Here is a 57671-nt window from a genome sequence, read left to right as displayed (position 1 = left end):
CACCACTTCATCTCCAGCTCCACGTGGGACTGGCGGCCGATGCGGGCGGAGCTCGCCCGCTTCGTCCAGCGGACCGGTTCCCCGCAGGCCTGGGTGGTCCGGCCCATGCCGATACCGAAGGCCGGGCAGCACTCGGTCGGCGTCGACCGGCGCTTCGACCCCGAGCGCGGCCAGGTCTTCCGCGGCCAGCAGGCCTTCGGCGTGTGGTTCGCCTCCGAGGAGACCAGCGTCCCCGTCAACTGGCGGCTCTTCCTGCCCGACCCGTGGGTCAAGGACCCGACGCGGCGTGACCGCGCCGAGGTGCCCGAGGGCGCGGCGGAGGAGACGCTCGAGGAGTGCGCGGTCAACGCGGCGCTGGACACCTCCCGCTGGCCCGACGTGGCCCGCAAGCCGCTGCTGCTCGACATCCGCGGCGGCGCCGGGCGGGCGGCCCTGCACCGGCTGGCCCTCGCGGGCGTCCCGGTGGTGGCCCGGATCGGCACAGGCTGCCGGCTGACCGTCGCGGACCGCTCGCTGCCGGGCTTCGGCGCCGGACCGCTCACGGCGCTGCAGATCCTGGAGTCCCTCAAGGGGCTGCGGCGCCCGGTCAGCTGGGTGGACTCGGCGGCCGGCGTGCGCACCTCGCGCACCTCCCTCGCCACGGCGGTGCGGGTCACCCTGCCGGTACCGGCGGGCGAGCGGCAGCGGCCGCTGCTCCTGCTCGGCGAGTGGGACGACCCGCGGCGCGCCCCGGCCCGGCTGTGGATCACCGACCTGACCGGTTCGGCGGTCGGACCGCTGCTGCGGCTCACCAAGCTGTCGCGCCGGGTGGAGCGGGACTTCCGGGCGGTCGGCGAGGGCGCGGGCCTGCGGGACTTCGTGGGCCGCTCGTTCCGCGGCTGGCACCGGCACATCACGCTGGCTTCCGCGGCCCACGCGGCGACCGTGCTCGCGGCCGGCCACGACGCCCCGTACTCCACGGCTCCCGCCCGCTCGGCGAGCTGACGGCGCAGCCCCCTGCAGACCGGGGTCCGGGAGTTGGGGCTTCCGGACCCCGTACCGGCGCCCGACGCCCGACCTCGTACCGGCACCTGGCCCTGTGCCGACACCCGACGGCGGGTGTCTCCGGAGAGGCCTAGGGTGCGTCCTTCGCCGGCCCGGTCTGGCGGGTTTCGCCGAGGGCGGCGCGGCGGCGGGCGAGGACCTCACGGGTGCGCTGGAGGCGCAGCGCCAGCTGCACCTCCAGGACCTGTCCGGGCTTCTGCCACTCCGGGCCCAGGAGTTCGCCGATCCGCTCCAGGCGGCGCGAGACCGTGTTCGGGTGGACGTGCAGGGCCTCGGCCGCGTTGGTGGGACTGCCGCCGGAGGCGAAGTACGCCTCCAGCGTGCGGGTGAGATCGGTGAACCGCTCGGCGTCGTAGTCCAGTACCGGCCCGATCGCCGACTCGACGAAACCGTCCACGTCGTGGTCGTCGGACAGCAGCAGTCCCAGGAAGCCCAGGTCCTCCACGGACGCCGCCGCTCCCGTGCCGCCGAGCGCGCTCATCGCGTCCAGGCAGCGGGTGCCCTCCTGGTAGAGCCGGCCCACGGTGTCCGGGCTCCAGCCGGGGCCGGCCGCGCCCACCGAGACCGGGTGGCCGAGCAGAGGGGCCAGTTCGCCCGAGACGGCCTTCGCGGCGGCGGACGCGTCCACACCGGGCAGCAGCAGCACGATGCAGCCGCCCTGCACGGTCTTGAGCCCCGCCATCCGGTACGCGTACGAGGAGGCCCACACCACCGCGCGGCCCTGCTCGCCGCCCTCGGGCCGGGCCACCACCAGGACGTGCGGCTTGCGCAGGTCGATGCCGAGGCGGCGGGCACGCTGGGCGATCTGCTGCGGGGCGTGCTGCGGCTCGGCGAGCAGGTCGTCGAGGAGTTCGTCGCGGACGGGACCCTCGGCGACGGCGGTGGAGCGCTGCATGAGGAGCAGGAAGGCGACGGACTGGGCGGCGAGTTCGAGCAGCCGCTCGTCCTCGCCGGTGAGCTCGGTCGCGGCGCTCACGACGAGGACGCCGAGGTCCTCGGAGCCGGCGATGACGGGCGCGACCCAGGTCCGCTCGGCGTCGCCGTCGCCAGGGCCGTGATCGGGGCCGCATCCGGATCCGTGATCGGGGCCGCACCCGGGCGGTCCCGCCTTGGTCCCGGCGCCGCCGGCGCGTACGGGGCGGCGGCCCGCGTGTGCGTCGAGCGAGGCCTTCGCCACCGCGTCCTCGTCGAGGCCGGGGATCTCGCCGGTGGCGGCCAGCGTGCGACCGCCGGTGTCGCGGACGAGGACGCACGCGTCGAGGGCGTCACCGGCCGCCTTGGCGACGCCGAGCAGATCGCCGCCCGACAGCACCAGGTTCATGATCCTGCTGTGCGCCTCGCCGATGTAGCGCATGCGGGTGAGCGCGGTGCGGGCGCGGGAGCTGTCCTGTTCGAGTTCGGTGACCTCGGCCGTGGTCTGGTCGAGGAGTCCGGCCTTCTCCGTGGCGACGGCGGCCAGGTCGGCGAGCGGGGCGAGCAGCGCGAGCTCGGCGTCGGCGAACCTCCGGGCCCTGCGGTCGGCGCCGTACAGCAGGCCGAGGACGGTGTCGCCGATCCGCAGGGGCACGGCGAGGACGGCGCGCAGTCCCTCCTCGCGGACCACCTCGTCGACCGTGGGCAGGTGCGGGAAGCGGTCGTCCGCCAGGTAGTCCTCGGTCCAGGCCGGTCCGCCGGTCGCGTGGACCAGGCCGCCGAGTCCCTGGCTGTCGAGGGCGCCGGAGCAGGCGGCGGCGTCGAAGGCGGTGAGGCCGCCCTCGGAGCTGTGCAGGACGCGCACGCCGTGGTCGTCGCGCAGGGTGACGCAGGCGAGGTCCAGGTCGAGGAGCCGCCGGGCCCGGCGGACGACCAGCCGCAGCAGGCCGTCCAGGTCGTACGGGAGGGTGAGGTCGCGGGCGGTGTCCGCGAGGGCGTCGAGGCCCGCCTCGCGCTGCTCGCGGCGGGCGAGCGAGCGGCCGACTCCGGTGGCGAGGTGCACCGCCCGCTCCAGACGGGCGAGTTCGGCCGGCGGCAGGCCGGACGCGCGGGCCTCGTCGAGCAGTTCGGTGAACCGCTCGGGCGGCGCCTGCTGGGCCAGCAGCTCCAGCACGGAGAGCGCGTCCACTCCCCCGCCCCCGTCCGTGCCGTGGTGGGACATGCCTCAACTCCCGCTGTTGAGCAGAACCAGGTGTCGCCGTGGACACCCGTACCGCTGGCCGAAACTAGATCGGACGTGCACGGCGGTCAACGGTGAGATCGACGACTTCATGGCTGTTCGTTCACCTTCCGCCCCATTCCGCTGGCTCCAGTGTGCCGGGGCCACCTTCGCGTGCCTGCGACGGGGTGGCGCGGGCACCTTGCCGGGCCGGGCGCGGGCGCGCGAACGTGAGCGGGGCGCGCCCGACGGTGCGTCAGGACCGGGCAGGGACAGGCGGGACCGGGCACCCCGGGAGCGCCGACCTCGGGGTGCCGGGTCCGGCCGCCGGCCCGCCGGGCGGCGGGCTGATCAGGCCGGCGCACCCGCGACGACCGGTACGAGCCGGAGCGGCCGCAGCCAGGATCCCTGGGCCTGCGCCGGTACGCGGGGCCGCGGAGCCTCCCGTACGGTCAGCAGCGAGCGGTGCAGCCGGCGCAGCCGCGCCGAGGGCTCCCGGCCGCCGTCCTCGGCCAGGGCCACGCAGAGCCGGTGGAAGACCTCCACGGCGTCGTCGGTGCGGCCGGAGCGCAGCAGGGCGACCATGAACTGGGCGTGCAGCGACTCGTTGACGGGGTGCCGGGCGACGAGGACGGCGAGTTCGGGCACCATCTCGGCGTGCCGGCCGAGCCCCAGCTGGGCCTCGACCCACTGGTCGAGCACGCTGAGCCGGGAGGCCTCCAGGCGCTCGGTCTCCGCGCGCAGCCCGGGGCCGGCGTCGACTCCCGCGTACGGCTCGCCGCGCCAGAGCGCCAGGGCCTCGCCGAGCCGGAGCGCGGCGCGCGCGAGGTCGCCCGCCTCCATGGCGCGGTAACCGGCGCCGGCCGCGCGCTCGAACTGCCACACGTCATGGGAACCGCCGCCGGTGTCGAGCCGGTAGCCGCCGGACTGGGCGGCGAGCACGGTCTCGGGGGTGCGGCCGTCTCCCGCACCGGGCCCGCCCTCCGGGCCGCGGCCGGCGCCCCGGCCGTCACCGAGCGCGGTGGCGATCAGCGAGCGCAGTCCCAGGATGTGGGAGTGGAGCTCGGCGCGCGCTCCGCGCGGCGCGCCGGACGGCCACAGCTCTTCCATGAGGACGGAGACCGGGACGACCTGGTCGGCACAGGCGGCGAGCAGGGCGAGCAGCTGTCGCGGCGCGGCGGCGGTCGGGGTGATCGACACCCCGTTCTCGCGCACCGAAAGTCCCCCCAGGATCCGGACGTCCACGTTGCCCCCTCAGCTTCTGCGCACGGGATGACCCTCGACGATTAGAAAAGAGACCGCGCGGCATGTCAATAAGAAACCGGACGGTATGGAATCACTGGACCCGGTGGACGGAATTTTTGCCCGTTTCACCCCAGTTCATGACCGTCAATAGGTCGTCAAGCACTCAAGAAACGTACTCCCGGATCCAGTTACTGGACCCACGGGTATGCTTTGGCGTTGGTTTTCAGGCAGCGGTGCGGGCGGCTTCCGGCCAGGAGCTCGCGAAAACCGGCAGAGCGGTTTCGTTTGAGATCATGATGGCGCGCCGCAGGGGCCATGGGAAGGTGGCGTGGGAGCCCAGGCGCACGAAAGCCGCGCGGGACACCGCGCGGCGAAGGAAGACAGGCAGGCCGGCAGGCGGACCTAGGAGGTGGCGTCCGCGGCGCCGAGGGCCCGCGCGCCGCGGCCCGGCTCCAGGTCCAGCATGGTCAGCACGGACGGCACCACGATGCTGGGCAGTAAGTGGTGGTAGAGCGCCGAGGCCCAGCGCTCCATGGAGGAGCGGTCGCCCTCGAGGGCGTGGGTCATCAGGTTGAGCCCCGCGTAGGCGCCGACGACGAGCGGGGCGACCTCCTCGGGCACGGCGTGCGGCAGCAGCTCGCCGCGCTCCTTCGCCTCCCGGAGCAGAGCCAGGTTGATCTCGGTCCACTCGCGGTAGGGGCCGCTGCGGTTGAGGTCGTGGCCGCCCTGGTCGAGGGTGAGCCGGACGCTGCCGCTCAGCACCCGGTCGACGGTGAGCCGGTGCGCGAACACCATGCCGACGTCCACGAACTCCTGGACCTTGCAGGTCTGCGGCGGCGCCGTGGGCACGACCGACACCTGGGCGTCGATCACCGCGTGCGCGAGGTCTTCCTTGGAGTCGAAGTGGAAGTAGAGCGCGCCCTTCGTCACCTGGGCGAGCGCCAGGATGTCGGAGAGCTTGGCCGCCTCGTAGCCCCGCTCGTCGAAGACGGCGGCAGCCGCCTCCAGGATCGCCTTGCGGGTGCGAATCGCCCGATCCTGCTTCGCCATGGGAGTCACGTCCCTCTCATCGCGCCCGAACCGGCATCCCGGTGGCCCGAGAAAACAAACCTTGGGGTACCTATTTTCCGGCAGCTGGAAGATACCCGAAGCCTTGTTCGCAGTGAACCCGCAAGCCCGGCCATCCGCTTTCGCAAGCCTCTGACCAGCGGAGTTGCGGACACTGCCGAGTAAGAGAACGTCAGGTCGGCCGATAACGCACCGACCTGACGCACCGTCTCCCCGCGCCGGATGTCACTCAGGGCTACCGGAAAACCGACCCTCCGGTCCAGTGTCGATCAGCCGTCAGCCGGAAGCCTCAGCCGGTGACCACCGCCGAGGCCGTCAGCAGCCCGAAGGCGGCCAGGATCAGCAGGGTACGGACCAGGTGGAGGCGGTTCCAGCGCCGCTCGAAGGCGGCCCGTACGGCGGGCGCCGGCTCGCCGGCCGGCTCGGACGCGGCGAGGGCGTTGTTGAGCGGGATGTTGCCCGCGACGGTGACCAGATGATTGGCCGCCGCGCAGACGAGACCCGCCAGCACCAGCCACTTCTGGGTGTCGGTCCGCCCGTCGACCGGCACGGCCAGGGCCGCCGCGGGGAAGGCGACGACCCCGAGGAAGACGAGCAGGAACACCGGCCTCGGCACGTACTCGTTGATCCGCCGCATCGCGTTCACGAACTCCTCGTCCGTGAGACGGGCCAGGGCGGGCATCACACCGGTCCGGAAGATGAGCATGAACCCGGCGTAGAGACCGGTGGACACGACGGCGAGGGCGAGCAGCAGGGCGGCCATGGGCATCATGATGGCCGATCACCCGGCGTACGGGTCGGAGGAACCGCTCAACCCGTCCGCCTGCCGGATCGCCTCGGCCAGCTCCCGCACCGACGCGGAGCGGGACCGCTCGGCGATCGCGCCGGCCCGGGCGGCGAGGCTCGACAGGACCGGCGCTCCGGGCACCGTGCCGCCGCGCAGCCGGTCGGCGAAGTAGGCGGCGACGGCGGTCAGTTGCAGGCTGTCGTGGCCGTCGCCCCAGATCGGCGCGGTCATGGCGGCGGCGTCCACGCTGCCCGAGCGCTCGTGCGGGGCGCGGCTGGCCGGGTCGAGCCAGCGGACGGTGGCCGTGGCGACCCTGCCGCGCTGCCCCGGCCGCAGCTTCACCGCGTACAGCGCGGTGACGGTGTGTCCGGCGCCGATCTCGCCGCCGTCGACCCGGTCGTCGCGGAAGTCGTCGTCGGCGACCTTCCGGTTCTCGTAGCCGATGAGCCGGAACTCCTCCACGGTCTTCTCGTCGAAGGCGACCTGGGCCTTGGCGTCCCGGGCGCGCAGTTCGACGTGGCCGGGGAGCTGGTCGACGAAGACCTTGCGGGCCTGCGCGGGCGTGGCGACGTAGGTGGTGTGACCGTCGCCCTTGTCGGCGAGCCGCTCCATGAACGCGTCGCCGTAGTCGCTGCCGACGCCGACGCCGAACAGGGTGATCCCGTACGTGCGGCGCTCGGTGTCGATGCGCTCCAGGATGCCTTCGGCGTCGGTGTCGCCCGTGTTGGCGAGGGCGTCGGAGAGCAGCACGACCCGGTTGGTGACGCCCGTGCGGCGGCCCTCGACGGCGACGTCGTAGCCGGTGCGGACGCCGGCCTCCACGTTGGTGGAGGAGCTGGTCTCCAGGCCGTCGACGACGTCGTGGATCCGGCCGCGGTTCTCGCCGACCCGGGTCATGGGGAGCCGGACCTCGGCGTCGGAGCTGAAGGTGACGAGGGCGACGGAGTCGTCGTCGCGCAGCCGGTCGGCGAGCAGCCCGAGCGACTCCTTGACGAGGTCGAGCCGGCCGGGCTCGCCCATGGAACCAGACACGTCGATGACGAACGTGAGGGCGGCGGGCGGCCGTTCGCCGTCGCCGGGCCGGGTCGCGAGCCCGACCCGGAGCAGCGACCAGCCGGCCGCGTCGGAGCGGGCGCCGTCGAGGGTGACGCTGAAGCCGTTGTCCTTCGGCCGCGGGTAGTCGGGCCGGAAGCTGTTGACGAACTCCTCGGGCCGTACGTCGGCGGGGTCGGGCAGCCGGCCCTCGGCGAGGGTGCGGCGGGCGTAGCCGTACGAGGCGGTGTCGACGTCGAGGGCGAAGGTGGAGAGCCGCTCGGGCGCCTCGGGCGCACCGGAGGGGCGCCGAGCGTCCGGGGCGTCGGGCGCGGGAGCACCGCGGTCGGAAGCGGAGTGGTCGGCGCTGGTCCGGCCGGACCCGTCGGAACCGCCGGCGCATCCGGTCAGCAGCAGGGCGCCGCCGAGCAGTCCGGCCGCCACCCTCGTCGAGAGCCTTCGCCTCATGAACATCTCCCCCACGTCTCCATCCCCCATGTCCCCTGCGGAGTACCGCACTTGTGAATGTGACGTCCGAGGAGGCCGGACGGAGCAGACGAAGGAGTTGCGGATGGATCTCAATGCGGCAACGGCGGCGGGGACGCGCTGCCGTGGCAGGGACTCGCCATCCTTGTCAACAGGGGTTGTCACCGTGTGCAGTCGCGTGCGTACATGGAGTGGCACACCGATCGGGCGGGGGTGGTCAGCGGTGGCAGAGACTGCGGGCTCCGTGATGCTCGCCCGTTCGGCGATGGGCCGTGCCGGTCCGGAGCCCCAGCGCCCTCCCGGGCGCCCGGTCCGCGGCACCCGGCGGGTCAGCGCGGCGCTCGCGGGCCTCGCGGCCTCGGCACGGCACGAGTTGCTGACCTTCGACGACCCGGCGGCCTCCGCCTCGCGTGCGATCCCCGAGCCGTTCCTGGAGCTGGCAGGAGCGTGCATGCGCGCGGCGGCGGAGCGGGCCGGCGAGGTCCGCCGGATCGTTCCCCGCCACGCCCTCCCCCAGGTGGCGGGGACGGTCCGGGTCCCGGGCCGGGCGAGGGTCGCGGACTCGATCCCCTTCAAGATGATCGTGGTCGACCGCACGGTCGCCGCGGTCCCGCTCGACCTCGAACTCCACTACAACGGCCTGCTCCTGATCCGCGACCCCGTCGTCGTCCAGGCCCTGGTCCGCGCCCACCACGCCTCCTGGGACACCAGCCAGGAACTGGCCGGCCTCACCCCGCCCGCCCGCGACCTCCCGCCCCAGCTCCGCCCGGTCCTCGACGCCCTCCTCGCCGGCCTCACCGACGAAACCGCCGCGGCCCGCCTCGGCATGTCCCCCCGCACCTACAGCCGCCGCGTCGGCGAACTGATGGCGGCCCTGGGCACGACGAGCCGCTTCCGCGCGGGAGCGGAAGCGGCTCGGAGGGGGTGGGTGTAGGGGGGCCTGGCCCCAGCCGTCGCCGACCTCGTCCGTACCGCGACGCGCCTCTGGGAGGTGTCTCGTCGATCAGGCCGGATCAGGGAGCGGCGTCCGGTGCACGGGGTCTCCCCAGGGAAGCACCCGGTCCAGCCACTTCGGCAGCCACCAGTTGGTCCGGCCGAGGAGTGTCATGGTCGCCGGCACCAGCACCATGCGGACGACCGTGGCGTCGATGAAGATCGCGGTGGCCAGGCCGAGCCCGAACATCTTGGCGGAGGGGTCCTCGGCGACGGCGAAGGAGAGGAAGACCGCCACCATGATGAGGGCGGCCGAGGTGATGATCCGTGCGGTGCGCGAGATGCCCTCGACGATCGCCGTGCCGTTGTCGCCGGTGCGCACGTACTCCTCGCGTACGCGGGAGAGGAGGAACACCTCGTAGTCCATCGACAGGCCGAACAGGATGGCGAAGAGGAACATCGGGATGAACGACACGATCGGAACCGTCGCTTCCAGCCCGATGAGTGCGCCTCCCCAGCCCCACTGGAAGACCGCGACCATGATGCCGTAGGCCGCGCCGATGCTCAGCAGATTCAGCAGTACCGCCTTGAGCGGTACGAGGACCGAGCGGAAGACCAGCATCAGCAGCAGGAACGACATCGCCAGTACGGCGGCGACGAACAACGGCAGGCGTTCGCTGGTGCGTTGCCCCACGTCGGACAGGCTCGCGGCGGCGCCGCCGACGTGGGCGCCGGCCGGGCCGTTCCCGATCGCCGTGGGCAGCACGTCGGTCCGCAGCCGGGCGATGGTGCCGGCCGTGGCCTCGTCCTGAGGGCTGGTGGTCGGAAACACCACGAGGGTCGCGATGCCGGTGGCCCGATCGACGTGCGTCGGCGCGACGGACGCGATGCCCGGATCCGCCGCGACCGCCCTGACGAGTCGGTCCACCACTCCCGGATCACCGGTGGGGTCCACGGCGATGACGAGGGGACCGTTGGTGCCCGGGCCGAACCCCTCGGCGACGAGGTCGTAGGCCCGGCGCTCGGTACGGCTGTGGGGCAGTGAGCCGTCGTCGGGCAGGCCGACACGCAGGCCGAGCACGGGCAGCGTCGCGGCCAGCAGCAGCCCCGCCGCGCCGACCGCGTACGGCACCGGGTGCCGGCTGACGTGCCCGATCCAGCGGCGCCACCCGGCTGCGGGGGCGGCGCCCGCCGCCGGGTCCCGCCGCCGTGCGAGCCGGCCCGGCTTCACGGTCTGCAGAGCCCGGCCGATCCGGCCGGCCCGGGCCAGGCGCGGGCCCGCCGCGCCGAGGAAGGCCGGCAGCAGCGTCACCGACGCGAGCACCATCGTCAGGACGACGATCGAGACGGCAACCCCGCCCACCGTCATGAACGGCACGTTCGCGACCGCCAGGCCGAGGATCGACACGACGACGGTGCCGCCGGCGAAGACCACCGGCCGCCCCGCCGTGGCCACCGCTCGTCCGGCCGCCGCCTGCGGATCGAGCCCGCACGTGAGGTACTCCCGGTGCCTGGCGAGCACGAACAGCGCGTAGTCGATGCCCACTCCGAGCCCGACCATGCTGCCCAGGACCGGTGCGAAGGCGGGGACCTCTGTCACCCCCGCCAGTACCGTCATCGTGGCGACCCCGACGGTCAGCCCGAAGACCGCCATGCCGATCGGCAGCGCGGCGGCGACGAGCGAACCGAACGCCAGGAACAGGATCGCGGCCGCGGCGAGGAGGCCGATCAACTCGCTCACGCCGCCGTCGGGGTCGGAGAAGGCGTAGAAGAGGCTCCCGCCCATCTCGATGCGCAGCGGCAGCTCGGCGCGCAGCCGGTCGCCGAGACCGACGAGGGCGTCGAGGTCTTCGGCCGACAGCCGGCTCTGGTCGGGGTACTGCACCCGGACGACCGCGATCCTCCCGTCGGCCGAGACGAGGCCGCCGCGCACGGCGGTGTCCCCGCCCGCGTCGAGCGCCCCCGCCGGGTCGCTCGTGCCGAGCACGTGCGGCAGCCGCTTCACCTCTGTCCGCAGCCGCGTGAGAGCGGTGCGCGCACCGTCGTCGTCGAAGAACGTCGCACCGCCGGCGAGGGGGGTGACGACCACCTGGGCCGTCATCCCCTCCTGGCCGGTGCCCGCCCGCTCGATCAGTTCCGCGGCCCGTCGGGAGTCCAGTCCCGGAGCGGTCATCGAGTCCGCGGTCCGCCCGCCGAAGGCGACGGCGGCGAGGACGGCGAGCGTGGCGGCGACCAGCCATGCCGCGATCACCCGCCACGGATGGCGGGCGGCGCTTGTGCCCAGGCGCAACAGGGCTTTCGAGAGCATCGGGTCCTCCAACCACCTCGTCGGCCGTCCTTGTACGGCCGCCGATGCGAGGCTCCTCGCCACGACGCTCCGCGGCATCGGCCCGCGGGCCGCGGATCCTTCGGCCCCGGGGCGGAGTGACGACCCGTCCTTTCGGCCGATGCGCGGCACGCCGCGGTCCCTAGGCTGAGAACCGTGCTCCGAGACGACCTGCGAACCCTGTGGACCGAACCCCGGCCGCCCGCCGCGCCCGCCCGGGTGCGGCGGGACTGGGCGCTGCTCGCCGCGAGCCTCGCCGGTGTGGCGCTGGAGGCCACCCTGCGCGAGAACGTCGTGTGGCGGCCGGTGGCGGTGGTATTGGCCGTGTGGCTGTGCCTGCTGCCCCTGTGGCGCCGGACCCGCCCGCTGGCGATGGTGACGCTGGCGTTCGGCTCGGTGACGCTGCTTCCGGTGGCCTCGCTCGTCGCCGCACCGCGCGAGCCCGTCGGCCTGTACACCGGCGCGGTCGTGCTCGTGCTGGTGTACGCGCTGCCCCGGTGGGGATCGGGGCGCGAGATCGTGCTGGGCGGCGCGGTGATCCTCGCGGTCGGCGCGCTGTGTGTCGTCACGGACGGGACGCCGGTCGTCGAAAAAATCGTGGGTTATGTCTTCCTGCTGCTGCCCGGCGTGATCGGGGCCGCCGTGCGGCTTTGGGTGACCGCTCGCGAGCGGCAGTTGGAGCAGGTGCGCTCCCGCGAGCGCGAGCAGCTCGCCCGGGAACTGCACGACACGGTGGCCCACCACGTGTCGGCCATGGTGATCATCGCCCAGGCGGGCCGGGTGCTCGCGGGCACCGACCCGTCCGCCGCCGTCGAGGCGCTGGAGGAGGTCGAGGAGGAAGGGGCGCGCACGCTGGAGGAAATGCGCGCCATGGTCGCCGCGCTGCGCGACCGCGGGATCGGCGCCGAGCTGGCGCCCCCGGCCGGAGTCGCGGATCTGGAGCGCCTGGTGCGCACCCCGGGTGGTCGCCTCAGGGTCGACCTGGGGCTCGACGGCGAACTGGACGCGCTGCCCCCGGCCGTGGACGCGGCCGTCTACCGGATCGTGCAGGAGTCGGTGACCAACGCGCTGCGCCATGCGGTCGACGCGACCGAGCTCGTCGTCCGGGTCGCCGCGGAACGGCACACGGTACGGGTGAGCGTGCGCGACGACGGCCGGCGCACCGGCCGGGGCCGCGACGGATACGGACTCACCGGACTGCGCGAGCGCGCGACGCTGCTCGGCGGCACACTGCGAGCCGGCCCGGGTACCGACCGGGGCTGGCATGTCGAAGCCGAACTGCCGAGAGCGAGGAGCGAGAGCGGTGTCCATTCGCGTCCTCGTCGCTGACGACCAGACGATCATCCGCACCGGGTTGCGGATCATGCTGAACGCCCAGCCCGGCATCGAGGTGGTCGGCGAGGCCGCCGACGGGCGGGAAGCGGTACGTCTGGCCCGCGAACTGCGGCCCGACGTCTGCCTGTTCGACATCCGCATGCCGGTACTCGACGGGCTCGAGGCCACCCGGCTGGTCGCCGGCCCGGGCGTCGCCGACCCGCTGGCCGTGGTCGTCATCACCACGTTCGACCTCGACGAGTACGTCTACGGCTCACTGCGGGCCGGCGCCCGCGGATTCCTCCTCAAGGACACGGGACCGGACCTTCTGGCGCAGGCCGTACGGTCGGCGTCCGACGGTGAGGCGCTCATCGCGCCCAGCGTCACCGTCCGTCTGCTCCAGGCGTTCGCGGACCTGCCCGCCGGGCGGCCCGTGGCCCAGCCGGTCTCCCCCGTCACCGCCCGCGAGGAGCAGGTGCTCCTCGCCGTCGCCCGCGGGCTGACCAACACCGAGATCGCCGATGCACTGCACATCAGCCTCAGCACGGTGAAGACGCATCTGGCCAGCCTGATGGCCAAACTCGGCGCCCGCAACCGGGTCGAGATCGCGATGTGGGCCTACGAAACGCGCCGTATCCTCCCCGGAACCTGAGCCGGGTGCCGGGCCGTGTCCACGACGCGACACGCGCCCTAGGACACGATGTCCTTGCGGGAGAAGCCGCGGAAGGCGAGGGCGAAGAGGATCAGGGCGTAGGTGACGGAGACGGCCGTGCCCTTGGCCATGCCCGTCCATTCCAGGTGGGGCTGGAGGGCGTCCGCCCAGGCGAACTGCCAGTGGGCGGGCAGGAAGGCACGCCAGTCCCCGAGGGCGGTGACCGCGTCGAGGACGTTGCCGATGATGGTGAGGCCGACGGCTCCGCCGACCGCGCCCAGGGGTGCGTCGGTGCGGGTGGAGAGCCAGAAGGCCAGGCCCGCGGTGACGAGCTGGGACACGAAGACGAACGCGACCGCGACGGCGAGGCGCAGCAGTGCGTCCCCGGCCGGCAGGGCGCCGCCGGTGGGGAGCTTCAGCGGGCCCCAGCCGTACGCGACGGTGCCCGCGGCCAGGGCGACCAGGGGCAGGAGGAGCATGGCCGCCGCGCTGAAGCCGAGGGCCACCACGAGCTTCGACCGGAGGAGGCGGGCGCGCGGCACCGGCGCGGCGAGCAGATAGCGCAGCGAGGACCAGCCGGCCTCGGACGCCACCGTGTCTCCGCAGAACAGGGCCACCGGGATCACCAGCAGGAAGCCCGCCGAGACGAAGAGGCAGGTCGCGGCGAAGTTGGCGCCGGATGCGGTCGCCGTGTCCATGAGGGTGATGCGGTTGTTGCCCGCCCCGTCCGGAGTGCCGCCGATGGCGAAGGCGGCGATCAGGACGAAGGGAAGGGCGGCGAGGATCCCGGCCATGACCAGGGTGCGGCGGCGCTTCAGCTGGCGTACGGCCTCCACACGCAGCGGCAGGGTGCGGCCGGGCGTGTAGCCGAGGGCGGCCGGGACGGCGGTGGTCATGCGGTCTCTCCTCCGATCAGGGTCAGGAACGCGTCCTCCAGGCGCCGGTGCGGGCCCACCCCGGTCACCGGCACGTCCAGGCGGACGAGTTCGCCGATGAGGAAGGTGGCGCTCCTGCCGTCGAGTCGTACCAGCAGGCCGGATTCCGTGCGTACGGCGCCCAGCTTCTCCACCACCGCGTCCGGCACCGGGCCGTCCAGGGTGACGAGGAGGGTGTCGCCGGAACCGGTGATCTCCTCGACCGGGCCCGTCTGGACGAGTCCGCCGCGGTCCATCACCACGAGGTGGGTGCAGGACTGTTCGACCTCGGAGAGGAGGTGGCTGGAGACGATGACGGTGCGGCCGCCGGCCGCGTAACGGATCATCACCTCCCGCATCTCGCGGATCTGCGGCGGGTCGAGGCCGTTCGTCGGCTCGTCCAGGATCAGCAGGTCCGGCAGGCCGAGCATGGCCTGGGCGATGGCGAGCCGCTGCCGCATGCCCTGCGAGTAGGTGCGCACGGCGCGTTCCAGGGCGCCGCCCAGGTTGGCGATCCGCAGCGCCTCGTCGATGTGGGCGTCCTCGGCCGGGCGGCCGGTCGAGGCCCAGTACAGCTCCAGGTTCTCGCGTCCCGACAGGTGCGGCAGGAAGCCGGCGCCCTCGACGAAGGCGCCGACCCGGGACAGCACCGGGGCGCCGGGGCGGATGGCGTGGCCGAAGACCCGGATCTCCCCCTCGTCCGGGGTGATCAGGCCCATCAGCATGCGCAGGGTGGTGGTCTTGCCCGCGCCGTTGGGGCCGAGCAGGCCGAGCACCTGGCCCTGTTCGACGCGGAAGGACAGCTGACGGACGCTGTACCGGTCCGTGCCCGCGTACTTCTTCGACAGACCGGTGATCTGGAGCGGGACCGCGGCGAGCGCCGGGTCGGGGGCCGGGGCGGCGGTGCGGCGCCGGGCGGTCAGGAGCAGTCCGGCCGCGACGGCCAGGCCGAGCAGCGGCAGGCCCCACACCCACCAGGGCAGTCCGGCCGCCTGGGTGGCCACGGCGGGCGCGGTCGGCACGGTCAGCGGGCTCTCGACGGTCACGGTGTACGTGGCGGGGGCGACGGGCGAGGCGTAGCCGAGGTCCGTCGCGGCGAGCACCAGCCGCAGCCGGTGCCCGGCCGCCACCTCGTGGTCGACGGCGGGCAGCGTGAGGTCCACGGTGCGGCCGTCCCCGGCGGCGCCCTCGACCCGTACCGGGGTGACGAGCTGGGAGGGCAGCACCTGCTGCCGGCCGTCCGGGCCCACGTCGTACACCTTGGCGAAGAGGACCGCCGAGCCGTCGGGCGCGGTGGAGGTCACCTTGACCCGGACGGTCGGGGTGCCGGTGATGCGGAGGGGCACGGACTGCGGCCGTGCGTCGAAGGCGGCGAACTGGCCGGGGAAGTCGAGGGACAGTCCCACGCCGAGCGAGGAGAACTGCGACAGGCCGCCGCCGAGGCCGGGCACGGCGGACAGGGCGGGCGGGTTGGCGCCGGCCGGGTTGGTGAAGGAGCGCGCGGGTGACGGTCCGGAGGCCGTCGGTCCCGAGGCCGCCGGCCCGGAAGAGGGCGCCCCGGAAGGGGCGAGGGTGACCTGGACGGGGCCCGCGGAGAGACCCGGGTAGCGGTCGGCGGTGGCGCCGCGCAGGGTGGCCCGGCCGTCGGTGGAGTCCACTCCTCCGGTACGGCTGACGCGGAAGGCGGGGCCGGTGGCGGCGGAGGCGTCCCGCTTGAGGTAGCGGTCGAACCAGGCGCTGATCCTGGCCTGGACGCGGTCGGTCTCCCGGTCGCCGCCGTCATGGCCGCCGGCCGTCCAGTCGACGGCGACGGGCGCGCCGTTGCCCGCGATGGTCCGCGCCATGGCGTCGGACTGGCCGAGGGTGAAGAGCGAGTCGGCCTGCCCCTGGACGATCAGCGCGGGCACCTTGATGCGGCTGCCGACGGCGGAGGGACTGCGGGCCTCCAGGAGCGCGCGGGCGGCGGCGTCGGGCCGGCCGGTGACGGCGACGCGCTGGTAGAGCGCGCAGACCTCGGGGCTGAAGCGGCCGCAGGAGACGGGGTCGGGGGCCGCCTTGCCGTCCGCTGCACCCGCACCCGTACCCGCACCGGGACCGCCGGTGCCAGGGCCGGACCCCGCCCCTGCGCCCGCGCCGGCAGCCGTACCTGCGCCCGCACCCGCGCCCGCCGAGAAGAAGATGCCGGACCAGAGCTTCTTGAAGACGCCGTTCGGGAACAGCGCGTCGGCGAGGTTCCAGTACGTGATCTGCGGGGCCACGGCGTCGACGCGCGGGTCGTGGCCCGCGGCGAGCAGCGAGACCGCGCCGCCGTAGGAGGCGCCGGTGACGCCGACGCGCGGGTCGCCCGCCTTGTCGAGGAGCACCTCGGGGCGTTCGGCGAGCCAGTCGACGAGGCCGCTCACGTCCTTGACCTCGCGCTCGGGGTCGTTGAGGCCGATCTGCCCGGTGGAGGCGCCGAACCCGCGGGCGGACCAGGTGAGCACGGCGTAGCCGTCGCGGGCGAGCTGCTCCGCCTGCGCGCGGACGTCGTCCTTGGAGCCGCCGAAGCCGTGCCCGAGGAGCACGGCCGGGCGGCGGCCGTCGCCTCCGGAGGTGAAGTACGAGGTGTCGAGCCGTACGCCGTCGAGGTCGAGCATCCGGTCGGCGCGCCGCACGGGCGCGGCGTCGTCGGAGGCGACGGCGGTCCAGGTGCCGGCGCCGCCCGCGAGCACGGCGAGCACGGCGCCGACCGCGGCCCATCGCGGCAGGCCCTTCCGGGGAAGTCGCAGCTGCATGGGTCGAGCCTAGGCGCCGGGCCCGGCGCGGTTCGCGTGCCCAGGGGCGGAACTCGTCGGCCTCCTCAGGTCGTACGCGGTAGCGTCCCCGTACACCGGACGCGGTACGTGCACGCGACGCGTGGACGCGGATGTGGGAGGTACGGATGGAGATCCGGCGGGCCACGGCGGTGGCCGAACTGCTCGCGGCGGCACATCTGTACGACGCGCCGCCCCGGGAGGACTGGGCGGCGGCCTTCCTGGCCGCGCCCGGGCACGTGCTGCTGATCGCGTACGCGGAGGACGGCTTCCCCGCCGGATTCGTCTCCGGGATCGAGATGCGCCACCCCGACAAGGGCGTGGAGCTGTGCCTGTACGAGCTGTCGGTCGACGAGGCGCACAGGAGACGGGGCGTCGGCCGCGCCCTGACGGAGGCGCTGGCGTCGGAGGCCCAGGCCCGCGGCTGCTACGGGATGTGGGTGGGCGTGGACACGGACAACGAGGCGGCGCTGCGGACGTACGCGTCGGCGGGCGCGGTGGACGAGGGAGTGTTCACCATGCGGGGCTGGTCGTTCGAGAGCGAGCAGACCTGAGCCGTGCGAGGCGCGGTGCCAGGCGTCGCGAGCCCGGCCTGATCGGCGAGACACCCCCAAGATCCGGAAGAGACGGCCTAGGCGACGACCCGCCCCAGGAGTCCGTCCTCCACCGGGTACGGCCGCTCCCCGGGGAGCAGCCGTTCGGCCTCCTCCAGACGCTGCTCGCGTACCAGCTCGTGGATCTCGTGGGCGAGCGGCGTCACGTCGCGGATGGCGACCGTCCACTCGTCCGCGTAGCGCCGGGAGGCCTCCCCGGCCAGGCCGAGCTGGAGCGAGCGGTACGGCAGCGGCCGGTGGTGCAGATCGCGTTCCGGGTCCCACTGGACGCGGGCCGGCGAGCGCTTCAGCTCCCGCTGCCAGGCGGCCCGGTCCTCGTGGAAGCCGCGGACGTAGTGGGAGAGGCAGGCGTTCCGCAGGGCCCACTCGAAGCCCTCGCGGGTGATCTCGACGGCCAGCACCGTCTCCTGGCCCTCCTTCAGGCCCCAGCCGCAGCGGTACGCCATCCACAGGAACGAGGGCTTGATCCACGTCATCCGGTCCCGCTTCCAGGCTGCCGGAAAGCGGCCGTCGCGGGCGGCGGGCAGGCCGATCGACGGCCTGTAGGCCTGGTAGACGGTCACGGTGGTGTCGGTGTGGACGGCTCTGATCTGGAACTTCGGCGGCTGTGCGGGAACGGACATGGCCCCAGGGTGCGCCGGAACGCGCCGTGGGGGCCACTCATTTCGTCAGCGGCGGCCGCTGATCATCTCCATCAGCAGCGCGTGGGTCTCGGCGTCGGCGGCGGCGACGAGGCCGCGGCCCGCCCCGTCCAGCGGGGCTCCGTCGATCCCGGTGACCACGCAGCCGGCGGCGCGGCACAGGGCGATGCCGGCGGCGAAGTGCACGCTCCCGGAGAGGTCGCCGCCGTCGGTGACGTACGCGGCCCGTCTGCCGGCGGCGACCCAGGCGAGGGCCAGGGTCGTGGACACGACCCGGGGCCGGAAGCGAGCGGCGAACTCGGGGTGGGCCAGCAGGTCCACGGCCCGGAACGCCGGCGCGCTCGGGAACGGCGGGTCCAGGTTGACGTCCACGAGCCGGGTGGCGGGTGTGGGCGTCAGCGGCGCGTCGGCGGCCCCGTCCTGCCGTACGCGTGCGGTCTTCCCGTCGGTGAAGAAGACCTCGCCGCCGAACGGATCGGCGACCGCTGCCGCACCGTCCCGGAGCGCCACGTTGACGGCCACCAGCATGGTGCCGACGGCGTAGTTGAGGGTGCCGCACAACGGGTCCACCAGCCACTGGCGTTCGCCGCCGGGGGCGCCCTGTCGCCCGCCTTCCTCGCCGAGGACCGCGTCGCCGGGCCGTGCGGTGCGGAGGACGTCGAGGATCGCCTCCTCGGCCGCCACGTCGGCGGCGGTGGCGAAGTCGCCGGCGCCCTTGTCGATGCGGGCGAGCCGCCTGCCGTACATGCTCCGGACGACCTCCGCCCCGGCACGCGCCCCGGCTATGGCCACTTCGGCGTCGTGCGCCTGATCGGTACTCGCGTATGAGGTGATCACGGCGTGCAGGCTACCGAGGCCGGCTCATGGGGCGGCCCCCGCCGACCGCGGTCGACGGGGGCCTGCGGATGCCATGGGGCTCAGGCGCTCAGTGGTTGCGCGGGAAGCCCAGGTCCACGCCGGCCGGGGCCTCGGACGGGTCCGGCCAGCGGGTGGTGACGACCTTGCCGCGGGTGTAGAAGTGCACGCCGTCGTTGCCGTAGATGTGGTGGTCGCCGAAGAGCGAGTCCTTCCAGCCGCCGAAGGAGTGGTAGCCCACCGGGACGGGGATCGGCACGTTCACGCCGACCATGCCGGCCTGGATCTCCAGCTGGAAGCGGCGGGCGGCGCCGCCGTCGCGGGTGAAGATCGCGGTGCCGTTGCCGAACGGGGAGGCGTTGATGAGGGCCACGCCCTCCTCGTACGTCTCGGCGCGCAGCACGCACAGGACCGGGCCGAAGATCTCGTCCTGGTACGCCTTGGCGGTGGTCGGCACGTGGTCCAGGAGGGACAGGCCGATCCAGTGGCCGTTCTCGTGGCCGTCCACCGTGTATCCGGTGCCGTCGAGGACGACCTCGCAGCCCTCGTCCGCCGCGCCGTGCACGTAGGAGGCGACCTTGTCGCGGTGGACGGCGGTGATGAGCGGGCCCATCTCGGAGGTCGGGTCGTTGCCGGGGCCGATCTTGATCTTCTCGGCCCGCTCGCGGATCTTCTGCACGAGCTCGTCGCCGATGGCGCCGACCGCCACGACCGCGGAGATCGCCATGCAGCGCTCGCCGGCGGAGCCGTACGCCGCCGAGACCGCCGCGTCGGCGGCCGCGTCCAGGTCGGCGTCGGGCAGCACCAGCATGTGGTTCTTGGCGCCGCCGAGCGCCTGGACGCGCTTGCCGTTGGCGGAGGCGGTGGTGTGGATGTGGCGGGCGATCGGGGTGGAGCCGACGAAGGAGATCGCGGAGACGTCCGGGTGCTCCAGGAGCCGGTCGACGGCCACCTTGTCGCCGTGGACGACGTTGAAGACGCCGTCCGGCAGCCCCGCCTCGGCGAGCAGCTCGGCGATCTTCAGGGACGGCGACGGGTCCTTCTCGCTCGGCTTGAGGATGAAGGTGTTGCCGCAGGCGATGGCGATGGGGAACATCCACATCGGCACCATCGCCGGGAAGTTGAACGGCGTGATGCCGGCGACCACTCCCACCGGCTGGCGGATCGCGGCCACGTCCACGCGGTTGGACACCTGGGTCGACAGCTCGCCCTTGAGCTGGGTGGTGATGCCGCAGGCCAGGTCCACGATCTCGAGACCGCGGGCGACCTCGCCGAGCGCGTCGGAGTGCACCTTGCCGTGCTCGGCGACGATCAGCTCGGCGATCGCGTCGCGGTTGGCGTCGAGCAGCGCGCGGAACTTGAACAGGACGGTGGTGCGCTGGGCCAGCGAGGAGGTGCCCCAGGTCTCGAAGGCGGCCTTGGCGGCGGCGACGGCCGCGTCGACCTCGTCGACGGAGGCGAGTGCCACCTGCGTGGTGACGGCGCCGGTGGCCGGGTCGGTGACCGGGCCCCAGTTACCCGACGTGCCCTCGACGGTCTTGCCACCGATCCAGTGGTTGACGGTCTTCGTCATGACGTACTCCTTCAGAGATGGCGGCGTCGGGCGGTGACGTGCCGGTCGTACTCCTCGCGGGCCTTGACCGCCGACGGGCGGGTCGAGGTCTCGGCCACGGGCACATCCCACCACGCCTGGGCGGGGGGCGCGCCCGACACACTGTCTGCCGTTTCGGTCTCGACGTAGACACATGTGGGAACCGTCGCCCCGCGGGCGTCCCCGAGGGCTTCCCGCAGGTCACGTACGGTGCGGGCGCGCAGCACCCGCATGCCGAGGGAGGCGGCGTTGGCGGCGAGGTCGACGGGGAGCGGCGGTCCGGTGAACCGGCCCTCGGGATCCCGGAAGCGGTAGTCGGTGCCGAAGCGCTCGGCGCCGACGGCCTCCGACAGGCCGCCGATGGAGGCGTAGCCGTGGTTGTCGAGGATCACGACCTTGATCGGCAGTTCCTCCTGCACGGCGGTGACGATTTCGGTGGGGTTCATCAGATAGGTCCCGTCGCCGACGAGTGCCCAGACGGGCCGGCCGGGCGCGGCGAGCGCGACGCCGATGGCCGCCGGGATCTCGTAGCCCATGCAGGAGTAGCCGTACTCGACGTGGTACTGGTCGGACGACCGGGTCCGCCACAGCTTGTGGAGGTCGCCCGGGAGCGAGCCGGCCGCGTTGATCAGGATGTCGTCACCGGTGACCAGAGTGTCGAGTACGCCGAGCACCTGGGCCTGGGTGGGGCGGGCGTCCTCGCTGTCCGCCGCGTAGGCGGCGTCGGTCCGCGCCTGCCAGTCGGCCTTGGAGGAGGTCCACGGGGCCTCGTCCTGGCCGTGGTCGGGCCGGCGGTGGTCCCCCAGCGCCTCGGTGAGCGCCGTCAGCGCTTCCCGGGCGTCGGCGACGAGGGTCCCGGCGGCCTGCTTGTGGGCGTCGAAGCCGCTGATGTTGAGGTTGAGGAAGCGGGTTCCGGGCTGGAAGAGGGTGCCGGAGGCGGTGGTGAAGTCGGAGTAGCGGGTGCCGACGCCGATGATCAGGTCGCTGGTGCGGGCGAGCGCGTTGGCCGTGCCGGTGCCGGTGTGGCCGATGCCGCCGACCTCGCAGCGGTGGTCGTACGGCAGGACGCCCTTGCCGGCCTGCGTGGTGGCGACGGGCAGACCCGCCCGCTCGGCGAGCGTGCGCAGGGCGTCCTCCGCCCCGCTGTACTTCACTCCGCCGCCGGCGATGACCAGCGGCCGCTCGGCGGCCCTGATCGCGTGGACGGCCGCGTCGAGCTCGGCCGTGTCGGGGCGCGGCCGGCGCACGGTCCAGGTCCGCTCGGCGAGGAACTCCTCCGGCCAGTCGTACGCCTCGGCCTGCACGTCCTGCGGCAGCGCCAGGGTGACGGCCCCGGTCTCGGCCGGGTCGGTGAGCACCCGTACGGCGGCGAGCGCGGCCGGGATCAGGGCCTCGGGGCGGGTGACCCGGTCGAAGTAGCGCGACACCGGGCGCAGGCAGTCGTTGACCGACACCTCGCCCGCGTAGGGCACTTCGAGCTGCTGGAGCACGGGGTCGGCGGGACGGGCGGCGAAGGTGTCGCCGGGCAGCAGCAGCACCGGGATCCGGTTGACCGTGGCGAGCGCGGCGCCGGTGACGAGGTTGGTGGCGCCGGGGCCGATGGAGGTGGTGACGGCGTGGATCCGCAGCCTGCGGGACTGGCGCGCGTAACCGACGGCCGCGTGCACCATGGCCTGTTCGTTGCGCCCCTGGTGGTACGGCATGAGGTCGGCGTGCTCGACGAGCGCCTGGCCGATCCCGGCGACGTTGCCGTGGCCGAAGATGCCCCAGGTGGCGGTGACGAGCCGCTGCCGCACGCCGTCGCGCTCGGTGTGCTGCGCGGCGAGGAAGCGCACCAGGGCCTGGGCGACGGTGAGCCGGACGCTCATGCGTATCCCTCCGTGTGGTCGGGGTGGAAGCTGATCCGCCACTCCCGCTCGGGGCCGGGGCCGGCCATGACGTTGAGGTAGTACAGCGGGTGTCCGGGCTGGGCGACGGACGGGCCGTGCCAGCCGTCGGGGACGAGGACGGCGTCGCCGGTGCGCACCTCGGCGAGGAGTTCGGCGCCGCCGGGACGGGAGGGCGTGATCCGCTGGTAGCCGTAGCCGTCCGGGCCTCCGGCGCGCGCCGACACCTCGTAGTAGTAGATCTCCTCCAGGACGGACTCCGTGCCGGGGTGGTGCTCGTCGTGCTTGTGCGGCGGGTAGGACGACCAGTTCCCACCGGGGGTGACGACCTCGACGGCGATCAGCCGGTCGCACGCGAAGGCGCCGGCGGCGGCGAAGTTGCGCACCTCACGGGCGCGGTTGCCGCTGCCGCGGGTCTCGACGGGAACCTCCGGCGCGGGGCCGTAGCGGGCGGGGAGTCGTCGCTCGCATTTCGCTCCTGCCAAAGCGAATCGGCCTCCCGCGCCGGAGGCGATCTGGGCGTGGGTGTCCCTGGGCACGTAGGCGAAATCCGAGACCCCGTCGAACGGGCTGGCGCGGCCCACGAGTTCGAGGGTTTCCCCCTCGACGCGCACCGTACCGCCCCCGGACAGCGGAAGCACCACCCATTCGCTGTTCCCTGTCTCGAACTCGTGGGTCCCGCCGGGCGGGAGGTCGAGCACGCGCAGCGAGCTGTGCGTCCAGCCGGCCCGCTCGGGGTCGATGTCGACGGCGTACGGGCCGCGGGCGGCGGTCCCCGCGGGGACGTGGAGGGTGAGCGTCGAGTCCATGATCTGTCCCTACCCCCGGTCCGGGGGCCTCACCGCCGCGTCCGGGTCATGTCCGGGCCTGCTCCGGGACGCCGTCCGGGTTGTGTTCGAGGGGTCTCGGGGCGTCATCGCGGGTGGTCCGGGAGGGTGGCGTGGCCGGTGTCGAGGGCGAGGGTGATCTCGTCGGCGTACGGCATCGCGGGCGAGCAGGCGAGCCGGCCGGCCACGATCGCGCCCGCCGCGTTGGCCCGGCGCAGCAGGGTCTCCAGGTCGAGGCCGGTGAGCAGGCCGTGGGCGAGCGCTCCGCCGAAGGCGTCGCCCGCGCCGAGCCCGTTGACGACCTCGACGGGCAGGGGCGGCACCTCGGCGGTGGTGCCGTCGGCGGCGAGCGCGAACACGCCCTTGGGCCCCTGCTTCACGACGGCGAGCCGCACGCCCGCGGCGAGCAGGGCGCGGGCGGCGGCGTACGGCTCGCGCTCCCCGGTCGCGACCTCGCACTCGTCGAGGTTGCCGACGGCGACGGTCGCGTACCGCAGCGCCTCCCGGTACAGCGGGCGGGCGTCGGCGGCGGTGCCGTCCCAGAGCGACGGCCGCCAGTCGAGGTCGAGAACGGTGAGCGGGCCGGCCCCGGCCGCACCGCCTCCCGCCACCCCGCTCCCGGCCGCACCGCTTCCGGCCGTACCGCTTCCGGCCGCACCACCTCCTGCCCCACCGCTCCCGGCCGCACCACTACCCGCCGCACCGTTTCCGGCCGTGTCCTCTCCCGCCGCTTCGGCCCGCGCGCGCAGGGCGCCGAGGGTGGCGGCGCGGCTGGGCTCGGCGCTCAGTCCGGTGCCGGTGACCCACAAGGCGCGGGCGGCGCACAGTGCCGGAAGGTCCAGCTCGTGGAGGTGGATCTCCAGGTCCGGGGCCTTGGGCCGGCGGTAGAAGTGGATCGGGAAGTGGTCGGGCGGGAAGATCTCGCAGAAGGTGACCGGAGTGGGATACGCGGCGACGTCGGTCACCCAGCGGTCGTCCACCCCGAACGCCCGCAGCTCGCGGTGCAGGTACTCCCCGAACGGGTCGGCCCCCGTGCGGCTGACGAGCGCGGTGCGGCTGCCCAGGCGCGCGGCGGCGACGGCGACGTTGGCCGGGGAGCCGCCGAGGAACTTCCCGAAGGTCTCGACCCGCGCCAGCTCCACCCCGCTCTGCAGCGGGTACAGGTCCACGCCGAGGCGGCCCATCGCGATCAGGTCGTAGGCCCGCTCGTCCGGCCGGTCGCCCGACCGGTCCTCCGACGGGTCCTCCGGCCGCTCCTCGGGTTCCGGCGTCATGCCACGTCACCTCTCGCCTGCGCCCTGCCGGGCCACGCTCCAGGTCTATCCACGGCCCCGGGCGGTGTCAACGACATGTCCGGTCATCCGGGCGTGCCGCCGGACCGGCCGGGACGACGTCTTGACGCCCCTCGGAGTCCGTCCCAAGGTGGCATGCATGACGAACCTGACGAACCGGTCGCCGTCGTCCCGTATCCGCATCGGTTCCGCCCCGGACTCGTGGGGCGTCTGGTTCCCCGACGATCCGCGGCAGGTGCCGTGGCAGCGGTTCCTGGACGAGGTGGCGGGCGCCGGCTACGAGTGGATCGAGCTCGGCCCGTACGGCTACCTGCCCACCGATCCGGCCGTCCTCGCCGAGGAGACCGGGCGCCGGGGACTGCGGGTCTCGGCGGCGACCGTGTTCACCGGGCTGCACCACGGACCCGCGGTGTGGGACCGGACCTGGGCCCACGTCGCCGAGAACGCGGCGCTCGCCCAGGCGATGGGCGCCCGGCACCTGGTGGTGATCCCCTCCTTCTGGCGCGACGACCGCACGGGCGAGGTCCTGGAGGACCGCACCCTCACGGCCGGGCAGTGGCGGCAGCTCACCGGGCTGACCGAGCGGCTCGGCCGCGAGGTCCGGGAGCGCTACGGGCTGCGGCTCGTCGTCCATCCCCACGCCGACACCCACATCGACAGCGAGGAGAACGTCACCCGCTTCCTGGACGCCACCGATCCCGACCTGGTGGCGCTCTGTCTCGACACCGGGCACTACGCCTACTGCGGCGGCGACAGCGTCAAACTGATCGAGACCTACGGCGAGCGGATCGGCTACCTCCACCTCAAGCAGGTCGACCCCGCCGTCCTGGCCCGGGTGGTCGCCGACGAGGTGCCCTTCGGCCCGGCGGTGGCCCAGGGCGTGATGTGCGAGCCGCCGGCCGGGGTGCCGGCCCTGGAGCCGGTGCTCGCCGCCGCCCAGGCCCTGGACGTGGACCTGTTCGCCATCGTCGAGCAGGACATGTACCCGTGCGAGCCGGACGCGCCCTACCCCGTCGCGGTGCGCACCCGGAGCTTCCTCCGCTCCTGCGGCCTCTGATGACCACCCGTCACTTGCGTCCACCCCTGTCACCTACGGCCACCGGGCCCCTTGTGGCCATGTGTCACTTACGTCACGCACGTCGCTCCTTCGTCACGGATGTCTCCCTTACGCGGGATTTCCGTCACAGCCGTTCGACAGCCGCCCTCCGCCCGTCGGAAGGGGGTGCCGACCGGGCACAGGGTCAGTGATCACCAGTGATCACCAGGAGAGGTGCCACGCCATGACCGACAGAAGGCTCTGGTCGTACAAGGACATCGCCGCGCACATCAAGGTGCAGCCGGACACGGTCCGCTCCTACCGGAAGCACGGCCTGCTGCCGTCGCCCGACCATGTGGAGTCGGGCAAGCCCTACTGGTACGCGGACACCATCCACGCCTGGGTCGCCAGCCGGCCGGGGAACCGGAGCCGCCGGGAATGACCGCTACCCCACCTTCGCGGGCACCCGGGCCGGGTCGGCCTGGCCGGGTGCCTCCGGTATGCCGGTACCGGCGTCGGTTCGGGTGCCGGTGCCGCCCTCGTTCCCGCCTTCGCTGATGCCGAAGCGGCCGTGGATCCGGCGCAGCGGCCCAGGGGCCCACCAGGTGAGGCGCCCGGTCAGCTTCATCACCGACGGGACGAGCAGGCTGCGCACCACCATGGCGTCCATGAGGACGGCGAGGGCGACGCCGAGGCCCAGCATCTTGGTGTTGGTGACCCGGGAGGTGCCGATCGCAACCATCACCACGGCCAGGATGACGGCCGCCGCGGTGATCAGCCCGCCCGTGCGGCGCAGTCCGTGGCGGACGGCGCCCTCGTGGTCGCCGGTGGCGTCGTACTCCTCCTTGATGCGGGAGAGCAGGAACACCCCGTAGTCCATGGAGAGTCCGAAGGCCACGCAGAACATCAGGACGGGCAGGGTGGTCTCGATGTCCCCGGTCGGCGTGAAGCCGAGGAGTCCGGAGAGGTGCCCCTCCTGGAAGACCCAGACGACCGCGCCGAACATGGCCGTCAGGCTGAGCGCGTTGAGCACGACGGCCTGGAGCGGTATCAGCACGCTGCCGGTGAGCAGGAAGACCAGGACGAGGGTGACGACGGCGATGATGACGGCGGCCCAGGGCAGCCGCTCGCCTATGGCGTCCTTGGAGTCGACCAGGACGGCGGCCGCGCCGGTGACCGAGGTGGGGAACGGGGCCTGCTCGGCGCGCAGTTCCCCGACGACGCGCTGGGTCTCGGCGCCGACGCTCTCGCCCTCGGGCACGACGGTGAAGTAGGCGTGGGTCCGACCGCCCGTCCCGGCGGTGACGGGTCCGTCGACCCTGGCGACCCCGTCGAGCGCCGCTATCCGCTGCCGGTACCCGGCGTACTGCTCGGGCGTGGCCTGCCCCTCGGCGAGCACGGTGAGCGCGCCGCCGGGGCTGCCGGGGAAGCCGTCGCGGAGCTCGTCCTGGACCACGCGGGACTCGGCGACGGCGGGCAGCTGGCGGTCGTCGGCGGTGCCGAACTTCACACCCAGGAAGGGCAGTCCGAGCAGCACGAGCCCGGTGGCGGTGGCGACGGCGAACCACGGCGCCCGGCGCATGACCAGGCCCGCCGCGCGCCCCCAGCCGGCACCCTCGGCACCGCTTTCCGCGTCGCGCACCCGGGCGCCCGCCCGGCCCTTGCGGCGCAGGAGCTTCCGCAGGTCCAGGGCGTTGACCCGGTCGCCGAGCAGGAGCAGGGCGGCAGGCAGCAGGATCAGCGCGGCCGCGGCGGCGAGCAGCACGACGGCGATGCCCGCGTAGGCGAAGGAGCGCAGGAAGTACTGCGGGAAGACCAGCATCGCGGCGAGCGAGACGGCGACGGTCAGGGCGGAGAACAGCACGGTGCGCCCGGCGGTGCGCAGGGTGGTGCCGACGGCCGTCCGGGTGCCGGCGCCCGCGGCCAGCTCCTCGCGGAAGCGCCGTACGACGAACAGGGCGTAGTCGATGGCGAGTCCGAGGCCGAGGGCGGTGGTGAGGTTCTGGGCGAAGACGGAGACGTCGGTGAACTCGGTGATGCCGCGCAGCACGGCGTTGGTGCCGAGGATGGCGACGATGCCGATGCCGAGCGGGAGCAGGGCGGCGACGGCGCTGCCGAAGACCATGACGAGCAGGACGAGGGTGATGGGCAGGGCGATCAGCTCGGCCCTGAGCAGGTCCTCCTGGATGATCGTCTGCATCTCGTGGCGGACGGCGAGCGGGCCGCCCACGGAGACCTGGACGGGGCCGTGGGTACCGCGGAAGTCGGGCGCCAGGTCCTGGAGGGTCTCTCCGGCGGCCTTCTCGTCGCCGGCGATACGGGCGGCGATCACCGCCTGGTGCCCGTCCTCCGACCGCAGCGCGGGAGAACCGGTCTGCCAGTAGGACCCGACGCCGTCGACGCCGTCCCGGGCGTCGAGCCGCTCGGCCAGGCGGCGGGCCTCGGCGGCGACCCCGGGGTCGTCGACCCCGGCGCGGCCCGCGTCGACGAGGAGCAGCAGATTGGGCTGGGAGGCGGGGAACTCCCGCTCCAGGACCTCGGTCGCGTACGTCGACTCGGCGTCCGGATCCTCCCAGCCGCCGCTGCCCATCCGCTCGGCGACGCCGCCGCCGGCCAGCACGGCGAGCGCGGTGAGCACCAGCGCGACGAGCAGGGTCAGGCGCGGTCTGGCCGTGACGAACCTCGTCCAGGCCCCGCCGCCACCCCCCGTGGGCTGGGCTTTCTTGACTTCGGCCATCACGCGGTGTCCCCTTCACCGTGACCCGTGCGCTCGCTTCCCGGCAGGCCGCATGGGTCGCCCATTGCCATAGAATTGGCAAACACGAGCGATCACTCGCGTTTCTCAAGAATGCGAGCGACCTCTCGTGTTTGTCAATCGCGTTCAGAGAGCTGGGGACAGCCATGCCCGAAGAACCGAAGCCGCGCCGCCGACAGGCCCGCGGCGAGCGCCGCATCGCGCAGTTGCTCCAGGCCGCCGCGAACGTCTTCTGCGCCAACGGCTACACGGCGACCAGCACGAACGCGATCGCCCGCGAGGCGAGCGTCTCCCCCGGCACGCTCTACCAGTACTTCCCGAACAAGGAGGCCATCGCGATCGAGCTGGGCGACCGGCTGCTCGCCCAGATGCGGGAGTACCACGGCCAGGCGTTCACACCCGAGAACCTCGCCCTGCCGCTCCCCCGGCTCCTCGACGCCGTCCTCGACCCGCTGATCGCGTTCAACGTCGAGAACCCGGTCTTCCTCGCCCTCATGCACGGCTCCGAGATCCCGGGCCGCATCGCCGAGGAGCACGACGCCCTGCACGCCTCGCTGCTCGCCCGGGTCGGCGACCTCCTCGGCCACTACCTTCCCGACGGCGATCCCTCCCAGCACGCGCGGATCGCCGACATGACCTTCGCCATCGTGAAGGCGGGCCTCGCCCTGATCCTGGCCGCACCCGAGGGCGCGGAGCGGGACGCGGTGATCACCGAGACGAAGACGGCTCTGCTGCGCTATCTCGACCCGGTCATCGGCGAGGCACTCGCCGCGACACCGTCCCCGTGACCCTCACCCCACCGTCCCTCCGGCCTCGCACGCCGACTTCGCGCCCCTCACTACGCCCGGACCGGCGGCTCACCACGACTCCGAGCCCGTGACCTCGTCGGCCGGCAACGCCCTGCCGCCCGCCCCGGCTTCGCCCGCCCCGGCCCGCGCCCGCAGCTTCAGCGCGAGCAGCGGGAAGACGAGCACGGAGACCATGCCGGCGCCGACGAGTGCCGCCGCCTCGCCCGCCGTCATCGCCTTGCCGTCCACGCCGATGGTGGTGATGGCGACGACCAGCGGCAGCGCCGTGGAGCCGTGGAGGACGAGACCGCCCCGGTCCCGCCGGCCCAGGTCCCGCGGGGCGAGGAACCAGATCGGTCCGCCGCGCACCACCAGGAACAGCAGCAGGAAGACCGGCAGGAGCAGCAGCGTGCGGCCGCCGGAGAGCAGCGAGTCGAGGTCGAACTCGATGCCCGTGACGACGAAGAACACCGGGACGAGAAAGCCGAAGCCGACCGCCTCGACCTTCTCCAGGATCTGCGGGCCCGACTCGGGCGCGGCGCCCGTGAGCACGAGGCGGGTGATGAGCCCGGCGGCGAAGGCGCCGAGCAGCACGTCGAGCCCGAGCGCCGTGGAGGCGCCCAGCATCAGGGCGATCAGCAGGAAGACGAAGCGCACGGCGAACTGCCCGCTGGTGTGCAGGGTGCGGGCGACGACCCGCGAGAACCAGGGCGGACGCGGGCGCATCGCCCAGAACACCGCGGCGGCGGTGAGCGCGGCGAACACGGCGAGCAGGGCGGCCGACTCGGCCGGTCTGCGGCCGCTGAGCAGCAGCGCCATGGCGATGACCGGCGCGAACTCGCCCACGGCGCCGAAGGCCATCACCACCGAGCCGAAGCGGCCGTGCAGGTCGCCGGAGTCCCGCAGCACGGGGAGGACGGTGCCCAGCGCGGTGCTGGTGAGCGCCACGCCGATGAACACGCCCTTGTCGTAGCCGCCGCCGAGCAGCACCCCGATGCCGAGGCCGAGCGCGAGGGCGAGCACCCAGGCCCACAGCGAGCGCCTGAGGGTGTCACCGCGGACCTTGCCGAACTCGATCTCGTAGCCCGCGAGGAAGATCAGCATGGTCAGGCCGAGTTGCGAGAGCCCGTCGATCAGCGCGTCGGAACTCGCCCAGCCCAGGACGTCGGGGCCGACGAGGATGCCGAGCAGGATCTCGAAGATGACGAGGGGCACGGGGAGCCGGCGGCCGGCCCCGTAGGCGAGCAGCGGCGCCAGGACGGCGATCGCCATGATCAGGATCAGCGTGGTCCCCGAATGCGACATATCGGGTATCTACCATAAGCTCCTGTCAGATGCCCGGCCGACGGAGGGACTTGGAGGTGCCCTGCGTACGACCAGTACGGCGGTGGCCCGCCGCCCCGGACGCAGACCCCGCCACCGTCCCCGCCGACCCCGCCCGCGCCGGTCGACGCCATGCGCCCCGGCCTGTGGAAGCGCCACCTGTGGCGGTCTCGCCCTCGTGACGGCGGCGGGGCTGCCGTGGCTGCGCCCACTCGCCCGGCGCGACCGGACCGCCGCCCCGTTTGATACCCCCTAGGGGTACACTGGGTGGTATGACGGCGTACGGACCGGCGCACCGCCGGACCCACGCACCGCACGCATCGCCCGCACCACCGCGAGTCGCACCGCACGCGAAGCGCACCGCCCTCGAAGAGGAGACCGACATGTCCACCACCGTCGTCTACAAGGTCACCGGAATGACCTGCGGCCACTGCGAGGGCGCGGTCACCGAGGAGATCTCCGGTATCGCCGGCGTCTCCGCGGTCAAGGCCGTCGCCGCCACGGGCGAGGTCACCGTGACCTCCGCCGCCCCGCTCGACGAGGAGGCCGTCCGCGCCGCCGTCGACGAGGCCGGCTACGAGCTGGTGGGCCCGGCCGCCTGACCGGCCTCCGGAACATCCTCGCGGGGCCGTACGGTGACTACGTACGGCCCTGCTCCCGTTTGGAACCCGCCCATGGACACGCTCACGACCTCCGCAGTCACCGAGCTCACGATCGGCGGCATGACCTGTGCCTCCTGCGCCGCCCGCGTCGAGAAGAAGCTCAACCGCATGGAGGGCGTGACCGCGACGGTCAACTACGCCACCGAGAAGGCGCGCGTCGAACACCCGGCCGAGCTGCCGGTCGCGGAGCTGATCGCCACCGTCGTGAAGACCGGCTACACCGCCGAGGAGCCCCCGCCGCCGGAGCCCGAACCGGCACCGGAGCCGGAGCCGGGGGCCACCGGAACGGGCACCGGCGAGGGCGGCGCCCCGGAGGCGGACCCGGAGCTCTCCTCGCTGCGGCAGCGGCTCACGGTCTCCGCCGTGCTCTCGCTGCCCGTCGTGCTCCTGTCGATGATCCCGGCCCTCCAGTTCGACAACTGGCAGTGGCTCTCCCTCACCCTCGCCGCGCCCGTCGTGGTCTGGGGCGGACTGCCCTTCCACCGCGCGACCTGGACCAATCTGCGGCACGGCGCCGCCACCATGGACACCCTCGTCTCGGTCGGCACCCTCGCGGCCTTCGGCTGGTCGCTGTGGGCGCTCTTCCTGGGTGACGCCGGCATGCCCGGCATGCGCCACGACTTCGACCTCACCGTCACCCGCGACCACGCCTCCTCCACCCTCTACCTGGAGGTGGCGGCCGGAGTGATCACCTTCATCCTCCTCGGCCGCTATCTGGAGGCCCGCGCCAAGCGGAAGGCCGGTGCGGCCCTGCACGCCCTGCTGCGGCTCGGCGCGAAGGACGTGGCCGTGCTGCGGGACGGCACGGAGGTACGGGTGCCGGTGGCCGCCCTGCGGGTCGGCGACCGCTTCGTCGTACGGCCGGGCGAGAAGATCGCCACGGACGGCACCGTGACCGAGGGCGCCTCCGCCGTCGACGCCTCCATGCTCACCGGCGAGTCCGTGCCGGTCGACGTGGTCCCCGGCGACGCCGTCACCGGCGGCTGCGTCAACGCCTCGGGCCGGCTGGTCGTCGAGGCCACCCGGGTCGGCGCCGACACCCAGCTCGCCCGGATGGCCAGGCTCGTCGAGGACGCCCAGAACGGCAAGGCCGCCGTCCAGCGGCTCGCCGACCGGATCTCCGCCGTCTTCGTGCCGCTCGTGCTGCTCCTCGCCCTCGGCACCCTCGGCTTCTGGCTGGGTACGGGGCAGGGCGCGACGGCCGCCTTCACCGCGGCCGTCGCGGTCCTGATCATCGCCTGTCCGTGCGCGCTCGGCCTCGCCACGCCGACCGCGCTCATGGTCGGCACCGGGCGCGGCGCGCAGCTCGGCATCCTGATCAAGGGCCCCGAGGTCCTGGAGTCCACGCGCCGCGTCGACACGGTCGTCCTCGACAAGACCGGCACCGTCACCACCGGCCGCATGGAACTGACCGGGGTGCACGTGTACGGAGGCGCCTACGGCACCGCCCGCACCGACGAGAACGAGCTGCTGCGCCTCGCGGGCGCCCTGGAGCACTCCTCCGAGCACCCGGTCGCCCGCGCCGTCGCCGCCGGCGCCGCCGCGCGGGTGGGCGAACTGCCCGTACCGAAGTCCTTCGAGAACGTGCCCGGCCTCGGCGTGCGCGGCTCGGTCGACGGCCATCTGGTGCTCGTCGGGCGCGCGGCCCTGCTCGCGGCCGAGGAGATCGAGGTGCCGGCGGAGGCCGGCCCCGGCGTCGTGCACGTCGCCTGGGACGGGCGGGCCCGCGGCACCCTGACCGTCGCCGACGCGGTCAAGGACACCAGCGCCGAGGCGGTGACCCGGCTGCGCGGTCTCGGCCTGCGGCCGGTGCTGCTGACCGGGGACGGCCGGGCGGTGGCCGAGCGGGTGGCGGCGGAGGTCGGCATCGACGAGGTGATCGCCGAGGTGCTGCCGCAGGACAAGGTGGCCGTGGTGCGGCGGCTGCAGGCCGAGGGCCGCACGGTGGCGATGGTCGGCGACGGCGTGAACGACGCGGCGGCGCTGGCCACGGCCGACCTCGGGCTGGCGATGGGCACCGGCACGGACGCCGCGATCGAGGCGAGCGACCTCACCCTGGTCCGCGGCGACCTGCGGGTCGCGGCGGACGCCATCCGGCTCTCCCGGCGCACCCTGGCCACCATCAAGGGCAACCTGGGCTGGGCCTTCGGCTACAACGTGGCCGCGCTGCCGCTGGCGGCGGCGGGCCTGCTCAACCCGATGATCGCCGGGCTCGCGATGGCCTTCTCGTCGGTCTTCGTCGTGACGAACAGCCTGCGGCTGCGCCGCTTCCGCTGAGCGGCGCCGGGCCCTCCCGGCGCCCCAAGTCCGGACCAACACCACGCCATGACCAGGTCATGGCCACGTCACGATCACTCCATGATCACGCGAATTCACCTACACGTGACGCACAGGACCTTCACAAAGAGACCTAGATCACAGATATTGGGGGGTAACCATCTGGGCTGTTCGCGAGTCTAAGTGGGCGATGCCGAGAACGTCTTGGGGGACGTTCATGGAGATGTCTTGGGGGACGTCTCCAGGCAAGCGCGGCCGGGGCACGTGCACCGGGGAGCTTTGAGCGGCCCTCCCGTACGTACCCCGGCAGACCGCGCGAGCAGGCGCCCGGCCCGGATCCCGTGGGGGGAATCCGCACCGGGGATATGGGAAGCGCCCCGCTCGCCGACCCGTGGGGGGATCGGCGGCGGGGCGCTTTCGCCAGGCGTCCGGACCGGCTGCGGTCAGCGGGCCTCGACCGGGACGAAGTCGCGCAGGACCTCGCCGGTGTAGATCTGGCGCGGGCGGCCGATGCGGGAACCCGGCTCCTTGATCATCTCGTGCCACTGGGCGATCCAGCCCGGGAGGCGGCCGAGGGCGAAGAGCACGGTGAACATCTCGGTCGGGAAGCCCATCGCGCGGTAGATGAGGCCCGTGTAGAAGTCCACGTTCGGGTAGAGGTTGCGCGAGACGAAGTAGTCGTCGGAGAGCGCGTGCTCCTCGAGCTTCAGCGCGATGTCGAGCAGCTCGTCGGACTTGCCGAGGGCCGACAGGACGTCGTGCGCCGCCGCCTTGATGATCTTGGCGCGCGGGTCGAAGGACTTGTACACGCGGTGGCCGAAGCCCATCAGGCGGACGCCGTCCTCCTTGTTCTTCACCTTGGTGATGAAGGAGTCGACGTCGCCGCCGTTGGCCTGGATGCCCTCGAGCATCTCCAGGACGGACTGGTTGGCGCCACCGTGCAGCGGGCCCCACAGGGCCGAGATGCCGGCCGAGATCGAGGCGAACATGTTCGCCTGCGAGGAGCCGACCAGGCGGACGGTGGAGGTCGAACAGTTCTGCTCGTGGTCCGCGTGCAGGATCAGCAGCTTGTCGAGCGCGGAGACCACGACCGGGTCCAGCTCGTACTCCTGGGCCGGGACCGAGAAGGTCATGCGCAGGAAGTTCTCGACGTACCCGAGGTCGTTGCGCGGGTAGACGAAGGGGTGGCCGATCGACTTCTTGTACGCGTACGCCGCGATCGTCGGCAGCTTGGCGAGCAGCCGGATCGTGGAGAGGTGGCGCTGCTTCTCGTCGAACGGGTTGTGGCTGTCCTGGTAGAAGGTGGACAGCGCGGAGACCACGGAGGACAGCATCGCCATCGGGTGGGCGTCGCGCGGGAAGCCGCGGAAGAAGTTCTTGACGTCCTCGTGGACCAGCGTGTGCTGGGTGATCTCGTTCTGGAAGGTGGAGAGCTCCTCCGCCTTCGGCAGCTCACCGTTGATCAGCAGGTACGCCACCTCCAGGAAGGTGGACTGCTCGGCCAGCTGCTCGATGGGGTAGCCGCGGTACCGCAGGATGCCCTGCTCACCATCGAGGTAGGTGATGGCGGATTTATAGGCGGCGGTGTTGCCGTATCCGCTGTCCAGGGTGACCAGCCCGGTCTGGGCTCGGAGCTTCCCGATGTCGAAGCCCTTGTCGCCGACGGTGCTCTCGACCACCGGGTAGGTGTATTCACCGTCCGCGTACCGCAGTACTACAGAGTTGTCGCTCACGTCATCCCTCACCGACGTAGTGCCTCTTCTTCGAGGTGCCCTGACTGTCTCTACCATCCCCCATTTGGCTCAGGAGAGTGCACTCGGGGTCGACCATTGGGCCAATTGGCGGCACTCAGTGCCGTCAACCTGCTCATCCTGCCCCCTTCGCCCCGGTTCCGGTAGCCCTCCGTGATCTTTCACACGACGGAGCCCCCTGTGAGCCGATGCGCCAGTGCGGTAAAGCGGCGCCCGGCCGAGACCGTACGCACCGCCTGGGCGATCGCCTTGCGCGAGCCCACCAGGACGACGAGCTTCCGGGCCCGGGTGACGGCCGTGTAGAGCAGGTTCCGCTGGAGCATCATCCAGGCGCTCGTGGTGACCGGGATCACCACCGCCGGATACTCGCTGCCCTGGGATCGGTGGATGGTCACAGCGTAGGCATGGGCCAGCTCGTCCAGCTCGTCGAACCCGTACGGCACCTCCTCGTCCTCGTCGGTGCGCACGACGAGCCGCTGCTCGACCGGGTCGAGGGCGGTGACCACGCCCACGGTGCCGTTGAAGACGCCGTTGGCGCCCTTCTCGTAGTTGTTGCGGATCTGGGTGACCTTGTCGCCGACGCGGAAGACCCGGCCGCCGAAGCGCTTCTCCGGGAGGTCGGGCCGGGCCGGGGTGATCACCTGCTGGAGCAGCCCGTTGAGCGCGCCGGCGCCGGCAGGGCCGCGGTGCATGGGGGCGAGGACCTGGACGTCGCGTCGCGGGTCGAGCCCGAACCTGGCCGGAATCCGACGGGCGGCCACCTCCACGGCGACCCGGGCCGCGTCCTCGGTCTCCTCCTCGGCGAAGAGGAAGAAGTCCGGCAGGCCGTCCGTCACGGGCGCAAGCCCCTCGTTGATCCGGTGCGCGTTGGTCACCACTCCGGACTGCTGCGCCTGGCGGAAGATCCGGGTGAGCCGGACGGCCGGCACCGGGCTGCCCGGCGCGAGGAGGTCCGCGAGCACCTCGCCCGCGCCGACCGACGGCAGCTGGTCCACGTCTCCCACGAGCAGCAGGTGTGCACCCGGTGCCACGGCCTTGACCAGCTTGTTCGCGAGGAGCAGGTCCAGCATGGAGGCCTCGTCGACGACGACCAGATCGGCGTCGAGCGGCCGGTCCCGGTCGTACGCGGCGTCGCCGCCGGGCTTCAGCTCCAGGAGCCGGTGCACCGTCGAGGCCTCGGCACCGGTCAGCTCCGCGAGCCGCTTGGCGGCCCGCCCGGTGGGCGCGGCGAGCACCACCTTGGCCCGCTTGGCGCGGGCCAGCTCCACGATCGAGCGGACCGTGAACGACTTGCCGCAGCCCGGTCCGCCGGTGAGCACCGCGACCTTACGGGTCAGGGCGAGGCGGACGGCCTCCTCCTGCTCCGGCGCGAGCGAGGCCCCGGTCCGGTCGGCGAGCCAGGCCAGGGCCCTGTCCCAGGCGACGTCCCGGAAGGCCGGAAGCCGGTCCTCGTCGGCGGCGAGGAGCCGCCGGAGCTGGGCGGCGAGGGACAGCTCGGCCCGGTGGAACGGGACCAGGTAGATCCCGTTGACGGGCAGCCCCTCGGGCCCCGGCACCTTCTCCCGTACGACGCCCTCCGGGTCCTCGGCGAGCTCACCCAGACACTCGATGACGAGCCCGGTGTCGACCTGGAGCAGCTTCACGGCGTCCGAGATGAGCCGCTCCTCGGGGAGGAAGCAGTGGCCCTGGTCGGTGGACTGCGACAGCGCGTACTGCAGCCCCGCCTTGACCCGGTCGGGGCTGTCGTGCGGGATGCCGACGGCCTGGGCGAGCCGGTCGGCGGTGAGGAAGCCGATGCCCCAGACGTCGGCGGCCAGCCGGTAGGGCTGGTTCTTCACCACGGAGATCGACGCGTCCCCGTACTTCTTGTAGATCCGCACGGCGATGGAGGTGGAGACGCCGACGCCCTGGAGGAAGACCATCACCTCCTTGATCGCCTTCTGCTCCTCCCAGGCCGCGGCGATGTTCCCGGTGCGCTTGGGGCCCAGGCCCGGGACCTCGATCAGGCGCCCGGGCGACTCCTCCAGGATCTGCAGGGTGTCCAGGCCGAAGTGGGTCGTGATGCGGTCGGCGAAGACGGGCCCGATGCCCTTGATCAGACCGGAGCCCAGATAGCGGCGGATCCCCTGGACGGTGGCCGGCAGGACGGTCGTGTAGTTCTCCACGGTGAACTGCCGCCCGTACTGCGGGTGGGAGCCCCAGCGGCCCTCCATGCGCAGGGACTCCCCCGGCTGGGCGCCGAGCAGCGACCCGACGACCGTCAGGAGATCGCCGGAACCGCGGCCGGTGTCGACCCGGGCGACCGTGTACCCGTTCTCCTCGTTGGCGTAGGTGATCCGCTCCAGGACCCCTTCGACGACGGCAGGACCGCGCGCTTCGCTGGACATGATCAGACGGTAGCGAAGCCCTCCGACAAGCGGGCGGCCTGTGGACGACCGCCCGGGGAGACCCGCGCACGGGCCGCCGTCCCGGCGTGCGGCGGACAGTCGCCAGCGCCGGCTGCACGGCCACCGCGGCCGGCGTGCCCTGTCGGGCCGGCCCGGGGCCGTCGGGCCAGGTCACCGCGCACGTCGCGGGCGACTGCGCCCTCCCCGCGAACGCGGCAGCCGTGTCAAGGCGGCGGCCCCTGCCACGGCTCCGGCCGGTTTCGTCCTTCAGCGGCCACTCGCGCCGCCGCCACGATGAGCGTGCCGGAAGGAACGGCAGTCACGACTCGTCCGCAGTCGTGTCCATCGACGTCTGAGGGGGAAGCAGCGGCATGAAGCTGATCAAGAGGCTGGCGATGACCGGTGCGGCCGCGGTACTGGCCGCGGGCCACCTGCTGGCCGGCACCGCGGCGGCGACGCCCGCGACCGGCGACGCGGCCGGGACCGACACGGTCCAGCGAAAGGTCGCCGCCTATCTGGCGAGCCATCCCGGCGAGCGTCGGATCGCCGCGGACAAGGCGACCATGCCCGGCGGATCCGTCACCTTCGCCACCGCGGGCTCCGCCGGCACCGCCGCCATCAGCTGCGACTACGGCCATCTGTGCATCCAGGACGGCAACGGCAACCGCTACGACTACTACTACTGCGGCTACTACGACTTCTACGGCGTCGGCGACGGCTACTTCAACAACAACCAGACCTCGGGCACCGTCGCGAGGTTCTACAACAGCGACGGCAGCCTCCGGTGGACCAGCCGGGCCCCGCAGAGCGGCACGGCCTCGTGGACGCCGGTGTACCACATCCGTCCATGCTGACCTGACCCGTCGGGGCCGTCGGCCGGGCCGACCGGTCCGACGGCTCCCGGCATACGACGTCCGGCGCTCCGCCCCGCTCCCGGGGCGGAGCACCGTTCGTCGTCGCAGCGGCGTCCGGTGGGAGCGCGGTGCGGTACCGGAACGCCGTGCGGTACCGGAGCGCCGTGCCCCCGGGTCCTGTGTCACACCTCCAGGAACGCCGTCAGCGTCTCCTCCAGGACCTCCACGCCGTCCCGGGCCCACAGCTCGTCGTTGAACAGCTCGACCTCCACCGGGCCCTCGTAACCGGCCCTCGCGACCCGTGCGCACCAGGCCGGCAGGTCGATCGCGCCGGTGCCCAACTGGCCCCGGCCGTTGAGGACTCCGGCGGGGAGCGGCGTGGTCCAGTCGGCCAGCTGGAAGGAGTGGATGCGGCCGGCCGCGCCCGCGCGGGCGACGGCGGACGGGGCGCGGTCGTCCCACCAGAGGTGGTAGGTGTCCACGACCACGCCCACCTGGTCGGCCGGGAAGCGTTCCGCGATGTCCAGGGCCTGGTCCAGGGTGGAGACCGCGCAGCGGTCGGAGGCGTACATGGGGTGGAGGGGCTCGATGGCGAGCCGGACGCCGCGCTCCCCCGCGTACGGGGCCAGTGCCCCGATCGCGTCCGCGATGCGGGCGCGGGCGGCGGGCAGGTCGCGGCCGCCGGGCGGGAGGCCGCCCGAGACGAGGACCAGGGTGTCGGTGCCGAGGGCCGCGGCCTCGTCGATCGCCGCGCGGTTGTCGGCCTCCCACCCGTCGGAGGTGAAGAAGCCGCCCCGGCACAGGGTGGTCACGGCGAGCCCGGCGTCCCGCACCAGCGCGGCCGCCGCCTCGACCCCGTACTCCCTGACGGGTTCGCGCCACAGGCCGATGCCCGGGATGCCCAGCCGCACGCACTGGGCGACCAGTTCGGGCAGGGGCAGCTGCCTGACGGTCATCTGGTTGATGCCGAAGCGTTCGATGTTCACCGGGGGACTCCGTACACGTCCAGCAGGGACCGCATCCTGGCCGCGGCGCGCGCCGGGTCGGGGAACAGGCCGAGGCCGTCGGCGAGTTCGTACGCCCGGGCCAGGTGCGGGAGCGAGCGGGCGGACTGGAGGCCGCCGACCATCGTGAAGTGCTCCTGGTGGCCGGCGAGCCAGGCGAGGAACACCACGCCCGTCTTGTAGAAGCGGGTCGGCGCCTGGAAGAGGTGGCGGGAGAGCGCCACCGTCGGGTCCAGGAGCTCGCGGAAGCCGGTCACGTCACCCGTGTCGAGCGTCCGCACCGCCTCCGCCGCCAGCGGGCCCAGCGGGTCGAAGATGCCGAGCAGCGCGTGGCTGAAGCCCTGCGCGTCCCCGGCGATCAGCTCCGGGTAGTGGAAGTCGTCGCCCGTGTAGCAGCGGACGCCCTGCGGCAGCCTCCGCCGGAGCCCGACCTCGCGCCGCGCGTCCAGGAGCGAGACCTTGATGCCGTCGACCTTGTCCGGATGGGCGGCGATGACCTCCAGGAACACCTCCGTGGCCTCGTCGAGGTCGCCCGATCCCCAGTAGCCCTCGAGCGCCGGGTCGAACATGGGGCCCAGCCAGTGCAGGATCACCGGCTCGGCCGCCTGCCGCAGGAGGTGGCCGTACACCTCCAGGTAGTCCTCGGGGCCCCTCGCGGCGGCGGCCAGGGCGCGCGAGGCCATGAGGACGGCCTGGGCTCCCGACTCCTCGACGACGGCGAGCTGCTCCTCGTACGCCTTGCGGATCTCGGCCAGCTCGCCGGCCGCCGGACGACCGGACCTTGTCGGCCGTTCGGACCCCGTCGGCCGGTCGGACCCCGTGAACCGGTCGGACCCCGTCGGCCGGTCGGACCGCGTGGGGCGGTCGTACCCCGTCAGCTGGTCGGTCCCGACGCCGCAGGCGATCCGCCCGCCGACCGCCTTCGCCTCGGCGGCGGACCGGCGGATCAGCTCCGCCGCCCCGGCCCAGTCCAGGCCCATGCCGCGCTGCGCGGTGTCCATCGCCTCGGCCACGCCGAGACCGTGGGACCACAGGTGCCGGCGGAAGGCGAGCGTCGCGTCCCAGTCGACGGCGGCGGGAGAGTCGGGGCCGGTGTCGGCGTACGGGTCGGCGACGACATGGGCGGCCGAGAAGACCGTCCGGGAGGTCAGCGGGCCGGTCCCGGACGGTGCGAGCGGTTCGGCGCGCGGCGCGTACGCCCGCAGCTCCCCGCCCGCCTGGGGCAGCAGGATCACGGACGGGCTCACAGCGAGACCTCCGGGACCTCGAGCCGGCGGCCCTCCGCCGCCGACCGCAGGCCGAGTTCGGCGAGCTGGACGCCGCGGGCGCCCGCGAGCAGGTCCCAGTGGTACGGCTCGCCGAGCGCGACGTGGCGCAGGAACAGCTCCCACTGCGCCTTGAAGCCGTTGTCGAACTCGGCGTTGTCCGGCACCTCCTGCCACTGGTCGCGGAAGGACTCGCCGGCGCTCAGCGGGAGGTCCGGGTTCCACACCGGCTTCGGGGTGGCGGCGCGGTGCTGGATCCGGCAGCCGCGCAGTCCGGCGACGGCGGAGCCGTGGGTGCCGTCGACCTGGAACTCGACGAGTTCGTCGCGGTGGACGCGGACCGCCCAGGAGGAGTTGATCTGCGCGATCGCGCCGCCCTCCAGCCGGAAGATGCCGTACGCGGCGTCGTCGGCCGTCGCCTCGTACGGCTTGCCCGCCTCGTCCCAGCGGCGCGGGACGTGCGTGGCGACCTGGGCGGTGACGGAGGTGACCCGGCCGAAGAGCTCGTGCAGCACGTACTCCCAGTGCGGGAACATGTCGAGGACGATGCCGCCGCCGTCCTCGGCGCGGTAGTTCCAGCTGGGACGCTGGGCGTCCTGCCAGTCGCCCTCGAAGACCCAGTAGCCGAACTCGCCGCGGACGGACAGGATCTCGCCGAAGAAGCCGCCGTCGACCAGCCTCTTGAGCTTGCGCAGGCCGGGCAGGAAGAGCTTGTCCTGGACGACGCCGTGGCGGATGCCCTTCTCCTCGGCGAGGCGGGCGAGTTCGAGCGCGCCGGCGAGGTCTCCGGCGGTGGGCTTCTCGGTGTAGACGTGCTTGCCCGCCGCGATCGCCCTGGTGATCGCCTCGACGCGGGCGGAGGTGACCTGGGCATCGAAGTAGACGTCGACCGTCTCGTCGGCGAGGACGGCGTCCAGGTCGGTGGACCACTCGGTGAGGCCGTGGCGCTCGGCCAGGGCGCGGAGCGCGGGCTCGCGCCGGCCGACGAGGACCGGCTCGGGCCACAGGGTCTCGCCGTCGCCGAGGTCGAGCCCGCCCTGTTCGCGCAGGGCGAGGATCGAGCGGACGAGGTGCTGGCGGTAGCCCATGCGTCCCGTGACGCCGTTCATGGCGATGCGGACGGTTCTGCGTGTCACGAAGGTGGTCCTCTCCTGGGCGGGCCGTGCTCCGCGCTGACCGAAAGTCCGATGGAAAGCGCTTTCTACCGTGCATGACGCTAGCCTGCCGACATCACCGCCGACAAGGCCTCTGGAGGTACGCACGCGATGACCGTCACCCTGGCGGACGTGGCCGCCCGCGCACGGGTCTCCCCCGCGACCGTCTCCCGCGTGCTGAACGGCAACTATCCGGTCGCCGCCGCCACCCGCGAGCGGGTCATGCGCGCGGTCGACGAGCTGGACTACGTACCCAACGGCCCCGCGAGCTCGCTCGCCGCCGCCACGTCCGACCTGGTCGGCATCCTCGTCAACGACATCGCCGACCCCTTCTTCGGGATCATGGCCGGGGCGGCGCAGGGCGCGATCGGCACCCAGAGCGGCGGGCCAGGTGCGCCCGGCGGCGACCGGGCGGCGGAGGCCGGGCAGGCCGCGAGCGAGAAGGCGGGCGGCGAGAAGCTGGCCGTGGTCTGCAACACCGGCGGCTCGCCCGCGCGCGAACTCACCTATCTCACCCTGCTCCAGCGACAGCGGGCCGCCGCCGTGATCCTCACCGGCGGCTCCCTGGAGGACCCGGAACACCTCGCGGCGGTGGCGGCCAAGCTGTCCCGGCTCGCGGAGGCCGGCACCCGGGTGGTGCTGTGCGGGCGGCCGCCCCTCGGACGGCCCGCGCCCGGTGGACCGGCCGGCGAGCCGCCGGTCGCCGCGACGCTCGCCTTCGACAACCGGACCGGCGCGCGGCGGCTCACCGAGCACCTCCTCGCGCTCGGCCACCGGCGGATCGGTTACGTGGCGGGCCCCGAGAACCGCACCACCACCCGGCACCGCCTGGAGGGCCACCGCGCGGCGCTCGCGGCGGCGGGAGTCGCCGAGGGGCCGACCGTGCACGGCCGCTACGACCGCGCGTCCGGCCATGAGGCGACCGCCGAACTCCTGGACCGGGAGCCCGGCTTGACGGCGGTCGTGGCCGCCAACGACACGGTCGCGCTCGGCGTCTGCGCGGCGCTGCGCGACAGGGGACTGAGCATCCCCGGCGACGTCTCGGTGGCGGGCTTCGACGACCTGCCCTTCGCGATCGACGCGGTGCCCGCCCTGACGACCGTACGCCTGCCCCTGCACGAGGCGGGCGCCCGCGCGGGCCGCCTCGCCCTCGGCGCGGAGGCGCCTCCGGCGGACGGTGTGGCGACGATCGCGGCGGAGCTGGTGGTACGGGGGTCGACGGCGGCGCCGCGCGCCTGACGCGGGCTCAGCACACCGCCCCCGTCAGCGCCCGCGCCTGCCGCCGAATGGCCCTGACCGCGCCATCGGAGTGATCATCCGGTTGACGCGCGCAAGTCGCACACCCCGCGCCGTACGCAAAGGCTTCCGCTCAGAAGCCCCACCCCTGAACCGAGAGGTGATCATGAGCGGAAGACTCCTGCTGCCCGGCCGGTCCACGCGAAGGCGCGCCGCGGCCATCGGCGCGGCGGCACTGCTGTGGAGCGGTCTGGCCCCGGCGGCGTGGCAGACCGCGCTGGCCGAGGACGGGCGGACCGACGGCGTACGGGCGGCCGACGCGCGGGCCCCCGAACCCGGAACCGGTCTCGGATGGGGCAGCAACGGCTCGGGCGAGCTCGGTGACGGCACCACGACCCTGCGCAGCACCACTCCCGTCCGAATCTGCGGCGGCGCTCCGTGCCCCACGCCCTTCGACGACGTGATCGCCGTCGACGCCGGCATCAACCACAGCGTGGCGCTGCGCGCCGACGGCACCGTCTGGGCCTGGGGCAACAACGTCAGTGGACAGCTGGGCAACGGCACCAACACCAACAGCACCACCCCCGTGCAGGTGTGCGCCGTCGGAGCGACCGCCCCCTGCACCGACTTCCTCACGGGCGTCACCGCCGTCGCCGCGGGCGCCGCCCACGTGGTGGCCCTCCGGGCGAACGGCACCGTCGTGGCCTGGGGCGGCAACGACTCGGGCCAGCTCGGCAACGGCACGAACGCCCCCAGCAACGTGCCCGTCGCCGTCAGCGGTCTCACCAACGTGTCCGCCATCGCCGCCGGCGACATCCACAGCCTGGCGGCACAGACCAGCGGCTTGGTCAAAGCCTGGGGGAACAACCTCAACGGCCAGCTGGGCAACGGCACCAACAGCAACAGCAACACCCCCGTGCCGGTGTGCGCCGTCGGAGCGACCGCCCCCTGCGCCGACCTCCTCGCGGGCGTCACCGCCGTCGCCGGCGGCGGATCGCACAGCCTGGCGTTGCGCACCGACGGCACCGCGCAGAGCTGGGGCGGCAACGCCTTCGGTCAGCTCGGCAACGGCACCAACACCAACAGCACCGTGCCGGTCCAGGTCAGCGGGCTCACCGGGGTGAAGTCGATCGCCGCCGGTGTCGCCCACAGCCTGGCGGTGCCGGCCGACGGCATCGCCCGCACCTGGGGCAACAACAACGCCGGCCAGCTCGGCAACGGCACCACCACCAACAGCAAGGTCCCCGTCAGGGTCTGTGCGCCCGGAACGACGGCGCCGTGCGCCAGCTTCCTGACCGGGGTCAAGGACCTCTCCGGCGGCCTCCTCCACAGCGCGTCCCTGCACACGGACGGCACCGTCCGCGCCTGGGGCGCCAACGATGCGGGCCAGCTGGGCAACGGCACCACCACCAACAGCACCGTGCCCGTCAGGGTCTGCGCCCTCGGACAGACGGCTCCCTGCACCCGCTTCCTGGACGGCGTCGGCGGCATCGGCACGGGCGACAACCACACGCTGGCCGTCAAGCGGCCGAGCGCCGACCTGGCCATCGCCATCAAGAGCGCGCCCAACCCCGTCGCCCACGACCAGAACCTGACCTACACGCTCACGGTCAAGAACAACGGTCCGACGGCCGCCGAGGACGTCCGCCTCGACGACACCCTGCCCGCGGACGGTGAGTTCGTCAGCGCGATCTCCACCCACGGCAGCTGCGTCGTCCCGCCGGCCGGCTCCACCGACACCGTGACGTGCGCACTGGGCGACCTCGCCGCGAACACGTCGAAGGCCGCGCAGATCGTCGTCACGGTCCGGGCCAACGCCGGGACCACGGTGGTCAACACCGCGAAGGTGAGCAGCGACACCCCCGACCCGAACCAGATCAACAACACGGCGACCGTGCGGACCCGGGTGAGCTGAGCCCGCACGCACCACCGCACGGAATCAGAGACCCGTGGCCGCGAGCCCCGTCGCGCTCAGCACCGCGGCCACGGTCTCCTCGACCGTCTGCTCCGCGTTGTCGATCCAGACGCCCTCGTCGGCGAGTTCGGCGCGCATGGCCTCGTCCAGCGGGGCCCAGTTGGTGGTCAGGCGCTTGTCCCGGGCGTTGTTGCGCTCCCAGGCCTTCTCCGGGCCCGGGGCGAGGACGATCACGTGGAGCGGGCCGGTCTTCAGCTGGGAGCGGTAGTAGTCGAGGTGGGAGCGGCGGACCACCACGTCGTCGACGACCGGCAGGAAGCCGGCCGCGCGGAAGCTGTCGGCCAGCAGGCAGGCGTTGCGGGCGCGCAGCAGGATCTGCCGCTCGGCCTCCGGGTCGCCGTCGGGCGTGGGCCAGTGGCAGCCCTGGACGATCAGCTCCTGGAGCTTGTCCACCTCGATGCGCGCGGAGCGCTCGAACCGGGCCGCGAGTGCCGCCGCGACGGTGCTCTTGCCGCTGCCGGGGATGCCGACCAGGAGGACGGTGCCGGGGGCGGGTACGGGGCTGTCGACGGTGACGTTCTCGAAGGTCATGCACGCTCTTCCACGGCGACACGGACGGGGTCGTGGCGCACGCTACTGGCTTCCCCGTCGTTCCGCCTCCGGATATTCAGCGAGGTCAGCGCCACTCCTCCGACCAGCAGCGCGGCCGCGCACCAGCGCAGCGGGCTCACCGACTCGCCCAGGAAGAGCGCGGCCGAGGTCATGCCGAAGACGGGGACGAGCAGCGAGAACGGGGCCACCGAGGAGGCCGGGTGACGGCGCAGCAGCCAGCCCCAGGCGCCGAAGCCGAAGACGGTGGCGACCCAGGCCACGAAAACGATGACGCCGACGCCCGCCGGGTCGAGGGCGCGCAGCGCGGCCAGGTCGCGTGCGGGGCCTTCCACGAGCAGGGAGAGGCCGAGCAGCGGCAGGACGGGCACGGTGCTGACCCACACCATGAAGTTGAGCGGGTCGGGCGGGGCGGCCTTGCGGGTGAGGACGTTGGACACGCCCCAGGCGACGGCGGCGGCGATCACCAGGGTGAAGCCGGTCAGGGAGCTGGACGCGCCCTCGTCGACGGCGGCGACCCCGATGCCGGCGAGGGCCACGGCCATGCCGAGCAGCTTGACGCGTCCGGGCCGCTCGCCGAGCGCGAGGAAGGCGAACAGCGCCGTGAACACGGCCTGGACCTGGAGGACCAGCGAGGACAGACCGGCCGGCGCGCCCAGGCTCATGCCGGTGAAGAGGAGCCCGAACTTGGCCACGCCGAGGGCGAGTCCCACGCCCAGGATCCACTTCCAGGCGACCGTGGGCCGTCCGACGAAGAAGACGGCGGGCAGCGCGGCGACCAGGAAGCGGAGGGCGGAGAAGAGCAGCGGCGGGAAGTGGTCGAGGCCGATCTCGATGACGACGAAGTTGACGCCCCAGAGGGCGGTGACCAGGGCGGCGAGGGCGAGGTGAGCGGGGCGCATGCCCTTGAGCATCACCCGGCCGGACTGTGTAGCACCAGCACGGATTCCTTCATGGTTGGATGAAGCACTGCTACATCCAACCCAGAGCGGGGAGGCTTCGGTGCTGGATCTCGGACGTCTGCGGGCGCTGCACGCGGTCGCCGTGCACGGCACGGTCGGCGCGGCGGCCGCCGCCCTCGGCTATACCCCCTCCGCCGTCTCCCAGCAGATCGCCAAGCTGGAGCGGGAGACCCGCACGACCCTGCTGGAGCGCAGCGGCCGGGGCGTCCGTCTCACCGACGACGCCCGCCAGCTCGCCGACACCGCCGAGCGGCTGCTCGCGATGGTCGAGGAGGCCGAGGTGCGCCTGGAGGAGCGGCGCGGGCTGCCGGCCGGCCGGCTGCGGATCGGCTGCTTCCCGAGCGCCGCGCGCGGTCTGATGCCCCGGGTGCTCGCCGACCTGGCCCGCCGTCACCCCGCGCTGGACGCGCGCCTGACGGAGGTGGACCCGCACCTCTCGGTGGACCTGGTGAGCCGTGGCGTGCTGGACCTGGCCGTGGCGCACGACTGGGACATCGCCGCGCTGCCCGTACCGCCGGGCGTGGAGCAGGCGGTGGTCGGTGACGACGGCTGCGACGTCCTGGTGCCGCGGGACCATCCGCTGGCGGCGCGGGACGCGGTGCGGCGCGAGGACCTGAGCCGGGAGCGGTGGATCACACAGCCGCCGGGGACGGTGTGCCACGACTGGCTGATCCGGACGCTTCGGGCGACCGGTTACGAGCCCCTGATCGCCCATCAGGCCGAGGAGAACCACACCCAGGTGGCGCTGGTCGCGGCCGGCCTCGGCATCGCGCTCGTACCGCGGCTCGGGCGCGGTCCGCTGCCGCCGGAGGTGGCGGCGCTGCGGCTCGACCCGGTCCCGGTGCGGCGGCTGTGGGCGCTGTGGCGGGCCGGTGCCGCGCGGCGGCCGGCGATCACGGAGACGGTGCGCACGCTCCAGGAGCTGTGGCCGGAGGCCGCAGCGGCCAGGTGACGGGAAGGCGATTTCTTGCGCGGATCCTTGACCTGGCAGTTACTTTCCGGCTATCCGTGGCACCTTGGAAGTTTCCTTCACGGAAGGAGCACCAGTGCACCACCGCGCCCCGTCCCCCTCCAGACGCACCGTCCTCACGGTCACGGCGGCGGCCGCCGCGGCCGCCGTCACCGGAACGACCACGCCCGTGTACGCCGCCGACGACAGCCAGGACGACAAGCTGCGCGCCCTCCTCTCCCGCATGTCCCTGGAGGAGAAGGTCGGCCAGCTGTTCGTCATGCGGGTCTACGGCCACTCCGCCACGGCCCCCGACCAGGCCGACGTCGACGCCAACCTCAAGGAGATCGGCGTCCGCACCGCCGCCGAGCTGATCGAGCGTTACCACGTCGGCGGCATCATCTACTTCGCCTGGGCGCACAACACCCGCGACCCGCACCAGATCGCGGAGCTGTCCAACGGCATCCAGCGGGCCGGGCTCGCCCAGGCCACCCCCGTCCCGCTGCTGATCTCCACCGACCAGGAGCACGGCATCGTCTGCCGGGTCGGCGAGCCCGCCACGCTGCTGCCCGGCGCGATGGCGCTCGGCGCGGGCGGATCGCACGCGGACGCGCGCAAGGCGGCGCAGATCGCGGGCGCGGAGCTGGCCGCCGTCGGCATCCGGCAGAACTACGCGCCGGTCGCCGACGTCAACGTCAACCCGGCCAACCCGGTCATCGGCGTCCGTTCCTTCGGCTCCGACCCGCAGGCCGTGGCCGGTCTGGTCGCCGCCCAGGTCAAGGGCTACCAGCGGGCCGGGGTCGCGGCCACCTCCAAGCACTTCCCCGGGCACGGCGACACGGCCGTGGACAGCCACTACGGCCTTCCGGTCATCACCCACACCCGCGAGCAGTGGGCCGAGCTCGACGCGCCGCCGTTCCGCTCGGCGATCGCCGCGGGCATCGACTCGATCATGACCGCCCACATCGTCGTGCCCGCGCTCGACCCGAGCGGGGACCCGGCGACCCTGTCCCGGCCGATCCTCACCGGCATCCTGCGCGAGCAGCTCGGCTACGACGGTGTCGTCGTCACCGACTCGCTCGGCATGGAGGGCGTCCGGACGAAGTACGGCGACGGGCGCGTCCCGGTCCTCGCGCTCAAGGCGGGCGTGGACCAGCTGCTCAACCCGCCGAACCTCGCGGTGGCCTGGAACGCGGTCCTGAAGGCCGTCAGGGACGGCGAGCTGACCGAGGCCCGGCTCGACGAATCGATCCTGCGGATCCTGCGGCTCAAGGCGAAGCTGGGCCTGTTCAAGGACCCGTACGTCAGCGAGGCCGACGTGGACCGCACGGTGGGGACCGCGGCCCATCTCGCCCACGCCGACCGGATCGCCGAGCGGACCACCACGCTGCTCGTCAACGAGGGCGGCTTCCTGCCGGTCAGCCGGCGCAGTCACCCCAAGGTGCTCGTCGTCGGCGCCGATCCGGCCTCGCCGTCCGGCACCACCGGCCCGCCGACCACCACGCTGGCCGGCGCCCTCACCGAACTCGGCTTCACGGCCCGGGCGTTGTCGACCGGCATCACGCCGACCGCCGCGAGGATCGAGGAGGCGGTGGCCGCCGCGGCAGGACAGGACCTGGTCGTCGTCGGCACGTACAACGTCTCGGCCACGAGCCCGCAGCGCACCCTCGTCGCCCGGCTCGTCGCGACCGGCGTGCCCGTCGTGACGATCGCCCTCCGCAACCCGTACGACGTCGCCAGGATCAGCGGCCAGCGGGCCACGCTCGCGAGCTACTCGTGGACGGACGTCGAACTGCGCGCCGCCGTCAGGGTGCTCGCGGGCCGGGCCGAGCCGTGCGGCAGGCTGCCCGTACCCATACAGAGCGCGGACGACCCGGCGAGGGTGCTCTATCCGGTGGGCCACGGCCTGTCGTACCGCTGAGACGCGCCCGCAGACGGGCCGGCCCCCGTCCGTGACCGTACGGACGGGGGCCGGCGCGTCATCCGCGCACGGGGTTCACCGGCTCACGGGCGCAGGCCGTGCTCCCGGGTGGCGTCCTCGTCGACCGGCCTGTCGAGCCGCGCGTCGAAGCGCGCGAGCGGCTGCGCGGCCTGGACGGCGGGCGCCTCGACGCCGGCCCAGGCGAGGATCCGGGCGGTGGCGCGGGCCTTCTCGGCCTCGACCAGACCGGCCACGTTGGCCCCGTGGTTGGCGCCCGGCGCGACGTAGACGTAGCTGTCACGGGCGCCCTTGCCGAGGCGGAACTTCTCCGAGCCCCACGGGTCGTTGCCGCCGTAGACGAACAGCATGTGGTTCGCGTTGTGGCGGACCCAGGTGTCGACGTCCCGCATCACCCACGGCTTGAAGCGCGTAGGGATCTCGCTCGGCACGAAGTTGCGGGCGGGCTGGTAGCCGTAGCGGCTGAGGCCCGCGAGGTGCGGCTGCGTGATGGTCGGCGAGCCGAGCTCGGTGGCCGCCTGGTAGTAGTACGGCGTGTACCCCTCCAGGCCCTGGTCGGTGTACGCGGACCAGCCGGAGTAGGCGTCGATGGTCTCGTAGACGGTGTCGTCGCTCGCGGTCGCCGCGTCCGGGATCTGGTCGCAGACGTCCTGGCCGTAGTACTGCCAGAAGCCCCACACGAAGTCGAGGACGACGGCCTCGTACGCCTTGTCGAGCGAGCCGAGGGTGTTGAAGGTGGCGCCCTCGGACTCGGCCCAGGCGGCCAGCTTCTTCTCCAGCGGCTCGCGGCGCACCAGCGCCTCGCGCTGCATGGCGTTCAGCCGGTTGCGGCAGTCCTCGGTGCCGACGGTCGCGAAGAACCGGTCGTAGGCCGAGTCCTCCTTCTCCACCACGTCGTTGGGCGCCACGTACGCCACGACGCCGTCCATGTCGCGCGGGTAGAAGCGCTCGTAGTAGGTGGCGGTCATGCCGCCCTTGGACGCGCCGGTGGACAGCCAGTTCTTGCCGTAGATCTTCTTCAGCGCGGTGAAGATGCGGTGCTGGTCGCTGGCGGCCTGCCAGATGTCGAGCTTCGACCAGTCGGCGGGCTGCGGCCGGGACGGCGTGAAGAAGCGGTACTCCATGGAGACCTGGTTGCCGTCGACGATCCGGGTCGGCTCGCTGCGGCCGGGCGTGGTGCTCAGCGAGTAGCCGCTGGTGCGGAAGACGGTGGGGCGGTCGGTGTCCTTGTGGAGGACGGAGATCCGCTGCTGGAACGTGCCGGCCCACGGGCGGCGGTGGTCGACCGGCTGCTCGTAGTTGAGGACGAAGTAGCGGTAGCCGGCGTACGGCTTCTCCTCGATGAGGCTCATCCCCGGTATCGCCAGGATGCGGTCCTTGATGTCCGCACTCTGCGAGTCGGCGACGGACGTGCTGCCCGAATCCGGTTCCGCGGCGGTAGCCACGCCGGTGGAGCCGACGGTGCCTATGAGCACCGACAGCGACAGCAGCCATCTGAGCGACTTGCGCATTCACCCTCCCCTTGATTCACAACGGTGTCGCGAACCTAGCGGGGGCAACGTGCGGGCCGCCAGACCCGGTTGAGCCTTACCTATGCCTCAGCACAGGATCCAGCCGGTGGAGGTGCCCCGGCCGGAGACGGCGGCGGACGCCCGGACGCAGCGGTTCAGGGCGTGCACGGTGACCGGTCCGGCCTGGCGGGTGAAGCGGCCGGCGTTGACGGTGGCCCGGCCGCCGCGGGGCTGCAGCGAGACCGACATGACCTGTCGCGGTCCGGGCCGCCTGGTCACGGCGAGCGCGCACACGTACTGCCGGGTCCGGTAGAGCCGCAGTTCCCCGGTGGCGAAGCCGATGGTGCGGGTGGGCCGGCCGTGGCAGACGGACGCCGCGTCCGCGCTGCCGGCCGCGGGTCCGGCCAGGACGAGCAGACCGGCGGCGACGACCAGGGTGAGCACGTACGCGGAGAGCCGACGGACCGCCCTCACCGCAACCTCACCGAACACACGCACCCCTCCCCTGCTCCTGCCGTACATGCATACGACGCGCCTGGGGCCGATTCGGTTGCCGCCCGGGCGGCTCCGGGGCGAGACACCCCCGAGACACCCCCTAGGCGTTGCGTCCCGGGAGGAAATGGCCGAGGACGAGGGTGAGGAAGAAGGCCTCGGCGCCGAGCAGCGTCCACAGGGCGGCCCGGCGGCTGGTGGCGGGCGGGGCGGGCGGCGCCGGCGGGCGGGTGTCCGGCGTCGCGAGGGCCCAGATCCACGCGACCGCCGCCACGGCCAGGGTGCCGAGGTAGAGCCCGCCCGGGATGTCGGTGCAGGTGCCCCGCATCACGCACTCCGTCCCGGTCTCGGTGGCCAGCGCGAGGACCACGACGACCACGGTCGCCGGGGGCAGCAGCAGCCCGGCCCACAGGGCGCGGCGGCGCAGCCGCCGGGCCTCGGTCTTCGGGGCGGGCGGCGCGGGCAGGGGACGGAAGTCGTTCATGACGCCGATTCAAACCGGCCCGCCGGCCGGCCGGAATGCGTCGTTGTACTCAGACGGGCGGGGGTCGGGGCCTAGATCCGGAAGGGACGGCCCAGGGTCGGCAGGGCCGCCCCGGGCTCAGACCGCCTCCGGCGCGCGCTCCTCCTCGGCCTGCTCGCCGATGAAGGTGCGCCACAGGGCCGCGTACCGCCCGTCGCGGGCGAGCAGTTCGTCATGGGTGCCGTCCTCGGCGACCCGGCCGTGGTCCATGACCACCACCCGGTCCGCCCGCGCGGCCGTGGTGAGGCGGTGGGCGACGACCAGCGTCGTGCGGCGGCCGGCGAGGCGGTCGGTGGCCGCGTTGACCTGGGCCTCGGTGGCCAGGTCGAGGGCGGCGGTGGCCTCGTCGAGGAGCAGCACGTCCGGATCGACCAGCTCGGCGCGGGCCAGGGCGATCAGCTGGCGCTGACCCGCCGACAGGTTCCGGCCGCGCTCGGCGACCTCGTGGAGGTAGCCCCCGTCGAGGGTGGCGATCATGTCGTGGGCGCCGACCGCGCGGGCCGCGGCCTCCACCTCGGCGTCGGTGGCGTCCGGCCGGCCGTACGCGATGGCGTCGCGGACCGTTCCCTCGAAGAGGTACGCCTCCTGCGGTACGACGCCCAGCCGGTGGCGGTACGCGGTGAGGTCGAGCTCGCGCAGGTCGGTGCCGTCGGCGGTGACCCGGCCCGCCGTCGGGTCGTAGAACCGGGCGACCAGCTTGACCAGCGTCGACTTGCCCGCGCCGGTCTCGCCGACGAAGGCGACGGTCTGGCCGGCCGGGATCCGCAGGTCGATGCCGGTGAGGGCCTCCTCGCCCTCGCCGGCGGCCCCGTAGCCGAAGGAGACGTTCTCGAAGGCGATCTCACCGCGCAGCGACGGCACCTCGCGCGGGGCGTCGGCGGCGGCGGTGGAGGTCGGCTCCTGGAGCAGTTCCTGCATCCGCTTCAGGGACACGGCCGCCTGCTGGTAGCCGTCGAAGACCTGCGACAGCTGCTGCACGGGCGCGAAGAACAGGTCGATGTAGAGGAGGTAGGCGACCAGGGCGCCGGTGGTGAGCGTGCCCGCCTCGATCCGGTTCGCGCCGACGACCAGCACGGCCGCGGCGGCCACCGAGGACAGCAGCGTGACGAACGGGAAGTAGACGGAAATCAGCCACTGGCCGTGGACACGGGCACCGCGGTACTCCTCGCTGCGGGCCGTGAACCGCTCGGCGCCCGCGCGCTCGCGCCGGAAGGCCTGCACGATCCGCAGGCCGGCGACGGACTCCTGGAGCTCCGCGTTGACCACGCTGATCCGCTCGCGGGCCAGCTCGTACGCCTTCACGCTGGCGCGGCGGAAGAAGTACGTGGCGACGGCGAGGACCGGCAGGGTCGCGAAGACCACGAGGGCGAGCTGGAGGTCGAGCACGAGCAGCGCGACCATGATGCCGAAGAAGGTGACGACGGAGACGAAGGCCGTGACCAGACCGGTCTGGAGGAAGGTCGACAGGGCGTCGACGTCGGTGGTCATCCGGGTCATGATCCGGCCGGTGAGCTCGCGCTCGTAGTAGTCCAGGCCGAGCCGCTGGAGCTGGGCGAAGATCTTCAGGCGCAGCGCGTGGAGGATCCGCTCGCCGGTCCGGCCCGTCATCCGGGTCTCGGCGGTCTGCGCGACCCACTGCACGAGCACCGTCACCAGGGCGAGCGCGGACGCGGCCCACACGGCGCCGATCGCCAGCCGGTTGACGCCCTCGTCGATGCCGTGCCGGATGAGGACCGGCAGCAGCAGGCCGGCGCCCGCGTCGAGGGCGACCAGGCCGAGGCTGATCAGCAGCGGAAGGCCGAAGCCCCGCAGGAGGCGGCGCAGCCCGTAGGAGTCCTCGGGGGAGACGGCCCGCGTCTCGTCGACGTCCGGGACGTCGGTCGCGGGCGGCAGGGCCTCGACGGCGGCGAGCAGTTCGGGCGTGGCGCCGGGGGCCGCGGTCTCGCGGTCGTCGCTCTCCTCGCGCACCCACAGGGCGGGCGTGATGCCGCGCTCGGCGTCGAACTCGGCGTCCAGCTCGGCCCGCAGCGTGCGGTCCTCGGGCAGCTCGGCGGGCAGCGCGTGCCCGGGCGAGACGGCGCCCAGCTCGTCGGGGTCGGTGAGGAGGCGCCGGTAGAGCGCGGAGCCGCGCTCCAGCTCCTCGTGGGTGCCGATGGCGGCGAGCCGGCCGCCGTCGAGGACGGCGATGCGGTCGGCGAGGCCGAGGGTGGAGCGGCGGTGCGCGATGAGGAGGGTGGTGCGGCCCGCCATCACCGACTTCAGGGCCTCGTGGATCTCGTGCTCGACCTTGGCGTCGACGGCGGAGGTGGCGTCGTCGAGGACGAGGAGCCGCGGGTCGGTGAGGATCGCGCGGGCCAGCGCGATGCGCTGGCGCTGGCCGCCGGAGAGGGTCAGGCCGTGCTCGCCGACCTTGGTGTCGTAGCCGTCGGGGAGCTCGGCGATGAATCGGTCGGCCTGCGCGGCGCGCGCGGCGGTCTCGATCTGCTCCTGGGTGGCGTCGGGGACGCCGTACGCGATGTTGGCGCGGACGGTCTCGGAGAACAGGAAGCTGTCCTCGGGGACCAGGCCGACGGCCGCGCGCAGCGAGTCGAGGGTGAGCTCGCGGACGTCGTGGCCGCCGACGAGGACGGCGCCGCGGGTCACGTCGTAGAAGCGGGGCAGGAGGAGCGAGACGGTGGACTTTCCGGAGCCGGAGGCGCCGACGACGGCGACGGTCTCGCCGGGCCGGATCTCCAGCGAGAAGCCCTCCAGGACGGGGCTGCTCCTCCCGTCGGCGCTCTCGTACGCGAAGGACACGTCGTCGAACTCGACGGTCGCGGGCGCGTCCGCGGGGAGCTGCTTGGTGCCGTCGCGCAGGCTCGGCTCGGTGTCGATCAGCTCCAGGACCCGCTCGACGCCGGCGCGGGCCTGCTGGCCGACGGTCAGGACCATGGCGAGCATGCGGACCGGGCCGACGAGGGAGGCGAGGTAGGAGGAGAAGGCGACGAAGGTGCCGAGGGTGATCTGCTGGCGGTAGGCGAGCCAGCCGCCGAGCGCGAGCACGGCGACCTGGCCGAGGGCGGGCACGGCCTGGAGGGCGGGCGTGTACGTCGCGTTGAGCCGGATGGTGCGCAGCCGGCCGGCGAACAGCTTCCGTCCGGCCTCGCGGATCTTGCCGGTCTCCTGATCCTCCTGGCCGAAGCCCTTCACGACCCGCACGCCGGTCACGGCCCCGTCGACGACGCCGGCGACGGCGGCGGCCTGCTGCTGCGCGTACCAGGTCGCGGGGTGGAGGCGGGTGCGGCTGCGGCGGGCGATCCACCACAGGGCGGGGGCGACGGCGAGGGCGACGAGGGTGAGCGGGAGGGAGAGCGCGGCCATCACGCCGAGCGAGATGAGGAACAGCAGCACGTTCCCGATGGTCATCGGGAGCATGAAGAGCAGGCCCTGGATCAGCTGGAGGTCGCTGGTGGCGCGCCCGACGACCTGCCCGGTGGACAGCTCGTCCTGCCGCCGCCCGTCGAGCCGGGTGATGGTCCCGAACATCTCGGTGCGCAGGTCGTGCTGGACGTCTAGGGCGAGGCGTCCGCCGTAGTAGCGGCGGACGTACGTGAGGACGTAGACGACGACGGCGGAGGCGAGGAGGAGGCCGGTCCACAGCCCGAGGGACCCGGTGCCGTCGCCCTTCGCGCCGATGACGTCGTCGATGATGACCTTGGTGATGAGCGGGACGAGCGCGAGCACGGCCATGCCGGCGAGGGAGGACCCGAGCGCGAGCACCACGTCGGTCCTGTACCGCCACGCGTACGCCCACAGTCTGCGCGCCCAGCCCGGCCCGCGCTCCCCCGCCTGCTGTTCCTGCCCCACCGCCGCCACGTGGCGCCTCCCGTCCGTCCTGCTCTGCCGCAAGCCCCAACACGGCCGACGTGCGATTTCATCCCGCCGCAACAATTCCCGGGCCGAAGGACCGACCCCGGCCGGCCGGAGGTCCCGGCGGTCCGGGCCCGCGGTCCTAGGACCGGTCCGGGGCGGGATTCAGAGGTGCGTCGGCTCGAACATGCGCAGGAGGGCCGGGAGGACGACCACCGAGGGGCCCGGGGTCTTCAGGGCCTCGGCAAGGTCCTTGGCGAGGGTGTCGGGGGTGGTGAGGGTCGCCGGGACGCCGAAGGACTCCGCCAGGGCGACGAAGTCGGGGCGGGTGAGCTCGGTGGCCGTGGCCTCGCCGAAGGAGTCCGTCATGTACTCGCGCAGGATGCCGTAGCCGCCGTCGTCGACGATCAGCCAGGTGACGTCGAAGCCGTACTGCTTCGCCGTCGCCAGCTCCGCGATCGAGTACATCGCGCCGCCGTCGCCGGAGACCGCGAGGACCGGCGTCGTCGGGTCGGCGGCGGCGGCGCCGAGGGCGGCCGGGAAGGCGTAGCCGAGGCCGCCGGCGCCCTGGGCGGAGTGCATGGTGTTCGGGCGGCGGGCGTCGAAGGCGGACCAGGCCCAGTACGCCAGGATCGTCATGTCCCAGAAGCTGGGCGCCGTGGCCGGCAGGGCCTTGCGGACGGCCGCCACGACCTGCTGCTCCAGGTCCAGGTCCTGGGCGGCGAGGCGGTCCGCGACCTTGGCGAGCACCGCCGCGACCCGCTGCGGGGCGTCCGCGTCCTCCCGTACCTCCACCGTCTCCAGGAGGGCCTGGAGGGCCAGGCGGGCGTCGGCGTGGATGCCGAGGGCCGGGTGGTTCGACTCCAGCTTGCCGGCGTCGGCCTCGATCTGGACGACCCGGCCGCGCGGGGCGAAGGTGTGGTAGTTCGAGGACAGCTCGCCCAGGCCGGAGCCGACCACGAGGAGGACGTCGGCGTCCTCCAGGAAGTCGGTGGTGTGCCGGTCCTCCAGCCAGGACTGGAGCGACAGCGGGTGCTGCCACGGGAAGGCGCCCTTGCCGCCGAAGGTGGTGACGACCGGCGCGCTGATCCGCTCCGCGAGCGCCAGGAGCTTGCCGGCGGCGTCGGAGCGGACGACGCCGCCGCCCGCGATGATCGCCGGGCGCTCCGCGTGCGCCAGCAGGTGCGCGGCCACCGCGGTCAGCTCCGGTCGCGGCGCGGGCTCGTCGGGCGTCGCGTCCACGGCGGTGACCACCGGCAGCGCCGTCTCGGCGAGCAGCACGTCCTGGGGGATCTCGACCCATACCGGGCCGTGCGGGGCGGTGAGCGCCGACTTCCAGGCGGCGGCGATCGCGGACGGGATCTGCGACTGGGTGCGGACCGTGTGCACGGACTTCACGACGTCCCGGAAGGACGCCTGCTGGTCGCGCAGCTCGTGGAGGTAGCCGTGCCGGCCGCCGCCGAGCCCGGCCGTCGGGACCTGCGCGCCGATCGCGAGGACCGGCGCGGACGCGGCTGCCGCCTCCTGGAGCGCGGCGAGCGACATCAGCGCGCCGGGGCCGGCGGAGAGCAGCAGCGGGGCCGCCTCGCCGGTGATCCGGCCGTACGCGTCGGCGGCGAAACCCGCGTTGTTCTCGACGCGGAGGCCGACGTAGCGGAGGGACGAGCGGCGCAGGGCGTCGAACATCCCGAGGGCGTGCTGGCCGGGCAGGCCGAAGACGGTGGTCGCCCCGAGGCCGGAGAGGGTCTCGACGACGAGGTCGCCGCCGATGCGCCCGGGGGGCGGGGCGAGGGCGGCGGCGGTCTGCGCGGCGGTGGGGCGCAGGACGAGGTCGTGGTCGTGGGTCATGGAGTCCCTCGGGCGTGTGGGTGCGTGCCGGCGTGCAAGCGTGCCCCATGCGGGGGTGGCGACGGTGGGGGCGGGGGGGGGGCCCGGGGCGCCCCCCGCCCCCCCCCCCCCCCCCCAGCCGAAACCCCCCCCCGCGCCCCCCCCCCAGCGGG

General features: G+C 73.4%; 43 protein-coding genes (1 of these 43 running past the window's edge). 15 read left to right on the top strand and 28 right to left on the bottom strand.

Annotated elements, in window-relative coordinates:
* Positions 1-984, top strand: the 3' portion of a protein-coding gene (locus tag ACFVGS_RS09655; protein WP_385692011.1) for an IS701 family transposase. The gene continues 228 nt to the left of window position 1, outside the view; 984 of the gene's 1212 nt are visible here — the last part of the coding sequence; its start codon lies beyond the left edge, outside the window; its stop codon occupies positions 982-984.
* Between the two features lie 130 nt (positions 985-1114).
* Here ACFVGS_RS09655 and ACFVGS_RS09650 read toward each other — a convergent pair whose 3' ends face one another.
* The 5 genes from ACFVGS_RS09650 to ACFVGS_RS09630 form a co-directional block, all read right to left on the bottom strand.
* Entirely contained in the window at positions 1115-3178 is a 2064-nt protein-coding gene (locus tag ACFVGS_RS09650) for a helix-turn-helix domain-containing protein (protein WP_385692008.1), read from the bottom strand.
* 348 nt (positions 3179-3526) lie between these two features.
* Positions 3527-4420, bottom strand: a complete 894-nt coding sequence (locus tag ACFVGS_RS09645; protein WP_384415373.1) for a BTAD domain-containing putative transcriptional regulator — start codon at positions 4418-4420, stop codon at positions 3527-3529.
* Between the two features lie 402 nt (positions 4421-4822).
* Entirely contained in the window at positions 4823-5470 is a 648-nt protein-coding gene (locus ACFVGS_RS09640; RefSeq protein ID WP_384415370.1) for a ScbR family autoregulator-binding transcription factor, read from the bottom strand.
* A 307-nt stretch (positions 5471-5777) separates the two neighbouring features.
* The gene (locus tag ACFVGS_RS09635) at positions 5778-6251 is read right to left on the bottom strand and encodes a DUF1772 domain-containing protein (RefSeq protein ID WP_385692005.1); all 474 of its coding nucleotides are present in this window, start codon (positions 6249-6251) and stop codon (positions 5778-5780) included.
* A gap of 18 nt (positions 6252-6269) precedes the next feature.
* A complete protein-coding gene (locus ACFVGS_RS09630) occupies positions 6270-7775 on the bottom strand; it encodes a von Willebrand factor type A domain-containing protein (protein ID WP_385692002.1) in 1506 nt (501 codons plus the stop codon).
* 241 nt (positions 7776-8016) lie between these two features.
* On the opposite strand from ACFVGS_RS09630, the gene ACFVGS_RS09625 reads away from it, so the two are divergent.
* On the top strand, positions 8017-8727 hold the full coding sequence (locus tag ACFVGS_RS09625; protein WP_384415361.1) for a DNA-binding response regulator: 711 nt from the start codon (positions 8017-8019) through the stop codon (positions 8725-8727).
* Between the two features lie 69 nt (positions 8728-8796).
* On the opposite strand, the gene ACFVGS_RS09620 is transcribed toward ACFVGS_RS09625, so the two are convergent.
* Positions 8797-11034: an MMPL family transporter gene (locus ACFVGS_RS09620; RefSeq protein ID WP_385691999.1), complete on the bottom strand. Its 2238-nt coding sequence runs from the start codon at positions 11032-11034 to the stop codon at positions 8797-8799.
* A gap of 174 nt (positions 11035-11208) precedes the next feature.
* On the opposite strand from ACFVGS_RS09620, the gene ACFVGS_RS09615 reads away from it, so the two are divergent.
* Positions 11209-12381, top strand: a complete 1173-nt coding sequence (locus ACFVGS_RS09615) for a sensor histidine kinase (RefSeq protein ID WP_384415356.1) — start codon at positions 11209-11211, stop codon at positions 12379-12381.
* Positions 12356-13018: a response regulator transcription factor gene (locus ACFVGS_RS09610; protein ID WP_150497990.1), complete on the top strand. Its 663-nt coding sequence runs from the start codon at positions 12356-12358 to the stop codon at positions 13016-13018. Before ACFVGS_RS09615 ends, ACFVGS_RS09610 begins: the two co-directional genes overlap by 26 nt.
* 38 nt (positions 13019-13056) lie before the next feature.
* Here the strand turns inward: ACFVGS_RS09610 and ACFVGS_RS09605 are convergent, their stop codons facing one another.
* Positions 13057-13914 carry an ABC transporter permease gene (locus ACFVGS_RS09605; RefSeq protein WP_385691995.1) on the bottom strand — a complete coding sequence of 286 codons (858 nt, stop codon included), beginning with the start codon at positions 13912-13914 and terminating at the stop codon, positions 13057-13059.
* Positions 13911-16706, bottom strand: a complete 2796-nt coding sequence (locus tag ACFVGS_RS09600) for a CocE/NonD family hydrolase (RefSeq protein ID WP_384415350.1) — start codon at positions 16704-16706, stop codon at positions 13911-13913. The genes ACFVGS_RS09605 and ACFVGS_RS09600 overlap by 4 nt, the downstream gene beginning before the upstream one ends.
* Before the next feature lie 146 nt (positions 16707-16852).
* Here ACFVGS_RS09600 and ACFVGS_RS09595 point away from each other — a divergent pair, with 146 nt between their 5' ends.
* On the top strand, positions 16853-17278 hold the full coding sequence (locus ACFVGS_RS09595) for a GNAT family N-acetyltransferase (RefSeq protein ID WP_385691991.1): 426 nt from the start codon (positions 16853-16855) through the stop codon (positions 17276-17278).
* 77 nt (positions 17279-17355) lie between these two features.
* On the opposite strand, the gene ACFVGS_RS09590 is transcribed toward ACFVGS_RS09595, so the two are convergent.
* From ACFVGS_RS09590 to ACFVGS_RS09565, 6 genes are all read right to left on the bottom strand, one after another.
* Positions 17356-17961: a DUF4291 domain-containing protein gene (locus ACFVGS_RS09590; RefSeq protein WP_384415345.1), complete on the bottom strand. Its 606-nt coding sequence runs from the start codon at positions 17959-17961 to the stop codon at positions 17356-17358.
* A 45-nt stretch (positions 17962-18006) separates the two neighbouring features.
* The gene (locus ACFVGS_RS09585; protein WP_385691988.1) at positions 18007-18816 is read right to left on the bottom strand and encodes an inositol monophosphatase family protein; all 810 of its coding nucleotides are present in this window, start codon (positions 18814-18816) and stop codon (positions 18007-18009) included.
* 88 nt (positions 18817-18904) lie between these two features.
* On the bottom strand, positions 18905-20407 hold the full coding sequence (gene mmsA, locus ACFVGS_RS09580; protein WP_384415339.1) for a CoA-acylating methylmalonate-semialdehyde dehydrogenase: 1503 nt from the start codon (positions 20405-20407) through the stop codon (positions 18905-18907).
* Between the two features lie 11 nt (positions 20408-20418).
* Entirely contained in the window at positions 20419-22293 is a 1875-nt protein-coding gene (iolD, locus tag ACFVGS_RS09575) for a 3D-(3,5/4)-trihydroxycyclohexane-1,2-dione acylhydrolase (decyclizing) (protein WP_385691985.1), read from the bottom strand.
* Complete coding sequence (gene iolB, locus ACFVGS_RS09570; protein WP_384415334.1) at positions 22290-23120, bottom strand: 5-deoxy-glucuronate isomerase; 831 nt, start codon at positions 23118-23120, stop codon at positions 22290-22292. Before iolB ends, iolD begins: the two co-directional genes overlap by 4 nt.
* A gap of 104 nt (positions 23121-23224) precedes the next feature.
* Entirely contained in the window at positions 23225-24322 is a 1098-nt protein-coding gene (locus tag ACFVGS_RS09565; protein WP_385692185.1) for a PfkB family carbohydrate kinase, read from the bottom strand.
* Between the two features lie 247 nt (positions 24323-24569).
* Between ACFVGS_RS09565 and ACFVGS_RS09560 the strand changes: the two genes are divergently transcribed.
* On the top strand, positions 24570-25487 hold the full coding sequence (locus tag ACFVGS_RS09560; protein ID WP_384415332.1) for a sugar phosphate isomerase/epimerase family protein: 918 nt from the start codon (positions 24570-24572) through the stop codon (positions 25485-25487).
* Positions 25488-25710: 223 nt separating this feature from the next.
* On the top strand, positions 25711-25908 hold the full coding sequence (locus ACFVGS_RS09555) for a helix-turn-helix transcriptional regulator (RefSeq protein WP_384415329.1): 198 nt from the start codon (positions 25711-25713) through the stop codon (positions 25906-25908).
* Positions 25909-25911: 3 nt separating this feature from the next.
* Here ACFVGS_RS09555 and ACFVGS_RS09550 read toward each other — a convergent pair whose 3' ends face one another.
* The gene (locus tag ACFVGS_RS09550) at positions 25912-28203 is read right to left on the bottom strand and encodes an MMPL family transporter (protein ID WP_385691980.1); all 2292 of its coding nucleotides are present in this window, start codon (positions 28201-28203) and stop codon (positions 25912-25914) included.
* 164 nt (positions 28204-28367) lie between these two features.
* Here ACFVGS_RS09550 and ACFVGS_RS09545 point away from each other — a divergent pair, with 164 nt between their 5' ends.
* Positions 28368-29009, top strand: a complete 642-nt coding sequence (locus ACFVGS_RS09545) for a TetR/AcrR family transcriptional regulator (protein WP_384415323.1) — start codon at positions 28368-28370, stop codon at positions 29007-29009.
* 69 nt (positions 29010-29078) lie between these two features.
* On the opposite strand, the gene ACFVGS_RS09540 is transcribed toward ACFVGS_RS09545, so the two are convergent.
* On the bottom strand, positions 29079-30314 hold the full coding sequence (locus ACFVGS_RS09540) for a cation:proton antiporter (RefSeq protein WP_385691977.1): 1236 nt from the start codon (positions 30312-30314) through the stop codon (positions 29079-29081).
* 401 nt (positions 30315-30715) lie between these two features.
* Here ACFVGS_RS09540 and ACFVGS_RS09535 point away from each other — a divergent pair, with 401 nt between their 5' ends.
* Positions 30716-30934: a heavy-metal-associated domain-containing protein gene (locus ACFVGS_RS09535; protein WP_384415317.1), complete on the top strand. Its 219-nt coding sequence runs from the start codon at positions 30716-30718 to the stop codon at positions 30932-30934.
* A gap of 72 nt (positions 30935-31006) precedes the next feature.
* The gene (locus ACFVGS_RS09530; RefSeq protein ID WP_385691974.1) at positions 31007-33271 is read left to right on the top strand and encodes a heavy metal translocating P-type ATPase; all 2265 of its coding nucleotides are present in this window, start codon (positions 31007-31009) and stop codon (positions 33269-33271) included.
* A 443-nt stretch (positions 33272-33714) separates the two neighbouring features.
* Here ACFVGS_RS09530 and ACFVGS_RS09525 read toward each other — a convergent pair whose 3' ends face one another.
* The gene (locus ACFVGS_RS09525) at positions 33715-35004 is read right to left on the bottom strand and encodes a citrate synthase (RefSeq protein WP_384415311.1); all 1290 of its coding nucleotides are present in this window, start codon (positions 35002-35004) and stop codon (positions 33715-33717) included.
* A gap of 179 nt (positions 35005-35183) precedes the next feature.
* Positions 35184-37409 carry an ATP-dependent RecD-like DNA helicase gene (locus ACFVGS_RS09520; protein ID WP_385691971.1) on the bottom strand — a complete coding sequence of 742 codons (2226 nt, stop codon included), beginning with the start codon at positions 37407-37409 and terminating at the stop codon, positions 35184-35186.
* A 371-nt stretch (positions 37410-37780) separates the two neighbouring features.
* Between ACFVGS_RS09520 and ACFVGS_RS09515 the strand changes: the two genes are divergently transcribed.
* Positions 37781-38263 carry a hypothetical protein gene (locus tag ACFVGS_RS09515; RefSeq protein ID WP_384415305.1) on the top strand — a complete coding sequence of 161 codons (483 nt, stop codon included), beginning with the start codon at positions 37781-37783 and terminating at the stop codon, positions 38261-38263.
* A gap of 182 nt (positions 38264-38445) precedes the next feature.
* On the opposite strand, the gene ACFVGS_RS09510 is transcribed toward ACFVGS_RS09515, so the two are convergent.
* Genes ACFVGS_RS09510 through ACFVGS_RS09500 form a run of 3 tightly spaced genes read right to left on the bottom strand, consistent with a single transcriptional unit; the run spans position 38446 to position 41668 of the window.
* On the bottom strand, positions 38446-39219 hold the full coding sequence (locus ACFVGS_RS09510) for a sugar phosphate isomerase/epimerase family protein (protein ID WP_384415492.1): 774 nt from the start codon (positions 39217-39219) through the stop codon (positions 38446-38448).
* A gap of 26 nt (positions 39220-39245) precedes the next feature.
* Positions 39246-40514 (bottom strand): dihydrodipicolinate synthase family protein, encoded by a 1269-nt coding sequence (locus tag ACFVGS_RS09505; protein WP_385691968.1) that lies wholly within the window; start codon positions 40512-40514, stop codon positions 39246-39248.
* On the bottom strand, positions 40511-41668 hold the full coding sequence (locus ACFVGS_RS09500) for a Gfo/Idh/MocA family protein (protein WP_384415300.1): 1158 nt from the start codon (positions 41666-41668) through the stop codon (positions 40511-40513). Before ACFVGS_RS09500 ends, ACFVGS_RS09505 begins: the two co-directional genes overlap by 4 nt.
* Before the next feature lie 129 nt (positions 41669-41797).
* Between ACFVGS_RS09500 and ACFVGS_RS09495 the strand changes: the two genes are divergently transcribed.
* Both ACFVGS_RS09495 and ACFVGS_RS09490 read left to right on the top strand, forming a co-directional pair.
* Positions 41798-42925 (top strand): LacI family DNA-binding transcriptional regulator, encoded by a 1128-nt coding sequence (locus ACFVGS_RS09495; RefSeq protein ID WP_384415298.1) that lies wholly within the window; start codon positions 41798-41800, stop codon positions 42923-42925.
* Between the two features lie 163 nt (positions 42926-43088).
* A complete protein-coding gene (locus ACFVGS_RS09490; protein ID WP_385691965.1) occupies positions 43089-44837 on the top strand; it encodes a hypothetical protein in 1749 nt (582 codons plus the stop codon).
* A gap of 24 nt (positions 44838-44861) precedes the next feature.
* Here ACFVGS_RS09490 and ACFVGS_RS09485 read toward each other — a convergent pair whose 3' ends face one another.
* Both ACFVGS_RS09485 and ACFVGS_RS09480 read right to left on the bottom strand, forming a co-directional pair.
* A complete protein-coding gene (locus tag ACFVGS_RS09485) occupies positions 44862-45428 on the bottom strand; it encodes an AAA family ATPase (RefSeq protein WP_385691962.1) in 567 nt (188 codons plus the stop codon).
* On the bottom strand, positions 45425-46348 hold the full coding sequence (locus ACFVGS_RS09480) for an EamA family transporter (protein ID WP_385691959.1): 924 nt from the start codon (positions 46346-46348) through the stop codon (positions 45425-45427). Before ACFVGS_RS09480 ends, ACFVGS_RS09485 begins: the two co-directional genes overlap by 4 nt.
* 100 nt (positions 46349-46448) lie before the next feature.
* Between ACFVGS_RS09480 and ACFVGS_RS09475 the strand changes: the two genes are divergently transcribed.
* Together ACFVGS_RS09475 and ACFVGS_RS09470 are read left to right on the top strand one after the other, a co-directional pair.
* Positions 46449-47360 (top strand): LysR family transcriptional regulator, encoded by a 912-nt coding sequence (locus ACFVGS_RS09475; RefSeq protein ID WP_384415287.1) that lies wholly within the window; start codon positions 46449-46451, stop codon positions 47358-47360.
* Positions 47361-47547: 187 nt separating this feature from the next.
* Positions 47548-49278, top strand: coding sequence for a glycoside hydrolase family 3 protein (locus ACFVGS_RS09470; protein ID WP_385692183.1), 1731 nt, complete (start codon positions 47548-47550; stop codon positions 49276-49278).
* A gap of 83 nt (positions 49279-49361) precedes the next feature.
* Here ACFVGS_RS09470 and ACFVGS_RS09465 read toward each other — a convergent pair whose 3' ends face one another.
* The 5 genes from ACFVGS_RS09465 to ACFVGS_RS09445 form a co-directional block, all read right to left on the bottom strand.
* Positions 49362-50807 (bottom strand): aminopeptidase, encoded by a 1446-nt coding sequence (locus tag ACFVGS_RS09465; protein ID WP_384415285.1) that lies wholly within the window; start codon positions 50805-50807, stop codon positions 49362-49364.
* An 87-nt stretch (positions 50808-50894) separates the two neighbouring features.
* Positions 50895-51299: a hypothetical protein gene (locus ACFVGS_RS09460; RefSeq protein WP_385691955.1), complete on the bottom strand. Its 405-nt coding sequence runs from the start codon at positions 51297-51299 to the stop codon at positions 50895-50897.
* A gap of 103 nt (positions 51300-51402) precedes the next feature.
* A complete protein-coding gene (locus ACFVGS_RS09455) occupies positions 51403-51783 on the bottom strand; it encodes a hypothetical protein (protein WP_384415281.1) in 381 nt (126 codons plus the stop codon).
* A 117-nt stretch (positions 51784-51900) separates the two neighbouring features.
* Positions 51901-55677 (bottom strand): ABC transporter ATP-binding protein, encoded by a 3777-nt coding sequence (locus tag ACFVGS_RS09450; protein ID WP_385691952.1) that lies wholly within the window; start codon positions 55675-55677, stop codon positions 51901-51903.
* A 159-nt stretch (positions 55678-55836) separates the two neighbouring features.
* Positions 55837-57519 carry a thiamine pyrophosphate-binding protein gene (locus ACFVGS_RS09445; protein ID WP_384423565.1) on the bottom strand — a complete coding sequence of 561 codons (1683 nt, stop codon included), beginning with the start codon at positions 57517-57519 and terminating at the stop codon, positions 55837-55839.
* Positions 57520-57671: the final 152 nt, after the last annotated feature.

Origin of the sequence: Streptomyces sp. NPDC127114 (assembly GCF_042677525.1) — a bacterium.
Lineage (GTDB): Bacteria > Actinomycetota > Actinomycetes > Streptomycetales > Streptomycetaceae > Streptomyces.
This window is presented reverse-complemented; position numbering and strand designations above follow the sequence as displayed.

Excerpts from the sequence above, each read along its gene's own strand:
- ACFVGS_RS09650 (WP_385692008.1), bottom strand. The coding sequence starts at position 3,178 with ATGTCCCACCACGGCACGGACGGGGGCGGGGGAGTGGACGCGCTCTCC.
- ACFVGS_RS09640 (WP_384415370.1), bottom strand. The coding sequence starts at position 5,470 with ATGGCGAAGCAGGATCGGGCGATTCGCACCCGCAAGGCGATCCTGGAG.
- ACFVGS_RS09635 (WP_385692005.1), bottom strand. The coding sequence starts at position 6,251 with ATGGCCGCCCTGCTGCTCGCCCTCGCCGTCGTGTCCACCGGTCTCTAC.
- ACFVGS_RS09630 (WP_385692002.1), bottom strand. The coding sequence starts at position 7,775 with ATGAGGCGAAGGCTCTCGACGAGGGTGGCGGCCGGACTGCTCGGCGGC.
- ACFVGS_RS09620 (WP_385691999.1), bottom strand. The coding sequence starts at position 11,034 with ATGCTCTCGAAAGCCCTGTTGCGCCTGGGCACAAGCGCCGCCCGCCAT.
- ACFVGS_RS09605 (WP_385691995.1), bottom strand. The coding sequence starts at position 13,914 with ATGACCACCGCCGTCCCGGCCGCCCTCGGCTACACGCCCGGCCGCACC.
- ACFVGS_RS09600 (WP_384415350.1), bottom strand. The coding sequence starts at position 16,706 with ATGCAGCTGCGACTTCCCCGGAAGGGCCTGCCGCGATGGGCCGCGGTC.
- ACFVGS_RS09595 (WP_385691991.1), top strand. The coding sequence starts at position 16,853 with ATGGAGATCCGGCGGGCCACGGCGGTGGCCGAACTGCTCGCGGCGGCA.
- ACFVGS_RS09590 (WP_384415345.1), bottom strand. The coding sequence starts at position 17,961 with ATGTCCGTTCCCGCACAGCCGCCGAAGTTCCAGATCAGAGCCGTCCAC.
- mmsA (WP_384415339.1), bottom strand. The coding sequence starts at position 20,407 with ATGACGAAGACCGTCAACCACTGGATCGGTGGCAAGACCGTCGAGGGC.
- iolD (WP_385691985.1), bottom strand. The coding sequence starts at position 22,293 with ATGAGCGTCCGGCTCACCGTCGCCCAGGCCCTGGTGCGCTTCCTCGCC.
- iolB (WP_384415334.1), bottom strand. The coding sequence starts at position 23,120 with ATGGACTCGACGCTCACCCTCCACGTCCCCGCGGGGACCGCCGCCCGC.
- ACFVGS_RS09565 (WP_385692185.1), bottom strand. The coding sequence starts at position 24,322 with ATGGGCCGCCTCGGCGTGGACCTGTACCCGCTGCAGAGCGGGGTGGAG.
- ACFVGS_RS09560 (WP_384415332.1), top strand. The coding sequence starts at position 24,570 with ATGACGAACCTGACGAACCGGTCGCCGTCGTCCCGTATCCGCATCGGT.
- ACFVGS_RS09555 (WP_384415329.1), top strand. The coding sequence starts at position 25,711 with ATGACCGACAGAAGGCTCTGGTCGTACAAGGACATCGCCGCGCACATC.
- ACFVGS_RS09550 (WP_385691980.1), bottom strand. The coding sequence starts at position 28,203 with ATGGCCGAAGTCAAGAAAGCCCAGCCCACGGGGGGTGGCGGCGGGGCC.
- ACFVGS_RS09545 (WP_384415323.1), top strand. The coding sequence starts at position 28,368 with ATGCCCGAAGAACCGAAGCCGCGCCGCCGACAGGCCCGCGGCGAGCGC.
- ACFVGS_RS09540 (WP_385691977.1), bottom strand. The coding sequence starts at position 30,314 with ATGTCGCATTCGGGGACCACGCTGATCCTGATCATGGCGATCGCCGTC.
- ACFVGS_RS09535 (WP_384415317.1), top strand. The coding sequence starts at position 30,716 with ATGTCCACCACCGTCGTCTACAAGGTCACCGGAATGACCTGCGGCCAC.
- ACFVGS_RS09530 (WP_385691974.1), top strand. The coding sequence starts at position 31,007 with ATGGACACGCTCACGACCTCCGCAGTCACCGAGCTCACGATCGGCGGC.
- ACFVGS_RS09520 (WP_385691971.1), bottom strand. The coding sequence starts at position 37,409 with ATGTCCAGCGAAGCGCGCGGTCCTGCCGTCGTCGAAGGGGTCCTGGAG.
- ACFVGS_RS09515 (WP_384415305.1), top strand. The coding sequence starts at position 37,781 with ATGAAGCTGATCAAGAGGCTGGCGATGACCGGTGCGGCCGCGGTACTG.
- ACFVGS_RS09510 (WP_384415492.1), bottom strand. The coding sequence starts at position 39,219 with ATGACCGTCAGGCAGCTGCCCCTGCCCGAACTGGTCGCCCAGTGCGTG.
- ACFVGS_RS09495 (WP_384415298.1), top strand. The coding sequence starts at position 41,798 with ATGACCGTCACCCTGGCGGACGTGGCCGCCCGCGCACGGGTCTCCCCC.
- ACFVGS_RS09490 (WP_385691965.1), top strand. The coding sequence starts at position 43,089 with ATGAGCGGAAGACTCCTGCTGCCCGGCCGGTCCACGCGAAGGCGCGCC.
- ACFVGS_RS09485 (WP_385691962.1), bottom strand. The coding sequence starts at position 45,428 with ATGACCTTCGAGAACGTCACCGTCGACAGCCCCGTACCCGCCCCCGGC.
- ACFVGS_RS09480 (WP_385691959.1), bottom strand. The coding sequence starts at position 46,348 with ATGCGCCCCGCTCACCTCGCCCTCGCCGCCCTGGTCACCGCCCTCTGG.
- ACFVGS_RS09465 (WP_384415285.1), bottom strand. The coding sequence starts at position 50,807 with ATGCGCAAGTCGCTCAGATGGCTGCTGTCGCTGTCGGTGCTCATAGGC.
- ACFVGS_RS09455 (WP_384415281.1), bottom strand. The coding sequence starts at position 51,783 with ATGAACGACTTCCGTCCCCTGCCCGCGCCGCCCGCCCCGAAGACCGAG.
- ACFVGS_RS09445 (WP_384423565.1), bottom strand. The coding sequence starts at position 57,519 with ATGACCCACGACCACGACCTCGTCCTGCGCCCCACCGCCGCGCAGACC.